Source organism: Streptomyces sp. NPDC043996 (assembly GCF_056435225.1).
Genome location: NZ_JBWKEY010000017.1, coordinates 154,272 through 210,062 on the forward strand (window position 1 = coordinate 154,272; position 55,791 = coordinate 210,062).

Sequence of the window (55,791 nt, forward strand, 5' to 3'; positions counted from 1 at the left end):
TGGTGCTGCCTTTCTCGCGGGTGAATACGAGTCGGTAGGGGAGTCGGTGGTGTGTCGTACGGGCGGCTCAGGCCGTCTCGCGCACGGCGCGGGTCAGGGTGCGCAGGCCCTCGTCGAGTTCGTCGGCGGAGATCGTCAGGGCCGGGAGCAGCTTGACGACCTCGCCCTGCGGGCCCGAGGTCTCGATGAGCAGGCCGAGCTCGAAGGCCCGCTTGGCGACGGCGCCCGCGCGGTCCTTGTCGCGGAACTCCACGCCCCACACCAGGCCGCGGCCGCGGTACTCGACGATGTCCGCGCGGTGCTCGTCGACGAGCGTGAGGAGCGTCTGCTCCACCTGCTCGCCGCGGGCGCGGGTCTGCTTCTCCATGGCGGAGCCGTCCGCCCAGTACGTCTCCAGGGCGGCGGCGGCCGTCACGAACGCCGGGTTGTTGCCCCGGAAGGTGCCGTTGTGCTCGCCCGGCTCCCACACGTCGAGCTCCGGCTTGAAGAGCGTGAGCGCCATCGGCAGGCCGTAGCCGCTGATGGACTTGGAGACGGTCACGATGTCCGGCGTGATGCCCGCCTCCTCGAAGGAGAAGAACGCGCCGGTGCGGCCGCAGCCCATCTGGATGTCGTCGACGATCAGGAGCATGTCCTGGCGGTGGCAGAGCGCTTCGAGGGCGCGCAGCCACTCGGCGCGCGCGACGTTGATGCCGCCCTCGCCCTGCACGGTCTCCACGATGACGGCGGCGGGCTTGTTCAGACCGGAGCCCTGGTCGTCCAGGAGCCGCTCGAACCACAGGAAGTCGGGCATCGCCCCGTCGAGGTAGTGGTCGAACGGCATGGGCGTGCCGTGCACCAGCGGGATGCCCGCGCCCGCGCGCTTGAAGGCGTTGCCGGTGACCGCGAGCGAGCCGAGCGACATGCCGTGGAAGGCGTTCGTGAACGACACGATCGACTCGCGGTCCTTGACCTTGCGGGCCAGCTTCAGCGCGGACTCCACCGCGTTGGTGCCGGTGGGGCCCGGGAACATGACCTTGTACGGCAGGTCGCGCGGGCGCAGCACCAGGTTCTGGAACGACTCAAGGAAGGCGCGCTTGGCCGTGGTCGACATGTCGAGGCCGTGCGTGACGCCGTCGCGCTCCAGGTAGTCGAGCAACGCCCGTTTCAGGACGGGGTTGTTGTGCCCGTAGTTGAGCGATCCGGCACCGGCGAAGAAGTCGAGGTACTCGTGGCCGTCCTCGTCGTACATGCGGCTGCCCTGCGCGCGGTCGAAGACGGTGGGCCAACCGCGGCAGTAGCTGCGCACCTCCGACTCAAGGGTCTCGAAGACGCTCAGGTCCGGCGGGGTGATGGTCACAGCGGATCTCCTGGGAGATGAAGGGGGTGGCGAGGGGGGTGGAGGAAGAGGGGGCGTCGTCGTCCCGGCCGCGCTGCCGGAGCCGTCGCCCGAAGGCCTCGGGTCTCAGACGGCCAACGGGCCGATGACGTACAGGACTTCGGGCTCGTGCGTGTCGCCGTCGTCGCCGGGGAACAGGGCCGCGTCGAAGAGCACGGTGCGCTCCACGCGGGCGCCGTGCCGCTCGGCGTACGAGGTGAACAGGCGCTCGGAGGCGGTGTTGCCCGGCGTGATGGTCGTCTCGACGGCGGTGAGTTCCCGCCGCCCGGCGACCTTCGCGGTCAGACCGTCGATCAGCGCACCGGCGAGACCGCGGCCGCGGTGCGCGTGGTCGACGGCCACCTGCCAGACGACGAGGGTGTCCGGCGCGTCGGGGCGGACGTAGCCGGTGACGAACCCGACGGGTTCGCCGTCGGCGTCCCGGGCGACCGCGGACGTCGCCGCGAAGTCGCGGCACCACAGCAGATAGCTGTACGAGGAGTTGAGGTCGAGGACCTTCGAGTCCCGGGCGATCCGCCAGATCGCGGCGCCGTCGGCGACACCGGGAGTGTCGATGCGCAGGCCCTCGGGCATTTCGAGGAATTTCGCTTGCAGGTCGGTCGGTAGATCGGCTTGTGCAGCGGTCATGCGGATTGAATTTACCGAGCAATTTCCGGGATTGCATCGAGGGAAGGGGTTACGCGGCGAGGTGCGATGTGTTATCACGCAGGCGCGTACGCCCGCATGAGCAGCCGGGTTTTCCTCATGATTTGCCCGATTTATTTCCGACAATTCGGGCCTGATGTGGAGTCCGTCACAGGTGGGAAACTTCCGCGTGACGCGCCCGAATTACGCCGATTGACACTGGCGAAACCTTAGTGTTTAGGAGCCAGGAAAGCGGGCAGAAGAATACGGGAAGCTGCTCTCATAAAGAATTCATGAGGAGGCTGTTAAAAGTCCCCGAGAAAAGCCGAGGAAGGCTATGAGGATAAAGCCCGCCCGCCCTCGCGAATCCGGAGGGCGGGCGGGAGCGGGCCGAGCGAAGCGACTAGCGCCAGGTCTCCGTGACCGCCCGGCGCGCCCCCTCCAGGTCCACGGCGAGCCCGGCCTCGCCCATCGCGGCGCCGAGCGCGGCCAGCGAGGCGTGCACGACGCCCCGGGTCGCGTCCGGGCCGTAGTGGTTGACCCGGATCATCTCCGTGGCGAGGGCGCCGCCGCCCGCGACCAGCGGCAGGGCCGGGTCGGCCGCGAGGGACTTGGCGACCAGGGCGGAGGCGTCGACGCCGCGCGGCGCGCGCAGCGTGGTGGCGACGGGGGCGGCGTCGCGGGCCTCGCGCACATACGGCTCCAGGCCCCCGCCCAGGGCCAGCGCGCCCGCGCGGGTGGCGGCGGCAGCGGCGGCGTGCCGCGCCATCAGCGCGTCCAGACCCTCCGACTCGATCCGCTCCAGGCATGCCTCCAGGGCCAGCATCTCCAGCTGCGCGGGCGCGTGCAGGAGCGCCTTGCGGCCGCCGTCGATCCAGCGCTGCTTCCAGTCGAGCAGCGACAGGTACGAGCGGCGCGGGGCCTGCGGGTTGGCGGCGATCCGCTCCCAGGCGCGCCCGCTCACCGACACCGCGGACACGCCCGCGGGGCCGCCCATCGCCTTCTGCGCGCCGATCACGCACAGGTCCACGCCCCACGCGTCCGGAAGGAGCGGCTCGGCGGCCACGGAGGCGACGGCGTCCAGCATGAACAGCGCCCCGTGCGCGCGCACGACCTCGCCGATCTCCGCGACCGGGTTGGTGTTGCCGGTCGCCGCCTCGGCGTGCACCAGGGACACGAAGCCGATCTCCGGGTGCGCGGCGAACGCCTCCTCGACCTGGGCGGCGGTGACCGCCGTGTGGAACGGCACCGCGAGATCGACGACCGTGGCCCCGCAGTCGCGCAGCCAGTCGCCGAAGGTCTGCCCGTACGGGCCGGTGATCACGTTCAGGGCGGTGGTGCCGGGCCCGGCGGCCCCGCGGATGCAGCCCTCAAGCGGCAGGAGCGCCTCGCCCTGCGTGATCACGACGTCCTGCCGGGTGCCGAGGAGCCGGGCGACGCGGTCCTCGATGGCGGCGAAGTGCGCGGCGCTCAGCGGCGCCAGGTCGAGAAGGGGGTGGGTCATGATGCTGCGGCTCACTTCGCGCGTGCGTCGGGACGGGTGGCTGAGCCGAGCCTACCGACTGCCCGCTCCCTGCCCTGTCAGGTCCTACCCCTCCTAAGCTGCTGTCCATGAGCGATCACGCGGTGCTGCACGTGAAGGGGCGGGTGCTCGTCGGGCCCGAGGACGTACGGGACGAGTTGTGGGTGGTCGGCGGGCGCGTGACGTTCCAGCGGCCCGCCGCCGGCGACGTGGTGACGGTCACAGGATGGGCGCTGCCCGGCCTGGTCGACGCGCACTGCCACGTCGGCCTCGACGCCCACGGACCCGTCCCCGCGGAGACGGCGGAGAAACAGGCCCTCACCGAACGCGACGCGGGCGCGCTGCTCCTGCGCGACGCGGGCTCCCCGTCCGACACCCGCTGGATCGACGACCGCGAGGACCTGCCGAAGATCATCCGCGCGGGCCGCCACATCGCCCGCACCCGCCGCTACATCCGCAACTACGCCCATGAGATCGAGCCCGACGACCTGGTGGCGTACGTCGCGCGCGAGGCCCGGCGCGGCGACGGCTGGGTCAAGCTCGTCGGGGACTGGATCGACCGCGAGGAGGGTGACCTCACGGCGTGCTGGCCGCGCGGCGCCGTGGCGGCCGCCATCGCGGAGGCGCACCGCCTCGGCGCCCGCGTCACCGCGCACTGCTTCGCCGAGGACGCGCTGCGGGACCTGGTCGAGGCGGGCATCGACTGTATCGAGCACGCCACGGGCCTGACCGAGGACACCATCCCGCTGTTCGCCGAGCGGGGCGTGGCGATCGTCCCGACCCTCGTGAACATCGCGACGTTCCCGCACCTCGCCGCGGGCGGCGAGCAGAAGTTCCCCCGCTGGTCGGCGCATATGCGCCGGCTCCACGAGCGCCGCTACGACACGGTACGGGCCGCGTACGACGCCGGGGTCCCGGTGTACGCGGGCACCGACGCGGGCGGCTCCCTCGCGCACGGCCTGATCGCCGGGGAGGTCGCGGAGCTCACCAAGGCGGGCATCCCGGTGCTCGACGCGCTGTCCGCCACGACGTGGGGCGCCCGCGCCTGGCTCGGCCGCCCCGGCCTCGTCGAGGGCGCCCCGGGCGACCTCGTCGTGTACGACGCGGACCCCCGTGACGACGTCCGCGTCCTCGCCGCGCCGCGACGGGTGGTGCTCGACGGGCGCGTGATCGGCTGACCCCCGGGCCGTGGCGCGGCCACGAGACGGCGAAGCCCCGTACGCCGTGGCGGGGTTGACGGACAGTGACGCGACGGCGCCGCGCTCGTTGAAAGGGGCCCACGGCGCCCCGCCCGTCAACGGCGGCCGTGGTGAGGGACGGGAATCAGGTGGCACGATAGAACGCTCGTTTTAGCTGATTCGAAAGCAGGGGCGGAAACCTCCCGTTGGAGTGAACTCACGCCAGGTTGCTGCTCGTTCACTCTCCGTGCGTAAAGATGCGGGAGTCGGCGGCGCCCCCCGGCGCACTCCGGCATCAGTGGTCCCCCCGCGCACGCGATGTCCCCGTGTGGCGTGCGCGGGGCGGCACCTTCGTGACTCATGTGGGGGTTCCACCACCTTGACCAGCAACACCTTCCGCCGCCTGCCCGCGCGCCGCATCGGCGCCCTCGCCGCCGCCACCGTGGTCGCCGCCGGTCCCGCGGCCCTCGCCACCGCCGGCTCCGCGCACGCGACGGACGACGACCGGGGCGGCCGCGCCGGGGCCGTCGTGCTCCGCACCGGACTCGACGTCTCCCTGCTCAACAAGACCGTGAACGTGCCGCTCAAGGTCGCCCTGAACGACGTCAGCGCGCCCGCGAACGCCACCAAGTCCACGCTCACCGCCACGCTCGACGGCGTGGACGGCGGGCGGCCGTTCAGCGTCCTGCGCGCCGACGTCGCCACCGCGCGGGCCACCGTGAAGGGCGGCACGGCCCAGGGCTACAGCAACGTCGCGCGCGCCAAGGTCAACCTGCCCGGACTGCCGCTGCTGCCCCTCGTCGAGGTCGACCAGGTCACCTCGAAGGCGGTGTGCGCGGCGGGCAAGCGGCCGGTCGCCGACTCGACGTTCCTCGGCGGCGTGACCGTCCTCGGCAAGAAGGTCAGCGTCAGGGCCGCGGGCACGACCCAGGTGGCCGTCCCCGGCGTCGGCGAGGTCCGCCTCGACCTGTCCGCGACCCGCACGACGTCCACCACGGCCGCCGCGACAGCACTCCAACTGAAGGTCTCCGTCGACCCGTTGAAGCTCGGCGTCGCCGCTGTCGAGGGCACCGTGACCCTCGCGGGCGCGACCTGCGTGAGCCCCGGGCCCGGCCCCAAGCCCCGGCCCGAACCGCAGGGCGGCAAGCCCGCCGAGCCGGTCACATCGAAGCGGGAGGCGCCCAAGCCCACGGAGAACGACAACCTCGCGGAGACCGGCGGCAGCTCGATGACGCCGTACATCGCCGGGGGCGCGGTGGCGCTCGTCCTCGCCGGGGGCGGGGCGCTGGTGTACACCCGGCGCCGCTGACGCGGCGGGCCCGCCCCCGGCGCTGAGCGGCGGCGCCGGGGGCGGTCAGCGCAGGGCGTGGAGGAGGGCGTCGGTCGTGGCGCGGTCCCGCACCGCGAGCCGCATCCAGTCGGGCCCGAGGCCGGGGAAGGTGTCGCCGCGCCGCACCGCGAACCCCCGCTCCCGCAGCCGCTCCCGTACGGCCGTCGCCGCCCCCTCCATCCGCACCAGCACGAACGGGCCCGCCGCGGGTCCTGCCACCTCCACCCCCGGCAGCTCCGCGAGCCCCGCGACCAGATGACGCCGGTCGGCGGCGACCCGGTGCGCGACATGGCCCGCCTCCGCCAGCGCGCGCGGCGTCACACACGCCTCCGCCGCCGCGAGGGCGGGCGACGACACCGGCCACAGCGGCTGCGCGCGGGACAGCTCGGCGATCGTGTCCGGGGCGGCGAGGACATAGCCGATCCGCAGCCCGGCCAGGCCCCACGTCTTCGTCAGGCTGCGCAGGACCACCAGGCCCGGCACGTCCACGCGCCCGGCCAGCGCCTCCCGCTCGCCGGGCACCGCGTCCATGAACGCCTCGTCGACCACGAGGAACCGCCCGGGACGGGCCAGGCGGGCGAGGACGTCCGCCGGGTGCAGCACCGACGTGGGATTGGTGGGGTTGCCGACGACGACGAGGTCCGCGTCGTCCGGCACCGCCGCCGGATCGAGGCGAAAGCCGTCCCGCGCCCGCAGCAGGACCCGCCCCACCGCGTGCCCCGCGTCCCGCAGCGCCGCCTCCGGCTCCGTGAACTGCGGATGCACCACCACCGGACGACGCACCCGCAGCGCCCGCGCGAGCAGCACGAACGCCTCGGCGGCACCGGCCGTAAGCAGCACCCGCTCCGGCGCGAGGCCGTGCCGCTCCGCCACGGCCGCCCGCGCGGCCCGCCCGTCGGGATAGGCGGCGAGCCCGTCGAGTGAGGCCGCGATGTGCTGCTTCAGCCAGGCGGGAGGCGTGTCCACCCGGACGTTCACGGCGAGGTCCACGAGCCCCCGCCGCCCCCGGACCTCCGCGTCCCCGTGGTGCCGCAGGTCGACCTCAACGCCACCCGGGCCGCGCAGGTCGGTGTCGTCGGTGTGGGGCAGGCCGGTCACTGGTTCTCCTCGGGGGTGGGGCGCCGCGCGAGCGCGGTGTCGTCGGATTCGGCTCCGGAGGGGTCCGGCGCCAGCGTGCGGCCCGCCGCCACCCCGGTCGTGGCGCTGCCCACGATGACGAGGGCGGTCGTGCCGATGAGGGCCGGGTCGAGCGTGGCCAGTGTGATGAGGCGGGCGTTGCCGGGCGGGTGGGCCGCGTCGTCGACGACACCCACGGCGGTCGTCGGCGCCCGGTGTTCGGCGACTACCGCGAGGGCCCGGCGCAGCCGCCCGGCGTGCGGCCCGGTGAAGGCGACCACGAGGTCCGCCACGGCCGCCGCGCGCACCCGGCGTTCGACCACCTCCCAGGGCGGGCCCGGCTCCGACAGGTCGATCGTGACGTGGCCCTGCCCCAGCGGTACCCCCAGAGCCACCGCGGCGGCCCGCACGACCGTCACCCCCGGCACGCCCACCACGTCAATGCCGCTGATGCCGCTGATGCCGCTGGTGTCGCTGATGCCACTGGTGTCGTTGGTGTCGCTGATGCCGCCGAGCACGCCTCCCATCGGCGCGCACCCCGGCCCAAGGAGCGCGACGGCCCGCCCCCGCCGCGCCTCGGCCACGGCCGCCCGGGCCCGCTCCTCCGACGAGCGGAGGCCCGGGCCGACGACCCTGGTGCCGGGCAGCAGCAGGCCGCGGACCCGCCCGACGTCCTCGCCCGCGCCCACGACCACGGCGGCACGCCGCAGCTCCGCGCGGGCGCGCGGCGCGAGCAGGTCCCGGGGGCCGGGGCCGAGCCCCACCACGGCGAGCCGTCCGCGCGCCGCCGCCCGCGCGACCGCGCACGTCGCCATGGGCGGCTCCCCGTCCGCGCGCCTCGACTTCCGCTTGGGCACGAGGAGTTCACCGCCCGCCGCGAGCGCCGCGGCCTCCGCCACGGACGGCGTCCCGACGGCGGCGAGCGCGGCGTCCGACGGATTCGGCACCTCGACGCGCGCCAACTCCCCGGCCGGATACGTCACCACGGGCACCCCGAGCCGCCGCGCCGCCTCGACGATGCCCGGCTCGTCCCGCTTCACGTCGACGGTCGCCAGCTCCCGTACGCACAGCGGGGAGAGCCCCGCGTCCCGCAGACAGGCGCGCACCAGGCCGAGGACCTCCTCGACCGGCGCGTCCCTGCTGGCGCCGACGCCGACCACCAGCGACGGCGGCCGCAACACGGCCTCGCCGCGCCCCGGCCGCAGGTCCCGGTCGGTGACGCGCACGGTGGTCCGGCCCGCCCCCGGCGACACGTGCGGCGGCAGCGCGGGCAGCGGCCAGGCCACCTCGGCCACCAGGGCCACCGGCTCCCCGTCCCCGAGGGCCCGCGTCACCCCGGCGACGTCCCCCTCCACCGGCAGGCCCACCGCATCGAGCCACGCCGCGTCGGCGCCCGAGGCGAGCACCGGCTCGGCCCCGAGGACGCCGCCCACCTCGCGCGCCAGCGCGTCCGTACCGCCGCCGGGCCCGTCGAGCAGCGCCACGGCGAACCGCCCGCCCTCGTCGACGCAGACCACACCGGGCCCGCCCGGCAGGGCCGAAAGGAGCGGCGCGGCCAGGCGCACCGCCGTGTCCGCCGCCAGGAAGCACACCACCTGCTCGCACGCGTGGAAGGCCCGCTCGAACGCCTCCCGTACGGGCCCCTCGTACACCCGCGTCCGCGAGGGCCACGCGGCGGCGAGCCGGTCGCGGGCCTCGGCACCCGCCCGCGTCGCGGAGAGCAGCCCGATCGCTCGCGGCACCGTGCCGGTGGGGGCGGCGTCGGCCATGGCGGGATTCCTCTCGGGCGGGCGAAGCGGGGTGAACGGGAGTGCGGGGGCGCGGGGGCGTGAGGGCCGGTTAGCGCCCGCCGCGGCGATCGGCTAGCAAGAGCGCATGGCGGTGTTCGTGGCGCTCGGCGCGTTCGCAATGACCCTGCTCGGCGGCTGGACCGCCGGACGGGTCACCGACCGGCGCCATCTGGTGCTCGGCCTCGCGGGCGGCCTCATGCTCGGCGTGGTCGGGCTCGACCTGCTGCCGGAGGCCCTGGAGGCGGCGGGCGGGCCGGTGTTCGGCGTGCCCGCCGCACTGCTCCTGGCCGTCGCGGGCTTCCTGTTCGCGCACGTGGTGGAGCGGCTGCTCGCGCTGCGCCAGGCGGCCCACGGGGCGGACGCGGCCGGCGGCCGGGTGCCGGAGGTGGGCCTGACGGCGGCGGCCGCCATGGTCGGGCACAGCGTCATGGACGGCGTGGCGATCGGCGCGGCCTTCCAGGTCGGCGGCGGCATGGGGGCCGCCGTGGCCCTCGCCGTCATCGCCCACGACTTCGCCGACGGCTTCAACACGTACACCCTCACGCGCCTGTACGGGAACGCGCGGCGCCGCGCCGTCGCCATGCTGTTCGCGGACGCCGTGGCCCCCGTGGCGGGCGCCGCGACGACGCTGCTCTTCACCATTCCGGAGCAACTGCTCGGCGGATATCTCGGCTTCTTCGGCGGCGCGCTCCTCTACCTCGCCGCCGCCGAGATCCTGCCCGAGGCCCACCACGACCACCCGGCGCGCTCCACGCTCCTGTGCACGGTCGCGGGCGCCGGGTTCATCTGGCTGGTCGTCGGCCTTGCCGAGTGAGCCGCCGGGCCCCGTGCCGCTCATCCCCGCGCGGTCCCCGCCACCACGGGCTCCACCGCCGCGCACCGCTCGACGAACCGCCGCGCGATCCCCGGCTCGGCGGCCCAGTGCGTGTGCAGATAGCTCGCGTGCACGCCCTTCTGTACGAAGCCCTCGACGCGCCGCTCAGGGACGTGAAGGCCCCAGGCGGCAGACGCCCCCGCCCCCGGCTCCACCACGGTGCGGTGGAACTCGTGGCCGCGCAGCCGCGTGCCCACCGGTGCCAGGACGCTGTCGGACACGGCCACCGCGTCCCGGTAGCCGAGCGTGAGCCGCTCGGTCATGCGCGCGCTCGCGTCGAGCACCCCGCACATCGGCTTGCCGTCCAACTCCCGCGCCAGGTAAAGCAGTCCGGCGCACTCGGCGGCCACGGGCGCCCCCGACGCCGCGAGCTCGGCCACCGCCGCGCGCAGCGGCTCGTTGGCGGACAGCTCAGGCGCGTACACCTCGGGGAAACCGCCCCCGATGACCAGGCCCCGGGTGCCGGGCGGCAGCCGCTCGTCGCGCAGCGGATCGAACGACACGACCTCGGCCCCCGCGGCGGCGAGCAGCTCGGCGTGCTCGGCGTACGAGAACGAGAAGGCGGCCCCACCGGCGAGCGCGACGACGGGAGCGATTCCAGCCCGTCCGGCGTTTGAGGACGAGGCGCGGAGCGCCGATGAAGCGGGGGTCCAGGGGGCGGCAGCCCCCTGGTTTCGGGAAGGGGCGCCCGCGCGCGGAGCGCGCTGATGGACGCAGTAGGGGAGCCCCTGGCAGGGATCCCACGCCACCCCCGACCACGCCCCGGCCCCCCGGGCCAGCGCCAGAATCGCCTCCAAGTCGCACCCCTGGCGCACCCGCTCCGCGAGCGCCGCCACGGAGGCCACCGCGTCGGCCTGCCGCTCGGCGACCGGCACCAGGCCCAAGTGCCGCGAGGGCGCCTGGACTTGGGGAGCCCGCCGCAGGGCGCCGAGCACCGGGACGCCGGAGGAGTTGAGGGCCTCCCGCAGCAGTTCCTCGTGCCGGTCGGAGCCCACCTTGTTGAGGATCACCCCGCCGATCCGCACCTCCGGGTCCCACGAGGCGAAGCCGTGCACGAGCGCGGCCACCGACCGCGACTGCGAGGACGCGTCGACGACGAGGACCACCGGCGCCCCGAGGAGCTTCGCGACGTGCGCGGTCGACGCGAGCTCACCCTGGCCCGCGGCCCCGTCGTACAGCCCCATCACGCCCTCGACGACCGCCAGGTCGCACCCGGCGGCGCCGTGCGCGAACAGCGGCCCCACCAGGTCGGGCCCGCACAGGAACGCGTCCAGGTTGCGCCCGGGGCGCCCCGTGGCCAGCGCGTGGTAGCCCGGGTCGATGTAGTCGGGCCCGACCTTGTGCGGCGACACGGCGAGCCCCGCCTCGGTGAAGGCGGCCATCAGACCGGTCGCGACGGTCGTCTTGCCGCTCCCGGACGACGGCGCCGCGATGACGACGCGCGCTACCACTCGATGCCCCGCTGACCCTTCTGACCGGCGTCCATCGGGTGCTTGACCTTGGACATGTCGGTGACGAGATCGGCGTACTCCACCAGGGCCTCCGGGGCGTTGCGCCCGGTGATCACCACGTGCTGGTTGCCGGGCCGCTCGCGCAGCACCGCCACCACCTCGTCGACGTCCACCCAGCCCCAGTGCAGCAGGTAGGCGAACTCGTCGAGCACGTAGAAGCGGTACGTCTCGGCCGCCAGGTCCCGCTTGACCTGCTCCCAGCCCTCGCGGGCCTTGTCCTCGTGGCTCTGCTCGCCCTCGGCGGGCTCCCGCTGGATCCACGACCAGCCCTCGCCCATCTTGTGCCAGTCGACGCGGCCGCCCTCGCCGCTGGCCCCGAGCACCTTCAGGGCGTTCTCCTCGCCGACCTTCCACTTCGCCGACTTGACGAACTGGAAAACCCCGACCGGCCACCCCTGGTTCCAGGCGCGCAGCGCCATCCCGAACGCGGCCGTCGACTTCCCCTTGCCGACGCCCGTGTGCACCATCACCAGCGCGCGGTTGCGGCGCTGCCGCGTCGTCAGCCCGTCGTCCGGCACCACACTCGGCTGCCCCTTCGGCATTACGCGGCCCTCCTGTTGTCGCCCTGCATGTCCTTGACCAGACCGGTGATCGAGTCGGCCCGAAGCCCGTCGAGCGTCACCGCCGTGCCGCCGAGCTCACCGGCGAGCTGCCCGGCGAGCCCGAGCCGCACCGGACCCGACTCGCAGTCCACGACGACCGACGCGACGCCCTCCGCCGCGAAAAGGCGCGCCGCCCGCCCCGCGAGGGCCACCGGCTCCGGGCCGCCGGTGGCCCGCCCGTCCGTGACCACCACGACCAGGGCGCGCCGCGCCGGATCGCGCAGCCGCTCGATCCGCAGCACCTCGTGCGCCTTGAGCAGCCCGGCCGCCAGCGGCGTCCGCCCGCCCGTGGGCAGTGACTCAAGCCGCGCCGCCGCGGCGTCCACCGATGACGTCGGCGGCAGCGCCACGTCGGCGGCCGCGCCCCGGAACGTCACGAGCCCCACCTTGTCCCGGCGCTGATAGGCGTCGAGCAGCAGCGAGAGCACCGCGCCCTTCACCGCGCCCATCCGCTGCCGCGCCGCCATCGACCCCGAGGCGTCCACGACGAAGAGCACCAGGTTCCCCTCGCGCCCCTCCCGCGTCGCCTGCCGCAGATCGTCGCGGCGCACCACGAGCCCGCGCCCGGAGCGCCCGCGCGCCGCCTGGTGCGGCGCCGCCGCGAGCACGGTCGCCGCCAGGTGCAGCTTGGTCAGGGTGCCCCGGGGCCGCCGCGACCCGGTGGTCCTGCCGTGCTCGGTGCGCGCCCGCGAGCGGCGCCCGGCCGCCCCGTCGCCGAGCCCCGGCACGCTGAGCACCTTCGCCCGGAACGGCTCCGAGGCCCGCACCGGCTGCTGCTCGCCGCCGCCGGAGCCCTGAGGCCGGGGCCCGCCCTCGGGCGCCTCGCCCCGCTCGGGGGCGGCGCCGCTCTCCGGGGCCTCGGGGCCGGGGTCCTGCGGGGGCACACCGCCGCCACCGCCGCCGCCACCGGGCCCGGGGTCGTCGTCACCGTCGCCGTCGGTGTCGCCGTCGTCGGCGAACTCCTCCAGCGTCTCGTCCAGCTTGTCCTCGTCGAGCCCGGGGGCGTCGAAGGGTTTGCGGCGGCGCCGGTGCGGAAGGGCGAGCAGCGCCGCCTGCCGCACGTCGTCGGCGAGCACGTCCTCGCGCCCCGCCCACGCGGCGAGCGCCGTCGCCGTCCGGGCCATCACGATGTCGGCCCGCATGCCGTCGACCTCGAAGGCCGCGCAGGTCGCCGCGATCTGCCGCAGCGCCCCGTCGCCGAGCCGCACCCGCGGCAGGAGCGCCCGCGCGGCCACGATCCGCGCCCGCACCCCGTGCTCGTCCTCCGCCCAGCGCGCCGCGAAGCCCTCCGGGTCGTCGTCGTAGGCGAGCCGCCGCCTGACGACCTCCACCCGCTGGTCCGGCTCGCGCGAGGCCGCGACCTCCACGGTGAGCCCGAACCGGTCGAGCAGCTGCGGCCGCAGCTCGCCCTCCTCGGGGTTCATCGTCCCGACGAGCAGGAACCGCGCGGCGTGCCGCACCGACACGCCCTCGCGCTCGACGTACGAGGCGCCCATGGCGGCCGCGTCGAGCAGCAGGTCGACCAGGTGGTCGTGGAGCAGATTGACCTCGTCGACGTAGAGGATGCCGCGGTGCGCGTCGGCGAGCAGCCCCGGCTCGAAGGCCTTCACGCCCTCCGCGAGCGCCCGTTCGATGTCCAGGGCCCCCACGAGCCGGTCCTCGGACGCGCCCACGGGCAGCTCCACCATCCGCGCGGCCCGCGAGGCACCCGCACCGGGCTCGTGCGGCCCGTCCGGGCACCCGGGGTCGGGCGCCCCGGGAGCACACGAGAACCGGCACCCGGCGACGACCTCCACGTCCGGCAGCAACGCCGAGAGCGCCCGCACGGCGGTCGACTTGGCGGTGCCCTTCTCACCCCGTACGAGCACACCGCCGACGGCGGGGGAGACGGCGTTGAGGAGCAGGGCGAGCCGCAGGTCGTCCTGCCCGACGAGGGCGGTGAAGGGGTAAGGAGTACTCACGCGAAGACCTCCGTTTTCAGCCCGTCCGGCGTTTGAGGACGAGCCGCGAAGCGGCAATGAAGGGGGTCCAGGGGGCGAAGCCCCTTGGTTTCGGGAAGGGGCGGGCTTGGGGAGGCCCCCGGCAGGGTCACGACGGCGCCCCCGGCGGCACGAACGGCAGCCCACCGGGAACCCCGCCCTCGATGAGCCGCAGCAACGCACCGGTGTCCGCGTGCTCCTCGATGAGGTCACCGAGCAGATCCAGCTGCTCCTCGCGCAGGGCACCGAAGCTGGTGTCCGGCGCGGGCACGAAGCGCCGCCCCGCCGCCCGGGCCACCTCAGTGAGGAACCGCCGCCGGAACGCGTCGCTCTCCAGCGAGCCGTGCCAGTGCGTGCCCCACACCGCGCCGACGCGGCAGCCGTCCAGGAAGGGCTCCCCGCCGCGCACGTCGGCGACGCCGTGGTGGATCTCGTACCCCTCGACGGGCTCCCCGAGCGCGGTCCCGGCGGGCCGCGCGAGGGTCTTCTCCCGCGCGAACCGCACCCGCACGGGCAGCAGCCCGAGCCCGTCCACCGTCCCCGCGCGCGACTCCACGTCGTCCTCGACGCGCTCGCCGAGCGCCTGGAAGCCGCCGCAGATCCCGAGCACCGGTCTGCCCTCGGCGGCCCGCCGCGCCAGCGCGTCCGCGAGCCCGCGCTCACGCAGCCACGCGAGGGCCCGTACGGTCCCGCGCGTTCCCGGTACGACCACGAGGTCGGCGTCGGCGAGCTCCTCGGCCCGGTCCACGAACCGCACGACGACGCCGGGTTCGGCGGCGAGCGCGTCCACGTCGGTGAAGTTCGACATCAGCGGCACGGCGCAGACGGCGACGCGCAGCACGTCCTCGCCGTGCGGCGGCGCGACGACGGACTCGCGCACGGCGCCGCGCAGCGACACCCGCAGGCCGTCCTCCTCGTCGATGCCGAGGCCGTGCCGGAAGGGCAGCACGCCGAACGTGGGCCGCCCGGTGAGGTCGTGGAGCATGTCGAGCCCGGGCTCCAGGAGGGAGACGTCCCCGCGGAACTTGTTCACGAGGAACCCGGCGACCAGCTCCTGGTCCGCCGGACTGAGCAGCGCGACGGTGCCGAAGAAGGAGGCGAAGACGCCGCCGCGGTCGATGTCGCCGACGACGACCACCGGGAAGCGGGCGGCCCGCGCGATGCCCATGTTCACGATGTCGGTGCGGCGCAGATTGATCTCGGCGGGACTGCCCGCCCCCTCGCAGATCACGGCGTCATACGTGCCCCGCAGCTCCTCCAGGCATCCCACGACGGTGTCGAGCAGCGCTGCCTGCCGCCCGCCGTGGTACCCCCGCGCGCTCATCTCGCCGACCGCCTTGCCCATGAGCACGACCTGGCTCGAGCGCTCCCCGCCCGGCTTCAGGAGCACCGGGTTCATCAGCGCCGACGGCTCCACGCGGGCGGCCTGGGCCTGCATGGCCTGCGCCCGCCCGATCTCGGCGCCCTCGCGCGTGACGAAGGAGTTCAGGGACATGTTCTGGGCCTTGAACGGCGCGACGGACACCCCCTTGCGGGACAGCCACCGGCAGATCCCGGCGGTGACGACGCTCTTGCCCGCGTCGGACGTGGTCCCCGCGACCAGCAGTCCCCCACTCATGGACATCTCCTCTTCAGGGCCGCGACCGCGACCGCGGTGCCGAGGGCGAGCCAGCCGACGCGCCGCGACAGGCGCACGGCGCGCTCGATGTCGGCCGCCCGCACCGCGCGCCCCTCGGTGTTCAGGACGGGCCGGTGCTCGGTGCGTCCCGCGTAGGACAGGGTGCCGCCGAGCCGGACCCCGAGCGCGCCCGCGAAGGACGCCTCCACGACTCCGGCGTTGGGGCTCGGATGGCGGGCGGCGTCGGCGCGCCAGGCCCGCAGCGCGCCGCGCGGGCTGTCCCCGGCGGCGGCCGCGAGCACCGCGGTGAGCCGGGCCCCGGGCCACCCGGCCACGTCGTCGAGGCGGGCCGAGGCCCACCCGTAGCGCAGATACCGCGCCGAGCGGTGCCCGACCATCGCGTCCAGGGTGTTGACGGCGCGGAAGCCGAGGAGCCCCGGCACCCCGCCGACGGCCCCCCACACCAAGGCGCCCACGACGGCGTCGGAGGTGTTCTCGGCGACGGACTCCACGACGGCCCGCGCGATCCCGTCCGCGTCCAGGGCCTCGGGGTCACGGCCGCACAGGTGCGGCAGGCGTTCGCGCGCGACGTCCACGTCCCCGGCGGCGAGCGCGCCGCCGATGGCCCGCGCCTCCCGCCCGAGGGTGGTCCCGCCGACGACGGCCCAGGTCGCCGCCGCCGTCAGACCGATGGACGCGGCGCGCGAGCGGCGCGCGGCACGGGAGGCGAGCGCCCCTACGGCGACGGCGCCCCCGGCGCACACGGCGGTGTGCAGGGCGCCCCAGCCGCGGTGGTCGCGCCACAGGACGCGTTCGACGGCCAGCGCCGCCCGCCCGAACGCGGCGACCGGATGTCCCCGGCGGGGATCGCCGAGCAGCAGATCACCGAGGAGTCCGGCGGCGGCGCCGTACGCGAAGTCGCGATCGGCACGCATCGGTTCAGCCCGCCGTGGCTCGAGGAAGGACCAGGGGAGCGCTCGACCCGAGGGGAGCCCTGGCAGGAAACGGCGGTCGGCCGCGCATGGCGATGTGTCCTCACTCAGGGTGTCCGCGCCCTGGTTCGACGTGACCGGCGGCGAGAGTTCCTGGCTCCCGGCCGTGCGCGCGGCGGCGTCCGGCCGGTGACAGTGGCGGGACCGCGCCGGATTCGCACCGGACTTCCTCTGCTGCCGCCGTGGTTGGCCCCGGCAGTCCACCACGCCCGTCACCGCCCGTCAACTCGCGGTTGACCTGCGGCGGGACAGTGTTACGAGGACCACGTCCGCACGCCGGGGACGAGGTCTGTCCGCGCGCCCCCGGGCGTCCCGGGCGCCGTGCGAACGAGCGGGGCGGCGCCCGGTGAGCTCACCGGGCGCCGCCCCTTCGTCGTGCGTGAACCGCCGTCAGACGGCGATGTGCGTGAACCGTCGTCAGACGACGATCAGATAGATCCCGTACGCCACCGCGGCCGCGCACAGCGCGAAGCACGCGTACGCGCCGACGCGCGCCGGGAGCGCGGCGCTGCCGCCGCCCGCCGTGCGGGCCTGCTCCTGCTTGGAGAGGCCGACGATGCCGAGGGTGAACAGGCCCACGAGGGCGACGGTGACCACGAGGCTGACTCCGAAGACGGAGCCGAGGGCTGCCCAGTCGATCTTCATGGTGCTGCTTCCTTAGACCGTGGCGGGCCGGGCGGGGTCCGCCACGGGTGCCGGGGAGGGGGTGTTCGCTGCGTGCTCGCCGTTCACCGGGGCCAGCGGACCCGCCGGGGGCGGGGTGACGGCGGCGATCGCGGTGGTCACGACGCCCGCGGGCTCGGCGTCCGGCGCCGGGGCGCCGATCTCGTCGGCCGTGACGTTGGTGTGGTCGACCGGCTGGCGGCGCGACAGGCTCCAGATGACGGCGGAGCCGCCGACGAGCAGCGCGGCGGTGACCGCGACGCCCCACGAGCCCTGCTTGGTGAGGAGCTCCGCGCCCGCGCCGACCAGGCCGGCGGCGGGCAGCGTGAGGCCCCACGCGACGAACATGCGGGTGGCGGTGGACCAGCGGACCACGCCGCCCTTGCGGCCGAGGCCCGCGCCCATCACGGCGCCGGAGCAGACCTGCGTGGTGGAGAGCGAGAAGCCGATGTGCGAGGACGCGAGGATCGCGGTCGCCGCGGAGCTCTGCGCCGCGAAGCCCTGCGGCGGGGCGAGCTCGGTCAGGCCCTTGCCCATGGTGCGGATGATGCGCCAGCCGCCGAGGTAGGTGCCGAGCGCGATGGCGACGCCCGCCGAGACGATGACCCACATCGGGGGGTTGGCGCCCGGGTTGAGCACGCCGCCGGTGATCAGGGCGAGGGTGATGATGCCCATGGTCTTCTGCGCGTCGTTGGTGCCGTGGGCCAGCGAGACGAGCCCGGCCGAGGCGATCTGCCCGGCGCGGTACCCCTTCGACGTGGCCTTCTCGTCGGCCCGGCTGCTGATCTTGTACGTGAGCCGGGTGGCGAGGGACGCCGCGATACCGGCGACGAGCGGGGCGGCGATCGCGGGGAGCAGCACCTTGGTGACGACCGTGCCGCCGTTCACCGACGACCAGCCCATCGACATGACGGCGGCACCGATGAGGCCGCCGAACAGGGCGTGGGAGGAGCTGGACGGCAGACCGAGCAGCCAGGTCAGCAGGTTCCAGAGGATCGCGCCCACCAAGGCGGCGAAGATCACCTCTGTCTTCAGGCCGTCTTCGTTGACGATGCCGCCGGAGATCGTCTTGGCGACTTCGACGGAGAGGAACGCTCCGACGAGGTTCAGCACGGCGGACATGGCCACCGCCGTCTTGGGCTTGAGAGCGCCGGTCGAGATGGTGGTGGCCATCGCGTTGGCTGTGTCGTGGAAACCGTTCGTGAAATCGAACACGAGAGCGGTGACGATCACGATCCCGAGGAGAAGCGTGATGTGTTCCATTTACCCAGGCTTCTGTTGGACGTCAGTGGCTCGTGGACCGTAGGCAACCTGAGTGAACGGAAAGTGAACTGGGACGGGCCTAGGGGTGACCCAAACGGGGATGCCGCCGCTCCACACCCTTCCGGCTTACACCGGAGTGGGCGCCGAAGCGGCGGCGAGGGCCCGGCGCGGGCCCGGAATTAGGCCGTTCGAGGGACTTGCGGAGCCTTCCGCTCAGCCGCGTGCGAACCGCCTGAGCTGGTCGATCGAACCCTGGAAGAGATTCTGGTCACCCGGCAGGGCGCCGTGGTCGTCGTGCTGCCAGAACGTCCACGACGACCAGCCGCTCGGCAGGGTCCCTGGCGAGGCGCCCCAGCGGGCGAGCCACAGGGGGTGGTTCCCGAAGGCACGGCTCGCGCCGGTGCAGTCGTTCCACCACTTCGTCGTCGTGTAGATCACGGGCCTGCGGCCCACCAGACGCCTGACCTCGTCGCTGAAGGACTTGATCCAGGCGACCATCCTGGCCTTGCTCAGGCCGTAGCACTTCCGGTCCCCATAAGGATTGTGCTCGACGTCAAGGGCGGGCGGCAGCGTCCAGCCGTCCGCCGTCCAGCGCCCGCCGTTGGCGATGAAGTGCGCCGCCTGCGCGCGGCCGGAGGACCGGTTCGGCAGGGCGAAGTGGTACGCCCCCCGGATCAGGCCGACGGCGCGGGAGCCGTCGTACTGCTGCCGGAAGTAGGGGCTGCGGTAGGTGTGGGACTCGGTGGCCTTGACGTAGACGAAGCGCGCGCCCTTGGCCTTGGCCGCCCGCCAGTCGACGCTCCGCTGGTGCGAGGACACGTCGTGCCCCCGCGTTCTGCCCGCCGCCGACGCCGGTACCTCGACGAGGGCCGTGCCGCCGATCGCCAGGGCCGCGACGGAGGCGGCGAGGGCGTGGGCGCGACGGCGGGACGGTTTGTGATCACGGGCCATGCTTCCCCCAGATGGCGACGTGCGTGACAAATCCTCCGCAGGCTACTGGAAGATTCACCCCACTCCGTTCAACCTTCTGCCAAGCGTGTCCAGAGGGGGCAATTCCCCTGATAGGGACTGGCGGGAAGAGCGATGCGGCTGATGCGCGCACCTGGGCCCGCCGGGCGCCGCCTGGCAGGATCGCGGCATGACTGAGCAGCGGCAGGACACGACGGGCCCGGCTCCGGACGCGGTCGCCGGGGCGTGGGACGCACTGGTGGCGACCGCGCGCCGCACGGTCACGGACGGCCTCGTCGTCGGCACCTCGGGCAACGTCTCGGTACGGGTCGGCGACACCGTCCTCGTCACCCCGAGCGGCGTCCCCTACGACCGGCTCGGGCCCGGGGACGCGGTCGGCGTCGGCCTCGACGGCACGCGTCTCTTCGGCGCCCTGACCCCCACCAGCGAACTGCCCATGCACCTGGAGATCTACCGCGCCACCGACGCCGGAGCCGTCGTCCACACCCACGCCGTGCACGCCACCGCCGTCTCCACGCTCGTCCCCGAGCTCCCGCCCGTCCACTACATGACCGCCGCCCTCGGCGGCCCGGTCCGCGTCGCCCCCTACGCCCTGTACGGCACCGACGACCTCGCCGCGCACCTGCTCCACGCCCTCCGCGACCGCACGGCCTGCCTCCTCCAGAACCACGGCACGGTCGCCTACGGCGACACCCTCACCCAGGCCTACGACCGCACGGCCCAACTGGAGTGGATGTGCCACCTCTGGCTCACGGCCCGCTCGGTACCGGGCCTGACACCGACGCTCCTGTCCCAGGACCAGATCACGGAGGCGGGCAGCAAACTGAGGGGCTACGGACAATCAAGCCCGTCCGGCGTTTGAGGACGAGGCGCGTAGCGCCCATGCAGTTGAGCGGGGGCCCGGGGGCAGCAGCCCCCGGTTCGGGAAGGGGCGGGCCTGGGGCGCCCCGCGAGGACCCCACCCAGGGCCAGGGCCTCGCACCCGCGAGGCCCACGCCCACTGGCCGCACCGCCCACCCCCACGGACACTGGACCCGTGCGCCCAGCCAAAGCCACGGCCGCAGCCGTAACCGCCGCCACCACGGCCGCCCTGACGGCCGTCGCGGCGGGCCGCTACGCCAGCGACGCCGCCCTGAAGACCCCCGCCGACCGCCCCCTGCCGACGGAACCGCGCCTCACCGTCCACGCCACCGCCGCGGGCCAGGTCACCCTCACCCGTTCCCTTGCGTCCCAGCGCCCCGGCGTCTACGGCCTCACGGGCCCCGGCTGCCACGCCGTGGTCGGCCCCGTCCTGGACGCGGCCCCGCACCCCGCCGACTGCGTGGTGCGCCGCCTGGAGCGGGTCACCCACGGCACCCTGGAGCCGGGCGCGAAGGTCTGGCTCACCCCGCAGGTCCACATCGGCGATCCCCGCACCGCCCTCGGTGCCGAGCACGCCGACGTCGAGATCCCCGGCGAACTCGGCGCGCTGCCCGCCTGGTTCGTGCCCGGCGCCCGCGACACCTGGGTGATCGCCGTGCACGGCCTCGGCACCACCCGCGCCCACGCGCTGGTCGTCCTGGACTTCCTGCGCGGCCTGCGCCTTCCGGTCCTCGCCCTCGGCTACCGCGGCGACCCCGGCGCGCCCCGGTCGCCGGACGGCCTCGGCCACCTCGGCGAGACCGAGTGGCGCGACCTGGACGCCGCCATCCGCTACGCCGTGCGCTACGGCGCGCGACGCGTCGTCCTGCACGGCTGGTCCACCGGAGCCGCCATGGCGCTGCACGCCGCCGCGCGCTCCGCCCCGCGCGACCGCGTCGCGGGCCTCGTCCTGGACTCGCCGGTGCTCGACTGGCAGGCCACCCTGCGCGCGCTCGCCACCGCGCGCCGTACCCCGGCGCCGCTCCTGCCGCTCGCCGTGCGCGCCGCGCAGGGCCGCACCGGGCTGCGCGGTGACCACACCGCCACCCTGCGGGAGGCCCTCGACCCCGGCGCGCTCAAGGTGCCGACGCTCCTCTTCCACGGCCCCGGCGACGCCGTCGCCCCCTGGTCCCTGTCCCGGCGACTGGCCGCGGAGCGCCCTGACCTCGTCACCTTGCACACCGTTCCGGATGCGCCCCACGGCGCCATGTGGAACGCCGACCCCGCGCGCTACGAAGAGGCGCTACGCCGCTTCCTCACCCCCCTCATGTGAGCCGCCACTACCGTGGCGCGACTGCTTCGACGGCGTTCTCCTCGGATTCCGTTTGGGTTTTCGGACCGTCAACAGGAAGACTGCCCCCGTGACGTCCCGTATCCCGCGCGACTCCCGGCTCCACCTCGTCCGTACCCCGTCGCCCCGGGCCGAAAGGAGGGCGGAGGCCGAGCGCGGCCCCGCCCGTGGCCCCCTCGGCGCCCCCGGCGCTGTGACCCAGCGTCGCTCGCGCCGGCCCGCGCCCCCGCCACCGGAGGGCACCCCCGCGCCCGCCGAGCTGGCCCGCATGGCACGCGCGGGCCTCGCGGGCGCCGTCCGCGCCGCCCGCTGGGCCGAGGACGCCCTGCGGCCCGCCCCCACCGCCGCCCGCCTCGGCGTCGCCGCGGGACCGCCCGCCCCCGCCGGGGCCACCGGAACCCTCTCGGACGAGACCGCCGAACGGGCCGCCGCCGCACTGGATGTGACGGTGCACCAGCTGCGCGCCGACTGGGACGCCGCGCGCCTGGCCGGGCTCGTCGAGGTGCACGGCAGCGCCGCCCGCCCCGGCTGGCGGCTGCGGGCCTGGGACCGGGACGACACGGCCGTCCTGCGCGGCTGGGTCGCCTTCTTCGACGCCTGGTCCCTGGTGCACCCGGCGCCCGCCGAGCTGCCGCCCGCCGCCGTCGCGGAGACCGTCGAGGCCGTTCCCCAGCTCCTGTCCTTCCTCCAGCTGTCCGCGGGCCCCGTGCCCGTGCCGCAGCTCCTCGACCTGTTCGACCAGCGCGTGCGGGAGCTGCGCACGGAGCGCTGCGAGATCCCGTACGGGCCGCACGAGGAGCACCGGCGCTCCGAGGCCCCGCAACGCGGCCCCACCGGCACCACCGGCCCGGACAGTCCCGACGGCGCCCCCGAGGGCCCCGAGGCCCCGCTGCCCGCCCTGCTCGACTGGGCCCTGCGCGCCCTCGCCGCCGTCGGAGCGCTGACCTGCGCCGACGGCCAGGCCACGCTCACGCCGCTGGGCAGCTGGGCGGTGTGGGTCAAGCTGGAGCAGATCTGCGTCGCCGCGCAGAGCCCGGCCGGGAACATCGAGCAGTCCGCCGGCGCCATGCTCCGCGGCTGCGCCCGCCTGCGGCCCAACGCGGCCCGCGCCGAGTACCGCGCCTGGCTCGCCGCCCGGGACACGGGCAGCGCCGTCACCGAGCTCCTCGACGCCGCCCGGGGCGAGGACGCCCTGCTGCGCGGCCTCGCCTTCGAGGCGCTGCGCGTCGTCGGCGCCCCGGCCGAGCCGGACGTCCGCGCCGTCGTCGACGAGGCGGGCCTGCGCCCCTACGCCCTGCTGTGGCTCGCCGAGCACGAGGGCACCGACCCCGAGGACGTGCACCTGGTCCTCACCCGCGAGGAGTCCACCTGGCTGTGGGTCGACACCGCGGCCGCCGTCGCCGACCACGGCGAGGCCGAGCTCCTGGTGCGCCACCTGGACTCGGCGCCGCAGCCCACCGTGCCCGCGCTGCTCGACGAGGTGCGCACCGTCGGCCACCCGCGCACCGTGCAGGTCCTCGTCGCGCTCGCCGCGGCCCACCCGGACCCGGCGCTCGCCAAGGCCGTGCGCCGCGCCGCGTTCCAGGTGCACACCGGGGGAGTGTGACCGGCACGCGCCGCCCGGCCACGGCCGCCCGAGGGGCCGGTCAGCGGAAGGTGTTGCACTGGGCCATGTCGCCCGTGCGGTAGCCCTGGTAGAACCACTCCTGGCGCTGCTTGGCCGAGCCGTGCGTCCAGGACTCGGGCGTGACCCGGCCCTGGTAGCGCTCCTGGATCCGGTCGTCGCCGACGGCGGCCGCCGCGTCGAGTCCGTCGCGGATGTCGTCGTCCGTGAGCCGGGTGATCAGGGGCCTGCCCGTGGACTCGTCCGGCGTCCGGGTGGCGTGGTGCGCCCACACCCCCGCGTAGCAGTCGGCCTGCAGCTCGACCCGCACGGCGTTGCTGTTCGCGCCGGTGCGCCCGTCCTGCGCGCGCCGCAGCGTGCCCATCAGGTTCTGCACGTGGTGCCCGTACTCGTGCGCCACGACGTACGCCTGCGCGAAGGGACCGCCGCTGGAGCCGAACTTGGTCCGCAGCTCGTCGAAGAACCCCAGGTCCAGATAGACCTGCCGGTCGCCGGGGCAGTAGAAGGGCCCGACCGCCGAGGACGCCGCGCCGCACGCCGTGCCCACGCGCCCGGTGAAGAACACCGTCCGCGCGGGCGCGTACTGCCCCTGGCGGCGCGGGAACTCCTGGCGCCAGTAGTCCTGGACGCTGTTGACCACCGCGACGATGCGGCAGTCCTCCTTGGTGTTGGCGTCCTTGCCGGTGCGGCAGCTCTGCTGTACCTGCGCGAGCGAGGACGCCGACGCGGCGGGCTCGTCACTGGAGTCCGTCAGGCCGAGCTGTTCGGGGCCGACGCCGAAGAACAGGCCGAGGAACAGCGCGATCAGACCGGCGATGCCGCCGCCGACCGTCGCCCGGCCGCCGGGGATGCGGCTGCCGCGCACGTCCCGCACCTCGGAGGTGTCCAGATTCGCGTCGTCGTCGAACTGCATGGGCGCACCACCCTCTGCCTGCCTCACGTCCAGGACGACGGCCCGCCGCCCAGCGCCGGGTTCCGGCCACTTCATCCTGATATGCCGCTCGTCGCGCGGCGCCGGACGGAGGGCCGAACGGGCGACGTGCCCCGCCCAGGGCGCACCCCCGGGGCGACGGCCCGCCGGGGGACAGGGGGCACAGGGCCCGGCGAAAGCGCGGGGAAAACCGGTTGCGGCGCCCCGTTAGACTTGGCCCATGGCCATTCTCCGCTCCCACTAGACGGCTCAGCAGCGCGCCCCGCGCGCGTGTCGCCCGCCTTCCGCCCGCTTCCGCCGTCCTTCCCTGTCCAGGAGTCTGACCGTGATCACCGCCTCCGGTATCGAACTGCGTGCCGGTGCCCGCGTCCTCATCGAGAACGCGACGTTCCGTATCGCCAAGGGCGACCGTATCGGCCTCGTCGGCCGCAACGGCGCGGGCAAGACCACCCTCACCAAGTGCCTCGCCGGTGAGGGCGTCCCGGCCGGGGGCACGATCGCCCGTTCCGGAGAGGTCGGCTACCTCCCGCAGGACCCCCGCACCGGCGACCTGGACGTGCTCGCCCGCGACCGCGTCCTGTCCGCGCGCGGCCTGGACGTACTGATCCGCAAGATGCGCGAGAACGAGGAGCGCATCGCGAACGGCTCGGGTGCCACGCGCGAGAAGGCCCTCAGGCAGTACGAGCGCCAGGAGACGGAGTTCCTCACCAAGGGCGGGTACGCCGCCGAGGCCGAGGCCGCCACCATCGCCGCCGCCCTGAACCTCCCCGACCGCGTGCTCGGCCAGCCCCTGCACACGCTCTCCGGCGGTCAGCGCCGCCGCATCGAGCTGGCCCGCATCCTCTTCTCGGACGCGGACACCCTGCTCCTCGACGAGCCGACGAACCACCTGGACGCCGACTCGATCGTCTGGCTGCGCGACTACCTGAAGACGTACCGGGGCGGCTTCATCGTCATCTCCCACGACGTCGACCTCGTGGAGACGGTCGTCAACAAGGTCTTCTACCTGGACGCCAACCGCTCCACCATCGACGTCTACAACATGGGCTGGAAGCTCTACCAGCAGCAGCGCGAGTCCGACGAGAAGCGCCGCAAGCGCGAGCGGCAGAACGCCGAGAAGAAGGCCGCCGCCCTGCACTCGCAGGCCGACAAGATGCGCGCCAAGGCCACCAAGACCGTCGCCGCGCAGAACATGGCGCGCCGCGCCGACAAGCTCCTCGCGGGCCTGGAGGACGTGCGCCAGTCCGACAAGGTCGCCAAGCTGCGCTTCCCCGAGCCCTCGCCGTGCGGCAAGACGCCGCTCACGGCGGAGGGCCTGTCGAAGTCGTACGGCTCCCTGGAGATCTTCACCGACGTCAGCCTCGCCATCGACAAGGGCTCGCGCGTCGTCATCCTCGGCCTCAACGGCGCGGGCAAGACGACCCTCCTGCGGCTCCTCGGCGGCGCCGAGAAGCCCGACACCGGCGAGGTCATAGAAGGCCACGGCCTCAAGCTCGGCTACTACGCGCAGGAGCACGAGACCCTCGACCCGGACCGCACGGTCCTGGAGAACATGCGCTCCGCCGCGCCCGACCTCGACCTGGTCGAGGTGCGCAAGACGCTCGGCTCGTTCCTCTTCTCCGGCGACGACGTCGACAAGCCCGCGGGCGTCCTGTCCGGCGGCGAGAAGACCCGGCTCGCGCTCGCGACCCTCGTCGTCTCCTCCGCCAACGTCCTGCTCCTGGACGAGCCCACCAACAACCTCGACCCCGCGAGCCGCGAGGAGATCCTCGGCGCCCTGCGCACCTACAAGGGCGCGGTCGTCCTCGTCACGCACGACGAGGGCGCCGTCGAGGCGCTCCAGCCGGAGCGGATCATCCTCCTTCCGGACGGCGTCGAGGACCTGTGGGGCGCGGACTACGCGGACCTGGTCGCACTCGCCTGACACCCCCGCGCCCCCGGCGCCCGGCCCGGCCCAGCCCCGACGGGCCCGGCCCCGGCAGTGATCCACTGCCTATGGATCATTCGGCCGATCCGTGATCCTTCATCTGCGTGAGACGTCCTCATACCGAGTTGTGTCATACAGCTATCTTGCGGACACACCGGGTGAGGACGGCTGCCCTCTGCTGGCACCTCGCTGACCTGCCACTTCGTGGCGGAACCCATTCGGCGGTAGGGGACTCCACGTGCGGAATCGTTAATTCCGCTCGTGATGGAGCCTTGTCGCGCAGTGAATCAAGTCATATGGACCTTGCCGAATGGGTGGCCAGGAGGCCCGGTAGGGGTGATCATGAGAAGTCCAGAGCGCACTTCCCATGAGGAGGCACGGGTGGCCGAGACTCTGAAGAAGGGCAGCCGGGTAACCGGCGCCGCGCGCGACAAGCTCGCGGCAGACCTGAAGAAGAAGTACGACGGTGGAGCGAGCATCCGGGCGTTGGCCGAGGAGACCGGCCGTAGCTATGGATTCGTCCACCGGATGCTCAGTGAGTCCGGAGTCACGCTGCGGGGACGCGGCGGGGCGACGCGAGGCAAGAAGGCCGCGGCCAGCTAGCCGACGCCTCGAGACCGTCCGGCTCCAGTGGTGGTCCGGAGGTGGCCACCCGGTCGATCCGTCGATCGGCCGGGTGGTTACTGTGCAGTCACTTATGGGCGCTGACCCGCGTCCGTCCATCCTGACTGCACCCCTCGGAGGCACTGATGGCTTCGCCCGACAGCGGACAGAGCCCGGCGGCACCGGTTCTCGACCAGGACGGTGTGCGCCTCACGGTCGCTGACGCCGTGGCCACGGTGACCCTCACCAACCCGGCCAAGCGCAACGCCCAGTCCCCCGCGCTATGGCGGGCGTTGACCGAGGCCGGCCGGGCGCTGCCCGGCAGCGTCCGGGTGGTCGTGCTGCGCGGCGAAGGCAAGTCCTTCTCCGCGGGCCTCGACCGGCAGGCGTTCACGCCCGAGGGCTTCGACGGCGAGCCGTCCTTCCTCGACCTGGCACGCGGCGCGGACGACGCCCTTGACGCGACCATCGCCGAGTACCAGTCCGCGTTCACCTGGTGGCGGCGCGGCGACCTGATCTCCATCGCCGCCGTCCAGGGGCATGCCATCGGCGCGGGCTTCCAGCTCGCGCTCGCCTGCGACCTGCGCGTCGTCGCCGACGACGTGCAGTTCGCCATGCGCGAGACCAGCCTCGGCCTGGTGCCCGACCTCACCGGGACGCATCCGCTCGTCTCCCTCGTCGGCTACGCGCGCGCCCTGGAGATCTGCGCCACGGGCCGCTTCGTACACGCGGCCGAGGCCGAGCGCGTCGGCCTCGCCAACCTCGTCGTGCCCGGCGACCAACTCGACGCGGCCACGGGCGACTTGGCCGCCGCGCTGCTCGCCGCGCCGCGCGACGCCGTCATCGAGACCAAGGCCCTCCTTCAGGGCGCCACGGGCCGCTCGTACGAGGAGCAGCGCACCGCCGAGCGCGCCGCGCAGGCCCGCAGGCTGCGCGACCTCGCGGGGATCGGCGACTGAGCACTCACACAGGACCGGCGGACCGGCCCCGGCCCCGCTCGTCGACCCCCGTCACGAGCACCGCGGCCGAGGGCCGGTCCGGCAGCGCGCCGCCCACCGCCGCGCGGACCGCGCGGGCCACGTCCAGGGCCCGGCGGTCCCCGGCCACGGCCAGCTCCACCCGGACGTGGCGGCGCGGCAGGGAGTTCAGCGACTCCAGCTCCTGGAGGTGCACCGCGCGCCCCAGACCGCCGAGCGCACCGGTCAGCCGGGTCACTCCCGGCACGGCGAGGACGGCCCGCGCCACCCGCCCCTCGTCGTCGGAGGCGTGAGAGGCGTCTGAGGTGCCGGGGGCGTCTGAGGCGTCAGAGGCGTCAGAGGTGGCGGAGGCGTCGGAAGCGCCGGCGTCACGGGCGTCACCGGCGTCACCGGCGGCAGCGGGGCCATCGGAGTCCGCCGCGCCACCCGCGCCACCTGGGCCGCCCGGCGCCTCGTCGAGGAGTGCCGTCACCCGCAGGTCCACCTCCGCCACCACCAGGCCGAGCCGGTCGGCCGCGGCCGTCGCGAGCGCCGCGCGCAGCCGCGCCGCCACGGCGGGCAGCGGCTCGCCCGTCCCCGCCGCCACGTCCCCGCTGATCCGCAGCGGGCCCGGCGGCAGCGCGCTCGGCGGCGCCGGGACCGTAAAGGCGTACGCGTCCGGTGAGACCCGCGCGGCGGGAGACACGTACGCGGCGTCCGGGTCGGCCAGGGCCACCCGCACGGCCGTGAGCCGCGCCCCCGTCACCCGCTCGGCCGCCCGGCGCAGCACCGCCGCGGCCGCCGACTCGGTCACCCACGCGCCGTCCCCCGCGCCGCCCAGCGCGAGCACCCGGCCAAGGCCCAGCTGGCGCCGTACCTCCGCCGCCCATCCGTCACCCGTCATCGCTCCAGCGTGCCGCATCCCTGGCGCGCGGGCGCGAGGCCGCGCTTAGTGTGGACGAAGGACCAGATCCCCGGCCGAAAGGGACCGACGGTGATGACCGACACCGGAGAGCACAGGACCCCACAGACTCTGGAGAAGGAGTCACCCGACGACACCGCGGGGCGGGGCGGAGCCCCGCGGCGCGGCGGCGGCGATCCGGCGACGCGCGGGCGCACCACCATCGCGGACGGCGTGGTCGAGAAGATCGCCGGACTCGCCGCGCGCGACGTGGTCGGCGTGCACGCGATGGGCGGCGGGCTCGCCCGCACCTTCGGAGCAGTGCGCGACCGGGTGCCCGGCAGCTCCAAGTCCGTCACGCGCGGCGTGAAGGCCGAGGTCGGCGAGGTGCAGACGGCCCTCGACCTGGAGGTCGTGGTCGAGTACGGCGTGTCCATCGCCGACGTCGCGCGGGCCGTGCGGGAGAACGTCGTCGCGGCCGTGGAGCGCATGACAGGACTCGAGGTCGTCGAGGTGAACATCGCCGTCAGCGACGTGAAGCTGCCGGACGACGAGGACGAGGAACAGCCCCGCCTCCAGTAGCGCCCGGGGCGCACCGGGGGCACCGGGCGGCTCGGGACGCCCGGAGATGTCGTAGCGGCGCGAATCGGGGGAACAGACGACAACAGCGGGAACAGCCGGAGCCGTACACGCGCGGCAGTGAAGGAGCGCACGATGAACATGGCCGTCATCGGCATGATCGCCGGGATGGCCCTGGGCTTCGCCGGGTACTTCGGCGGGTTCGGGGCCTTCCTCCTGGTGGCCGCACTGGGCGCCATCGGCTTCGTCGCGGGGCGGTTCCTCGAAGGGGACCTGGAGCCGGGCGACTTCTTCCGCACGCGCGGCGACCGGCGGCGGTGAGCGGTGCCGGCGGAGGCCGTGGGCCGGGTCGCCCCCGCCGAGCGCGGCGCGACCCGGATCGCCGACCGCGTCATCGCGAAGATCGCCGCGCGCGCGGCGCGTGAGGCCCTGGCGGAGCTGCCCGCGGAGGCCGCGCCCCCGCACGCCACGGTCAGCGTGCGCCCGCAGGCCCACGGCTCCGCGCACCCGGCGGAGGCCCCCTTCGGCACCGCCCGCGTCCGCGTCAGCCTCGAACTCGACTACCCCAGCGACATCGGCGGCCAGTGCGGCGCCGTGCGTCGCCATGTCGCCGAGCGGGTAAGGGCGTTGGCGGGCATGGACGTGCCCGAGGTGGCGGTCCAGGTCGAGCGGCTGCACTCGGCGGCGGCCCGGGACGCGGCACAGGGGAGGACCCGATGAACGAGCCGCACAGGAGCGACGAGAACGACGAGAACACCGAGCCCCGTGCCACCGGGCCCGCGCCCGTCGTGGAGCGCGCCCCGGACGGGCCCGACCCGGCGGCCCAGTCGACGTCCGCCGCCTCCTACGCACCGCACCCGACCCTCGCCCCCGACGAGGAGAAGACGCCCCGCTTCTGGTCGGACCGCCGGGTGCCCGCCGGGCTGCTCGCGCTGGTGCTCCTCGGCGGCTGCGGCCTGCTCCTGTACGACGTCGTGGCGGTACGGGCCGACCATCCCGCCATGCGCTGGCGCCGCGACCTGGCGCGGGAGCTCGCCGAGCGGCCGCTGGACAGCGCGGTGGTGCTCACCGGCGCCGCCGTCGCCGTGGCCGTCGGCCTGTGGCTGCTGATCCTCGCGGCGACGCCCGGTCTCCGGGCCGTCCTGCCGATGCGGCGCGGCCACACCGACGTACGGGCCGGGCTCGACCGCGCCGCCGCCGCGACGGTCCTGCGCGACCGGGCCATGGACGTGGCGGGCGTGCGCGCGGTACGCGTGCGGATGACCCGCTCCAAGGTCGACGTGCGGGCCGAGTCGCACTTCCGTGAACTCGACGACGTACGCGGCGACTTGGACCGGGCCCTCGCCGACGGCATCCGGGACCTGGGGCTCGGCGGGCCGCCCGCGCTCTCGGTGCGGGTCGCCAGGCCGTGGAAGAAGGGGTGAGCGCGCCATGCCGCGTACGGTGAACCGGATCCTGCTCGGTCTGCTCGGCCTCGGCCTCGTCGGGCTCGGCGGCGCCGTCCTCGCGGTCGGCCTCGGCGCCGGGCCGCCGTCCTGGTGGGTGCACGACGGGCGCCACGACGTCCTGCTCAGCGCCGCCGAGCGGACCCGGTGGCGGGAGCGCGGCTGGTGGTGGCCGACGGTCATCGGCGCCCTCGCGCTGATCGTGCTCCTGTCCCTGTGGTGGCTCACCGCCCAGCTGCGCCGCCGTCGGCTCGCCGAGGTCCTGGTGGAGACCGGGGACGGCGAGGGGGCGCTGCTGCGCGGCCGTGCCCTGGAGAGCGCCGTGGAGAGCGAGGCCGCGGCGCTCGACGGGGTGGCGCGGGCGCGGGTCCTCATGACGGGGCGGCGCAACGCTCCGCGGGCCCGGGTGGGGCTTGTCCTCGACGCCGATGGGGTGCCGTCGGAGGCGCTGCACCGGTTGTGCGGGGAGGCGTTGGCGCATGCGCGGGATTCGGCGGGGCTTGCGCGGTTGCCCGCGGTGGTGCGGGTGCGGGGGGTTCGGCATGGGGCGGAGCGGGTCAGCTAGGGCCTCGCGTGGCGCCCCAGGCCCGCCCCTTCCCGCTCCGGGTGCGGCTGCCCCCGTTCCCCCGCTCAAAGCCAACGGCGCTTCGCGCCTTGTCCTCAAACGCCGGACGGGCTGGATCTCTAGAAGCCGTGCCTCGCGCCGCCGTCCACCGGGAGCATGACGCCCGTCACGTATGACGCCGCCGGTGACAGGAGGAACGCCGCTGTCCTGCCGAATTCCTCGGGGGTGCCGTAGCGGCGCAGGGGGATGTTCGTCTCCGAGGTGTGGCGGGCGGCCTCCGGGTCGGCTGCCAGGGCGTCGAGTTCGCGGACGCGCTCGGTGTCGATGCGGCCGGGGAGCACGCCGACGACCCGGATGCCGCGCGGGCCCAGCTCGGCCGCGAGGGACTTGGCGAAGCCCGCGAGGCCGGGGCGCAGGCCGTTGGAGATCGTCAGGCCCGGGATCGGCTCGTGCACGGAGGCAGAGAGGACGAAGCCGATGACGCCGCCCTCGTCAAGGGCCGCCGCGGCGGCCCGGGCCAGGCGGACCGCGCCGAGGAAGACGGAGTCGAAGGACGCCTGCCACAGCTCGTCGGTGGCGTCGGCGGCGAAGGCGAAGGGCGGGCCGCCGACGCTGATGAGGATGCCGTCGAAGCCGCCGAAGTGCTCACGGGCCGCGGCGATCAGCCGGGCGGGCGTCTCGGGGTCGGCGTTGTCCGCACCGACGCCGACCGCGTTCGGGCCGAGCTTCGCGGCCGCCGCGGCGGCCGTCTTCTCGTCGCGGCCGGTGATGACGACCTTCGCGCCGTCCTCGACCAGGGCGCGGGCGGAGGCGTCGCCGAGGCCGCGGGTGGCGCCGGTGACGACGTAGACACGGTTGTTGAGGCCAAGATCCATGGCCCTATCCTGCCGTGCCCGCCTCGGTGCCGAACAGGGCGAGGGCCGTGGAGACCAGACCGACGTGGCTGAAGGCCTGCGGGAAGTTGCCCAGCTGGCGGCCCGTGCCCACGTCGTACTCCTCGGCGAGCAGCCCCACGTCGTTGGCCAGGCCGAGGAGCCGCTCGAAGAGCGCGCGGGCCTCCTTGGCGCGGCCGGTCAGGTGCAGGGCGTCCGCGAGCCAGAACGAGCAGGCCAAGAAGGTGCCTTCGCGGCCGGGCAGGCCGTCCACCGTGACGCCGTCGGCGCTGTAGCGGCGGACGAGGCCGCCGGGGGTGCCGAGCTCCTCGCGGACGGCGTCGATCGTGCCGCGCACCCGCGGGTCGTCCGGGGGCAGGAAGCCCACGCGCGGGATGAGCAGCAGGGCGGCGTCCAGCTCGCGGGAGCCGTAGGACTGGGTGAAGGTGGCGCGGTCCGCGTCGTAGCCGCGGGCGCAGACCTCGGCGTGGATCTCGTCGCGCAGCCGCCGCCAGCGGTCCGCGTCGCCGTCGAGGTCCGGGTCCTCCGTCAGGGCGCGCGCGGTGCGGTCGGCGGCGACCCACGCCATCACCTTGGAGTGCACGAAGTGGCGGCGCGGCCCACGCACCTCCCACAGCCCCTCGTCGGGCTCGCGCCAGGCCTCGCGCAGGAACTCCATGAGCGCGAGCTGGACGTGCCAGCCGTGCGGCCGCGTGGGCATGCCCGCCCGGCGCGCGAGCGCGAGGGAGTCGACGACCTCGCCGTACACGTCGAGCTGGCGCTGGCGCACCGCCGCGTTGCCGACGCGCACCGGCGTCGAGCCCGCGTGGCCCGGCAGCCAGTCCACCTCCCACTCCGGCAGCCGCCGCTCGCCCGCGAGCCCGTACATGATCTGCAGCTTCGCCGGGTCGCCCGCGACCGCCCGCAGCAGCCAGTCGCGCCAGGCCGCGGCCTCCTCGCGGTACCCGGCGGCGAGCAGCGCGCCCAGCGTGAGCGTGGAGTCGCGCAGCCAGCAGTAGCGGTAGTCCCAGTTGCGCACGCCGCCGGGATCCTCCGGCAGCGAGGTGGTGGGGGCGGCGACGATGCCGCCGGTCGGGGCGTACGTGAGGGCCTTGAGGGTGATCAGGGAGCGGACGACGGCGTCGCGGTGCGGGCCGTCGTAGCGGCAGTGCCCCGCCCACGCCCGCCAGTCGTCGACGCTGTCGCGCAGCGCCCGCTCGGTGTCGATCAGCGGCGGGCGCTCCTCGTGCGAGGGGTGCCAGGTGAGCACGAACGTCACCCGCTCGCCCGCCCGGACGGTGAACTCCGCGTGCGTGGCCTTGCCGTGGCCCCAGGAGCGCACGTCGGGCTCGGCGCGCAGCCACACCGCGTCCGGGCCCGCGACGGCGACGCGGTGGCCGTCCGCGCGCCGCATCCATGGCACGACGGAGCCGTAGTCGAAGCGCAGCCGCAGGGTGCCGCGCACGGTCACCTCGCCGGACCGGCCCTCGACGACGCGCACGAGGTCCGGGGCGCGGTCGCGCTGAGGCATGAAGTCGGTGACGCGGACCGCGCCCTGGGGCGTCTCCCACTCGGTGTCCAGGACGAGCGAGTCACGGCGGTAGGCGCGGCGCGCGCAGACGTCGGCGCCGACGGGCGCGAGGCGCCAGTGGCCGTGCTCTTCGTCGCCGAGCAGGGCCGCGAAACAGGCCCCGGAGTCGAAGCGGGGCAGACACAGCCAGTCGACGGATCCGGTCCGTGCCACCAGGGCGGCGGTCTGGTGGTCGCCGATGAGGGCGTAGTCATCGATGGGTCGCTGCACGGATGACGGGTTCCCGGTCCGGGGAACCGTCAAGCGCCGGACGGGCGCGACTCCGGTCCCGCTGGAGCGCGCCGGGCGTGGTGGCGGTGGTCGCGGTCGCGATCGGGTCCGTCCTGGCCTACCAGTGGACCGAGCAGAACGACTGCGATCTTGTGGAGTCGTACGGCCTCGTGCTCTCGCACGGCACCCCGGACCCCTGGGAGAGGTGCGGGGACTAGGAGGCTGGGGGACTGAGGGGGGGACTGAGGGGGACTGGGGGATCTGAGGGGATTTAGGGGCCTGACGGGGCTGAGTGTCAGGCCGCTGTCGCGGCCGCCTCGGGGGCCGTCTCCGCCGTGGCCGCCGCCGCGCGCCGGTCGCGGACCTCGCGCCGGACCAGGACGATCCACCCGGCGGGCACGCCCGCCGCGAACAGCCACCACTGGACGGCGTACGCCATGTGGGGGCCGATGCCGCTGTGGTCGGGTTCGCCGAGGAGCTGGGGGGAGTCCGCGTCCGGCGAGGTCTGTTCGACGTAGCCGCCGAGGACGGGCTTGCCGAGGGCGTGCGCCTGCTGGCCGCTGCTGATCAGCATGATCTGGCGGTCGGGCAGACCGCGCACGTCCTTGATGCCGCTGGCCGCGGACGTCTCGTCGGCCATCAGGCGGCCGGTGACGGTGACCTCGCCCCGGGGCGGCGCGGGGATCTTCGGGAAGGCGGTCTGCGGGCCGTTCGCCGGGACCCAGCCCCGGTTGACGAGGAGCACCTTGCCGTCGGTGAGGACGAAGGGGGTCAGGACGTGGAAGCCGACCTCGTCGTCGCCGTTGGTGCGGCGCCGCACCACGACCTCGTGCTTCGTGTCGTACGTGCCCTTGGCCGTCACCCGGCGGTAGACGGCGGAGGACGGCAGCTCGCGGCCGGGGGAGGTGAGCCGCTCGGCCGGGACGGGCCGGGCGGCCAGGGCCTCGGCGATCTGCTCGTTGCGCGCCACGCGCTTCTCGTGCCGGTGCAGCTGCCAGAAGCCCAGCTCGATCATCACGGGGATGAGGACGATGCCGATGAGAGTGAGGATCACCCACTGGCGGGACAACAAGAAGCGGTACACGCCCTTGACGGTACCTGTGCGTGCGGGAGCCCCCGACGGGAGGGTCCTGTCGGGGGCCCGGTCGCGCCCGGAGGGGGACGCGTCACACCCTGTCGACGATGCCCACCCGCCCCTCCGCGCGTGCGCAGTGCGCCCCGCAGTACCAGTGCCCCTCGACCTCCACGCCCTGGCCGATCACCTGCACCCGGCAGTGCTCGCAGATCGGCGCCATGCGGTGGATGGCGCAGGCGAAGCAGTCGAAGACATGGACCGCGCCCTGCGCGTGGACCTCGAAGGACATGCCGTAGTCGTTTCCGCAGACCTCGCAACGTGCCATGCGCCACAGAGTGGGACGCGGCGGGGCGCGGGGCGAGCGGCGGGCGGGCGAGTCGCCCGGCAATCACCCGTCTGACGCCGGGGGCGCCCCGTCCACCGGGGCCACGTCCTGGAGGAGCTGGCCGAAGGCCGCCTCGTCGATCACCGGGGTGCCGTACGCGCGGGCCTTCGTCGTCTTCGACGTGCCCGAGTCCGGGTCGTTGGTGACGAGCAGGCTGGTGAGGCGGGACACGCTCGTCGCGATGTGCAGGCCCGCCTCGAAGGCGCGGTCCTCCAGGAGCTCGCGCTCCGTGGACGTGTCACCCGAGAAGGCGACGCGCATGCCCTGCTTGAGCGGTTTGCCCGCCTCGTACCTGCCCGGGTTCGGGTGCGGGCAGGCCGGGCGCTTGCGGGAGGGGCGCCAACTCGTCGGCCGGTACGCCGAAGCCGCGCCCGCGGGGCCCGAGGGCTGGCGGCCGACGCGGGGCGGTCCGTCCACCCACTCGGTCAGCGGACGGCACTCGAGGAGGGGCAGCCGCACGCTGTCGCGGGCCGCCGCGCGCAGGCTCGGCCGGAACGCCTCGGCCAGCACGCGCGCGTCGTCCAGGGCGTGGTGCGCGTTGCGCTGGACGACGCCGAAGTGGGCGGCGAGGGACTCCAGCTTGTGGTTCGGCAGCGGCAGGCCGAGCTCCTTGGAGAGCGCGATGGTGCACAGGCGCTGGCGGACCGGCGCCGTGCGCTCCGCGCGGGCGTACTCCCTGGCAATCATGGACCAGTCGAAGACCGCGTTGTGCGCGACCAGGACGCGGTCGCGCAGGCGCTCGCTGAACTCATCGGCGATCTCGCCGAACAGCGGGGCGCCCTCGAGCAGGTCGCTCGTCAGGCCGTGGATCCAGACCGGGCCCGGGTCGCGCTGCGGGTTGACCAGCGTGTACCAGTGGTCCTCGACCTCGCCGCGCGCGTCCAGCCGGTAGACCGCCGCGGAGATGATCCGGTCGTCCCTGGACAGCCCTGTGGTCTCGACGTCGACGACCGCGTACCCCGACGGGTAGGCGGTCGGCCAGGAGTCTGCGGACGCGGCGCGCGTGCGGTCTTCGAGCATGGTCCATGAGGATACGGGCCACGACTGACAGTCACGCCCGTGGGCCACCGCGCACCGCCCGCCGCGCACCGTCCGCCGCGCGGCCCCGGGCTCACCCCTCGGGGGCGAGCAGCCCGGCCACCAGGGCCCTGGCCGACAGCGTGAACAGCCGCTCCGGGTCGAGGGGGCGGGCGAGCGCGCGGGCGAGCGCGGGGTCGGCGTCGGCGGCGTGGGCGTCCCAGAGTTCCTGCTCGCCGGGGCGCTGGACCGGGGCGCGCTCGCGGTAGCGCTCCACCAGGACGTGGCCGACGACGAGCGCCTGCACGGCCCGTACGGCGTCGGCGGCGCGGGCCCCGCGCAGGCCAGCCGCGTGCAGCTCGCGCGCGAGGACCCGCTGGGCGGGCAGGAACATCCGCTCCGTCAGGCCGCGTTCGTGGACCATCGCGACGAGGTGCGGGTGGTCGAGCAGCTGGCGGCGCAGCGCGCGGGCCACGGAGACCACGCGCGGGGCGGGCCCTCGCCCCGCGGGCCGGATCTCCCCGAGGTCGGCGACGGTGCGCTCGACGAGGGCGTCCAGGAGCGACTCGCGGTTGCCGACGTGCCAGTAGATGGAGGTGACGGCCGTGCCGAGCTCGGCGGCGAGCTTGCGCATGGTCAGGGCCCCGGGGCCGTCCCGCTTCACCAGGTCCGCCGCGGTCCGCAGGACCTTTTCCCGGTCGAGGCGCACCCGCGTCTCTTTACCCTTCACGAGCTCTGTTGTAACTGTGTTACAGAACCTCCCGCAAGGCGCCGCACATCCCTGACGGTCCCTCAACGAAGGGTGGTACGAGATGGCACGCGTACGCTACGGCGCGCGCACCGAGAAGGAGCTCGCCGCGGCCAGGGCCGCGAACGGACGGCTCCCGGAGATCTGGTCCACGGGCGTGGTCGCCCTCTGGGAGAGCGATCCGGACGCGGTCGCGGCGGTCCTGCCGCCGCCCCTGAAGCCCTCCGCGCGCCCCTTGGTGCGCGTGAACATCAGCAAGGTGCAGCTGCCCGGCTACCCCCTGGGCGCCGGTTCGGTGGCCGTGGCCGCGGAGCACGGCGCGGTGGCGGGCTGGTACCCGCTGGTGATGCCGATGACCCACGAGCGCGCGCTGACCGGCGGGCGTGAGGTGTTCGGCGAGCCGAAGAAGCTCGGCGAGGTCACGGTCGAGCGCGACGGCCTCGTCGTCCGCGCGGCGCTCGCCCGGCACGGCATCGCGTTCGTCGAGGTGCGCGGGGCCGTGAGCGGGGCGCTGCCGCTGCCGGAGCCCACCCGCAAGACGGACTTCTACTTCAAGTTCCTGCCCGCCGTGGACGGTTCGGGCTTCGACGCCGATCCGGTCCTGGTGCACTGCGTACGGAACGAGAAGGTCCGCAAGCTGGAGCGGATCACCGGGGACGTGGTCCTGCGCGAGTCGATGTACGACCCGGTGGCCGACCTGCCCGTGCGCCGCCTGGTGGAGATCACCATCGGCGAGAAGACCAGCGACCAGCGGGGCCGGGTCGTCGAGAAGGTCGCCGCCGAGGACCTGCTGCCGTACGTCCACCAGCGTTACGACGACGCCCGGCAGGTGTTCGACGGGCCTCCGGAGGGCAGCGCCTGATGGACCTCGTGACGGGACAGGTGGCCGTCGTCACGGGCGCGGCCAGCGGCGTCGGCCTCGCCCTGGCGCGCCGGTTCGCCGCGGACGGCCTCACGGTGGTCCTCGCGGACGTCGAGCGGGGCGCCCTGGAGAAGGCGGCGGCGAGCCTGCGGGCCGAGGGCGCGACCGTGCACGCGCGCGTGGTCGACGTCGGGCGCCGCGAGGAGGTCATGGCGCTCGCCGAGGAGACGTACGACGTCTTCGGCGCCGTCCACGTGCTGTGCAACAACGCCGGGGTCGGCTCCGGCGCCGAGGGCCGCATGTGGGAGCACGAGCCGAACGACTGGCGGTGGGCCTTCGAGGTCAACGTGTGGGGCGTCTTCCACGGCATCCAGGCCTTCGTGCCCCGGATGATCGCCGGGGGACAGCCGGGCCACGTCGTCAACACGTCCTCCGCGGACGGCGGCATCGCCCCGCTGCCCACCGCCTCCGTGTACGCGGTCACGAAGGCGGCCGTCGTGACGATGACGGAGTCGCTGTACGCGCATCTGAGGGCGGAGCACGCGCGCGTGGGTGCCTCCGTGCTCTTCCCCGGCCCCCACATGCTCCGCACCGGCCTGTGGGAGTCGCACCGCAACCGGCCCGAGCGGTACGCCAAGGAGCGTCCCCGCAAGACGCCCTACCGCAGCCTCGCGCAGTGGGAGGCCGCCATGCGCAAGGCGGGGCGGGAGGTCGCGTTCACGCCCGTCGAGGAGGTCGCGGACCTCGTGGCCGAGGGCATCGCGGCGGACCGGTTCTGGCTGCTGCCGCCGAGCGAGCACAGCGACCGGCAGATCAGGGCGCGGGCGCGGTCCATGCTGGAGCGCTCCGCGCCGGACTACCTGGAGAAGTTCATCCTCGACTGAGGAGTCCCGATGACGGACCCGCACGGCCCGCACGGCCCGCACGACCCGTACCTGATCATCTCCTCCGACTGCCACGCCGGTCTGCCCACCGAGCGCTACCGGCCCTACCTGGACAGCCGCTTCCACCGGGACTTCGACGCGTTCCTCGCCGGGCGCGACCGGCGCCGCGAGGAGATGACCCGCCTGGGCATCCGCAACGAGGCCTTCGCCGCGCGGTGGTTCAGCGACAACGAGGAGGGCCTGCGCGGCGGCTGGGACGCCGGGCAGCGGATCAAGGAGCTCGACGGCGACGGCGTGGCCGCCGAAGTCGTCTTCCCGGACGCCGACGCCGTCGACAGCCAGACCGCCGCGCCCTTCGGGGTCGGCCTCGGCCTCTCCGGGGACCAGGACCCCGAGCTCGGCATGGCGGGCGCGCGGGCGCACAACCGCTGGCTCGCCGACTTCGTCTCCGAGCACCCCGAACGGCACTGCGGCGTGGCCCTGCTGCCCGTCACGGCCGACCCCGACCGCGTGGTGGCCGAGATCCACCGGGCGAAGGAGTCGGGCCTAGGCGCGCTGATGATTCCCTCCATGTGGGTCGACAAGGCGCCCTACCACGACCGCCGTTACGACTCCGTATGGGCCGCGGCCGCCGCGTGCGCGATGCCCGTCCTGACCCACTCCGGGGCGGCTCCCCGGCACGAGTACGGCGACCACCTCGGCATCTACGTCTCCGAAGTGACCTGGTGGCCCGCCCGGCCGCTGTGGTTCCTGCTGTGGTCCGGGGTGTTCGAGCGGCACCCGGGGCTGCGCTTCGGCGTCGCCGAGTCGGGCTGCTGGTGGCTGCCGAACCTGCTGTGGTTCATGGACCGCCTCTACCTGGGCGCGCACGGCGGCAAGAAGCTGTCGCCGTTCGCCGAGCTGACGCGCCCGCCGCACGAGTACCTGGACCGGCAGGTGTTCGTCTGCGCCACCAACACCAAGCGCCGCGAACTCGCCCAGCGCTACGAGATCGGCGTCGACAACATCCTGTGGGGCAGCGACTTCCCGCACCCCGAGGGCACCTGGCCCGACACGCGCGCGTGGCTGGCCAGGACCTTCCACGACATCCCCGTGGCGGAGACCCGGCGCATGCTTGGCCTGGCCGCCGCCGAGGTGTTCGGCTTCGACACCGCGCGCCTTGCCCCGCTGGCGCGCCGCATCGGCCCCACCCCCGCCGAGCTCGGCCAGGACGTCGACCAGGACGCCGTCACCGCCTCCTGGGCCCGCTCGCGCGAGGCCGGCCGCCACTGGCTGACCGGCCACGACTTCCCGACGCTAGGGGTGAACCCATGACCGAGAGCGAGCGCTACACCGTCATCTCCGCCGACTGCCACGCGGGCGCGGACCTCCTCGACTACCGGCCGTACCTGGAGTCCCGCCACCACGAGGACTTCGACGCCTGGGCGGCCACGTACGTCAATCCGCACGAGGACCTCCTCGCCGACACCGCCGACCGCAACTGGAACTCCGAGCGCCGCCTCGCGGAGCTGGCCAGGGACGGCATCGTCGCCGAAGTCGTCTTCCCCAACACCATCCCGCCGTTCTTCCCCTCGGCGTCCCTGATGGCACCGGCGCCCACCCGCGAGGAACTCGCGCTGCGCTGGGCGGGCCTGCGCGCCCACAACCGGTGGCTCGCCGACTTCTGCGCGGCCGCGCCAGGGCGCAGGGCGGGCGTCTGCCAGATCCTGCTCAACGACGTCGACGAGGCCGTACGGGAGATCCGGTGGGCCGCGGGCGCGGGCCTCACCGGCGGCGTCATGCTCCCGGGCACGCCGCCGGGCTCCGGCCTGCCCGAGCTGTACTCGCGCCACTACGACCCGCTCTGGGCGGTCTGCGCCGAGCTCGGCGTGCCGGTCAACCACCACGCGGGCTCGGCGTCGCCGCCGCTCGGCGAGGAGCCCGCCGCGCGCGCGGTGTTCATGGTCGAGACGACGTGGTTCTCGCACCGGGCGCTGTGGCACCTGATGTTCGGCGGCGCCTTCCGCCGCCACCCGGAGCTCTGCCTGGTCCTCACCGAGCAGGGCTCCGGCTGGATCCCGGGCGTCCTGGAGATGCTGGACTACTACCACGGGCGGCTCGTCGCGGCGGCGACGCGGGCGGACACCGCCGAGTCCAAGTTCGGGGCCGGGCTCGCGGACCAGATGGGCGAGGGCCCCTCGGCGGTGTGGCGGGAGAACTGCTTCGTGGGCGCGAGCTTCATGCGCCCGCACGAGGCGGCACTGCGCGAGCGCATCGGCCTGGACAAGGTCATGTGGGGCAGCGACTACCCGCACGACGAGGGGACCTACCCCTACTCCCGGGAGGGCCTGCGCGCCGCTTACGCGGGCCTGCCGCGCGCGGAGGTCGCGGCCATGGTCGGCGGCAACGCCGCGCGTGTGTACGGCTTCGACCTGGAGCGCCTGGACGCCCTCGCGGCCGAGGTCGGCCCCACGCCCGAGGAACTCGCCGAACCCCTCAAGGAGCCTCCGGCCGACGCCACCAGTCCGGTGTTCGCCCCGGGAGGGTCGGTCCGCGTCTGGTGAGGCGCGCGGTGCCATGCTCGCCCCGTGACGGAAGCCACTCACGAGGAAGCGCACGGCGGCGCCCTGGGTTCGCGCCTGAACTGGCTGCGGGCCGCCGTGCTCGGCGCCAACGACGGCGTGGTCTCCACCGCGGGCCTCGTCGTCGGCGTCGCCGGTGCCACCGACGACCGCGGCACCCTCCTGACGGCGGGCCTCGCGGGCCTCCTCGCCGGGTCCATGTCGATGGCCGCGGGCGAGTACGTGTCGGTGTCCACGCAGCGCGACTCGGAGAAGGCCGCGCTCGCCCAGGAGCGGCGCGAGCTGCGCGAGCAGCCGGAGGCCGAACTCGCGGAGCTGACCGACCTCCTGGCCGAGCGGGGCCTCAGCCGGGACGTGGCCCGCGAGGCCGCCGCGCAGCTGACCGAGCGGGACGCGCTGCGCGCCCACGCGCGCGTGGAGCTCGGCATCGACCCCGACGAGCTCACCAACCCCTGGCACGCCGCCTGGGCGAGCTTCGTCGCCTTCACCGTCGGCGCCCTGCTTCCGCTGCTCGCGATCGTCCTGCCGCCCGCCTCCTGGCGCCTGCCCGTCACCGTTGTGTCCGTCCTCGCCGCCCTCGCCCTCACTGGCCTCGCCAGCGCCCGCCTGGGCGCGGCGGCAGCGCGCCCCGCGGTCCTGCGCAACGTCCTGGGCGGCGCCCTCGCGATGGCGCTGACGTACGCGGCGGGCACGCTGCTCGGGGCGGCCGGGGTCTGAGAGGCAAGGGCGAAGATCGCCAACAACTCCGTGCGTACCGCCGGTAATACTTGTCGGTAACTACCTCTAGTCGCCGCCCGGCGGGCGTTCTACCGTGCTCGCATGTCCTCGCCCAACCTGCCCGACGTCGTGCTCTGGTCGATCCCGGCCTTCGTGTTGCTCACCGCCGTCGAGATGGTGAGCGTCCGCTTCCGGCCCGACGAGGACGCCGCCGGGTACGCCACCAAGGACGCCGCCACCAGCGTCACCATGGGGCTCGGCAGCCTCGTCTTCGACCTGCTGTGGAAGATCCCGATCGTCGCGGTCTACTCGGCGCTGTACTCCCTGACGCCGCTGCGGGTGCCCGTCCTGTGGTGGACGGTGCCGCTGATGCTGCTCGCGCAGGACTTCTTCTACTACTGGTCGCACCGGGGCCACCACGTCGTCCGCGTCCTGTGGGCCTGCCACGTGGTGCACCACTCCAGCGAGAAGTTCAACTTGACGACCGCGCTGCGCCAGCCCTGGACGTCCCTGACGGTGTGGCCGTTCTACGTGCCGATGATCCTGTGCGGGGTGCACCCGGCGGCCGTCGCGTTCTGCTCGTCGGCCAACCTGGTGTACCAGTTCTGGGTCCACACCGAGCGCGTCGGCAAGCTGCCGCGCCCCTTCGAGTACGTCTTCAACACGCCGTCGCACCACCGCGTCCACCACGCGTCCCAGGGCGGCTACCTGGACCGCAACTTCGGCGGCATCCTCATCGTCTGGGACCGGCTCTTCCGCTCCTGGGTGCCGGAGACGGAGCGCCCCGTCTACGGCCTGACCAAGAACATCGACACGTACAACCCGCTGCGCGTGGCCACCCACGAGTACGCGGCCATCGCCAAGGACCTGCGGAAGGCGTCGAACTGGCGCGACCGGGCGGGCCATCTGTTCCGGGGGCCGGGCTGGCAGCCCGCCGCCCCCGCGCCCCCGCAGGTCGCGGAGCCCCCGAAGGCCCCCGCCCCGAAGACCCCGGAGCGCGCCGCGTGACGGGCACCGTGGCGGGCGTCCCGGCGCCGCCCACCGGGCACCGGCGGCCCGGCACCTGGGCCCTGGCCGCCTTCGCCGTGGCCGCGGCCGGTGACCTGGCCGCCGTGGCCGCCGGGTCGGACGTCGGCCACCTGGTGTTCAAGCCGCTGCTGATGCCGCTGCTCGCCGCGTACGTGGTGCTCAGGCGCGGGCCCCGACTCCTGGTCGCCGCCCTGCTGTTCGGCTGGGGCGGCGACACCCTGCTCCTGGGGGACGCGGACGTCGCGTTCCTCGCGGGTATGGGGTCCTTCGCGGTGGGCCATCTGTGCTACCTGGCGCTGTTCCGGCGGCACGGCGAGGGCTTCGGCCCGTCCCGCGCGCGGGGCTCGTACGTCATCACGGCGTACGCCGCCGCGCTGCTCGGCACCGTCGCCCTGCTCTGGCCCGACCTGCCGTCCGACATGCGCGTCCCGGTCGCGGGCTACAGCGTCCTGCTCACGGCGATGGCGTGCGGCGCCACCACCCTGGGGCTCACGGCGGCCGCGGGCGGCGCGCTCTTCCTGCTGTCGGACACGCTCATCGCGACCGACGTCGCCGACTGGCCGCAGGCCCCGCGCCCCGACTTCTGGATCATGCTGACGTACCTCGCCGCCCAGGCCCTGCTGACCCGAGGAGTCCTCACCAGCGGATCGGCACCGGCACGGCGGTGAGCAGCGCCGACACCGCGATCACGGCACCCAGCGCGAGGACTTCCCCGCGTGCGGGCGTGTACGCGGCGAGCGGGTCGCCGCCACCGTCATTGGTCCCGGACCGCCGCAGCCGCCGGCGCGCGAGCAGCGCGAGCACGGCGACCACGGCCACGAGCAGCAGCTTGGCCACCAGCGTGCGGCCGTACGCCGTGTCGCTGAGCTGGTCGAGCACGGTGTCCGGGGGCATGCGGCGCAGCGTGCTGGCCGTCCCCGTCGCGGTGAGGGCGGCGAACAGGACGGCGGCCACGCGCGCGTAGAGGCCGAGCACCGCGACGCCCGCCCGCGGGGCGGACACCCGCCAGCGGCGCAGCGTCCGCAGCGCGTACAGCAGGCCGCCCGCCCACAGCGACGCGCACAGCAGGTGCACCAGGGTCAGCCCGGAGCCGACGAGCGCGGTCTCCTCCGTGGGCGGGTGCGCGCGCAGGGCCTCCGCGACGACCACCGCCGCGAGGGGGAGCGCCGCGCTGTCCGGGCGGCGCGAGCGCGCGCACAGCGCGGCCACCAGGAAGGCGTTCACCTCCAGGAGCGCCAGGCGGCCGTCCCGCGACTGGTAGAGCCCGCCCACGTCCAGGTCCGACGGCTGCTGCGGCACCAGATTGCCGCTGGCCACGACGGAGGCGAGGCCGAGCGCGGCGACGAGGCCCGCGCCCGCCGCCCACCACGCCCACGAGGGCGGCAGCGACTCCGTCGGCGCCCCCGGCACCCGGCGCGCGAGGCGGCGCACGAGGATCTCGCCCCACTGCACGCACAGCGCGGCGAACAGGACCGTCCGCAGGAACGTGATGCCCGGCGTGCCCGGGGCCTCGGCCTCGCCGGTGCCGTCAAGGGCGGCCGAAGGGCCGAGCAGCGGGACCGCGGCGGCCACGGCCACCAGGACCAGCACGGCGACGGCACGGGCGGGGGACGGCCGGCGGGGCGCGGCACGGCGGCCCGCGCGCGGGGTGGCGGAGGGCGGCCCGGCCACCGCGTCGCCTGGTTCCACGGACGGTCGTATGGTCACTACAAGATCTTCACCAGTCATCCCACTCCCGGGCAAGTCCGGGCAAACAACTGGGGTGCCGCCCTTCCGCCCCGCGGCCCCGGTCACCGCCACCCGGGTGCGTCCGCGCCCCAAGGGCCCGGCGGGTGCTCCCAGTTCACCGGGCCGCCGGTGAACGACACCGGCGGCAGAGCGTGCCGCAACCGCCCCAGAGGGCCGTCCGTGTGGGTGAGCCAGGGGGTGGGGTCGTAGGCGGGGGCTGCCGCTTCGGAGGCACCGACGGCCCCTTCGGAGGCGCTGACCGCCCTCTCGGAGACACCGGCCGCTCTCCCGGAGACACCGGCCGCTGTTTCCGGGCCGCCGGTCAGCCAGGCCGCCGTCCGCGCGAGCGCGAGCCGGGCCACGCGCGTGCCGCCCGCGGGGTCGGCGAGCCCTTCGCTGAGCGCGCGCAGGACCGCCGCCGCCAGCAGATAGCCCGTGCCGTGGTCCAGGGCCTGCGCGGGCAGCGCCCCGGGCTCCGCCGCCGAGCCCTCGGTGGCCGCGATGCCCGTCGCCACCTGCACCAGGCTGTCGAATCCGCGCCGGTGCTCCCACGGGCCGCCCGCGCCCCACGCCGAGAGCCGCGCCACCACGACGCCGGGCGCGCGGGCGGCCAGGGCCTCGGGGGAGAGGCCGAAGCGGTCCAGGGCGCCGGGCCGGTAGCCGGTGACGACGACGTCGGCCCCGGCGAGCAGTTCCTCGAAGGTCCGCAGGTCGGCGCGGACGCCGAGGTCCAGGGGCGTGGAGCGCTTGCCGAAGCCCGTGTCCGCGTGCTGGTCGGGCAGTTCGGGGCGCCCGGGAGCGTCCACGCGCAGCACGTCCGCGCCGAGCAGCGCGAGCGTCCGGGTCGCGACGGGCCCGGCGATCACCCGGGTGAGGTCGAGGACGCGCACCCCGGACGCGGGCAGCCGCGGGCCGCCCGCGAGCGGCGGCAGGGCGCGCGGGGCGCCGCCGTCGAGCAGGTCCCGCTCCACCAGCGGAAGGCGCGCGACGGCGGCCGCCTGCGGGTGCGCGGCCCACCGCGCGGGCGTCCGCAGCGCGACGGCCAGGCCCCCGGCCGCGTACACCGCGTCCTCGACCTCGACGCTCGCCCGTGCGGCGATGGCCGAGGCCACCGCGTCCACCGACGCGGTGCCCGGCAGGCCGAGCGCCGTGAGCAGCCGCTCCCGGTGGTGCGGATAGTTCGCGTGCGTGCGCACCCAGCCGTCGGCCGTGCGCCAGAACCGGGAGAGCGGCGCGAAGTTCTCCGGCGCGCGCCCGTCCACGAGCAGCTGCCGCTCGCTGGTGAACGCGGCCGCCACGGCACCGTCGTCCACGCGCGCGTGGGGCATGTCCCCGCCCGTGCGGCGGGCCGTCAGCTCGGCGGCGGCCAGCGCGCAGACGCCGACGCAGGCCCGCGCGAGCGCGCGGACGGGAAGCCGCGCGGCCAGTGTGTCGTCGCGGACGGCGGGGGAGAGGCGGGAGAGCGCGTCGGGGGCGCCACCGAGCGCGGCCCAGGCGCCTTCCACCCACGCCCGCGCCCCGTCGGGCCACACCTCGTCCGCCACGGACCCTGCCCCGTCTGCCACGGACCCTGCCCCGTCCGTCACGGACCTTGCCCCGTCCGCCACGGACCCCGCCCCGTCCCGCGCGGGCAACTCTCCCTCAGCACCAGGTGATCGCGTCATGCCGCCACTATGGCTGGGCCCTTACGACGCCGTCCCCGCGACCCCCGCCGAGGGGCCCGCGACCCCCGCCGAAGGCCCCGTGGCCCCCGGCGCGGACGCCGCCGACCACCACAGCCGGATCTCCTCGCGCGGGTCGGAAGGCCGCTGCTCCCAGCCCCGGGCCGCCGCCGCCTCGACCACGTAGTGGCCGCCCGCCCCGCGGTACGTACGCAGCGGGACCTCGCACGCGGTCGGGGGGTTCGGCTTCTTGGGCCGCTTGGGGGCCGAGGCCCGCTTCGTCCAGGTGTCCAGACGCGCGTCGACCCGCGCCCGGTAGTACGCGGCGTCGCCCTCGTGCCGCAGCTCGGGCCAGGTCACCGTCCAGCGGGGCCAGATCGCGACCTTCCCGATGGCCGCGTCCATGACGTGCTCCGCTCGCGAAGGGCCGGGCGGCCCGCGGCCGCCCGGCCCCCCACGCGCGCGGTTACTTGCGCACGGCGTCCAGCGCGTCGGACATGCCGACGCCGTAGAAGCCGTTCTTGTTCTTGCCGCCCTCGCACACCGCGTCGACCTTGCCGTCGCCGTCGATGTCATAGGGGTTCGTGCACGCGGTCGCGTCGGCCTGCCGGTACAGCAGCGCCTTCACCCGGGCCGCCGAGGCCTTCGGGTGCGTCGACTTGATCAGCGCGGCCACGCCCGCGACGTGCGGCGACGCCATCGACGTACCGGCCTTGTAGCCGAACTTGCCGCCCGGAAGCGTCGACAGGATGAGACCGCTGGTGGCGGGCGGCTGCGGCTTCTGGAACGCCGTCGAGTCGCCGCCGGGGGCCGCGATGTCGACGACGCCCTTGCCGTAGTTCGAGAACGACGACTTCAGGCCCTTCGCGCCGGTGGAGGACACCGTCACGACGCCCGGCAGCTGCGACGGCAGGTCGAAGCAGTCCGCGGTCTTGATGGTGCGCTCGACCGGAGTCGAGTCGTTCGGGCTCGACTTGTCGACGATCTCCTCCTGGGCGAGGTCCGTCTTGGCGTTGCCCGCCGCGGCGACGTTCACGGCGCCCTTGCGCTCCGCGTACCTGCTGGCGCGGCCGACCGCGTCGACCAGGGCCCGCTGGTCGTCGTCCGTACGGCAGTTGAACAGCCACGGGTCGGTGTAGTAGCTGCTGTTCGTCACGTCCACGCCGTGGTCGGCCGCCCACACGAAGCCGCAGACGACGGCCTCCGTGTAGTACAGCCCTGTCGCGGGCTCGGCCACCTTCAGGCTGGCGACCTTCACGCCGGGCGCGACGCCGGTGACGCCGGTGCCGTTCTTCGCGGCGGCGATCGTGCCCGCCACGTGCATGCCGTGGTCGCTCTCCTTGGCCACAGGACGCCACGCGTTGTCCTTCTGCGTGGGCACGCCGCCCAGACAGCTCGCGGACGCGTTCTTGTCGAAGTTCGGCGCGATGTCCGGGTGCGTGTCGTCGACGCCGGAGTCGAGGACGCCGACCGTCACCTTCGCGCTGCCAAGGGACTCCTTGTGCGCCTGGTCCGCCTTGATGGCGGGCAGGTCCCACTGGAGCGGCTCGAACTCGTCCTGGCCCGCGGCCGCGCGGCCCGCGGCGGACTTCGCCTCCTTGGCCGACAGCGGCCGCGCGGCGTCGATGTCGTCGCTGGACTGCGCGGACAGCGGCGCCGTGCGGGTCGCGCCCGCCGACTGCACGCCCTTCACCGCGCGGATCTTCTTCGCGAAGTCCGGGTCCGCCGAGTGGACGACGATGACGCCGATCTTGTCGTACGCGATGACGATCTCGCCGCCCGCCTTGGCGATGGCCTTCTTGACGTACTTCGACGCCCAAGAGCCGTGGCCCTGGCGGACGTTGACGACGTAGCTCATCTTCGAGCCGTCGGCGGCGGCCTTGGCCACGGGCGCCGCCGGGGCCGAGGGCGCGTCGGGCTGCGCCGCCGCCGTGCCCGGCAGGAAGGCGAGCGCGCCCACCACGGCCACGCCGAGCGGCAGGGCGAGGGCGCGACGGCCGAAGGATGCGGAGTGCCTGGTCATGTAGGTGCCCCCCGTCACTTCTTTTTCACGGCGTCGAGCGCGTCGACGATTCCGTAGCCGTAGAAGCCGTTGCGGTTCTTGCCGCCCTCGCACACGGCGTCGACCTTGCCGTCACCGTCCGGGTCGTACGGCTTGTCCGGGCAGCCCGGGTTGTCCGCCTGCTTCTTCAGGAGCTTCTGGAGCTGGGCGGGGCTCGCCTTGGGGTGCGTGGACTTCAGCAGGGCCGCGACGCCCGCGGCGTGCGGCGAGGCCATCGAGGTGCCCTGCAGCCAGGCGTACTCGCCGCCCGGCATCGTGGAGAGGATGCCGCCGTCCTTGCGGGGGGTGTCGGTGGGAATCTGATAGCGGCGGTCACCACCGGGGGCCGCGACGTCGATGACGCCGTTGCCGTACGTGGAGTAGTACGACTTGGCCTTGTAGACGCCGGTCGCGCTGACCGTGACCACGCCCGGGAGCTGGGTCGGCAGGTCGAGGCACTCGCTCGGGTCGATGACGCGCTTGACCGGCGTGGAGTCGTCGGGGCTCGACTCGTCGACGATCTCGTCCGCGGCCAGGTCGTGGTTGGAGTTGCCCGCGGAGGCCAGGTTCAGGGTGCCCTTGCGCTTGGCGTAGAGCTGGGCCCGGTTGACCGCGTCGAGGATGGCCCGCTGGTCCGGGTCGTCCTTGCAGTTGTACAGCCACGGGTCCACGTAGTAGCTGTTGTTGGTGATCTCGATGCCGTTGTCGGCGGCGAACACGAAGGCGCAGACGACGCTCTCCGGGTAGAACAGCTCGTTGACCGGGTCGGCCACCTTGATGCCCGCGACCTTGACGCCGGGTGCCACCCCGGCGACGCCTATGCCGTTGCGGGCGGCGGCTATCTCGCCCGCGACGTGCGTGCCGTGGTAGTGCTCCTTCTTCGCCGGGCGCCAGGCGCCGGGCGAGGTGTCCGCCTTGCCGCCCACACAGCTCGCGGACTGCTTGGCGGAGAAGGTGGGCGCGAGGTCGGGGTGGGTGTCGTCGACGCCGGTGTCGATGACGCCGACGGTGACCTTCTTGCTGCCCGGGTTGATCCGCGCGGCCTTGTCGGCGCCGATGGCCCGCAGGTCCCACTGGTCGCCCTCGAGCGGCTCCGCGGCGGGCGCGGCCCCCGAGGAAACCTTTCCCTGGGCCGACTTGGCCTTCTCCTTCGACAGGAAGGTCGGGGCGCCCTCCACGGTCGTGCCCGCCGCCGTCAGCGGAGCCGTCCGGGTGGCGCCCGCGGACTGCACGCCGCGCACCGCGCGCAGCTGCTTGCCGAAGTCCGGGTTGGCCGAGTGCGCGACGATCACGCCGATCTTCGCGTACGTCTCGACGACCGTGCCGTCGGCCTTGGCGATGGCCTTCTTGACGGCCGCGATGGTCTTGGCGTCCGTACGGGTGTTGACCACGTAGGCCAGCTTGCCCGCGGCGGGGGCGGGGGCCTTCGCCGTCGTGGGCGCCGAGGCCGGGGCGGCGGCGGTCGCGGCGCCCGGGGCGAAGCCCATCGTGGCGGCTAGGGCGACGCCGAGGGGCACGGCGAGGGCGAGTCGTCTGGAGCGGGACGGACGCGACGTGCGCGAGGAGCGCAGATGAGCCATGGGATCTCCACATCATCCGGATACGGCACTGCCCGAACACTGCTGGTGCTCGGGCAGATGCATGACGGGTGGTGCCAGGTGCATGACTAGTGGTGCAGGGCGAAGTTATCCCCACGACTCCCAGGCCAGCAACGCCTTCGCGAAGAAAGCGGGAAAGACGGGAAAGCCGGGAACGCGAGGATTGGCGAGGGAGTGCCGCTTCGGGCGCGCCGCCGTGACGTTGAACAGCGGACAGAAGCAATATCAACCCCCTGTCGGATCACGTCCCCTGGGCTTAGCATCACCAACCGCGGCCCACGTGATCCGCGTCACGTTGAAAGTTGGGAACCCGAGAACACATGGACCGCACCGCCTCCGTCCCCACCACCCCCGCACCACGAGGAGACTCCGTGGCCCCCGACGCACCGCCACCCCAGCAGGGCGGTACCGAACCCACCCCCGTGACCCCCTCGGCCGAGGAGTACGCCGAGGTCCAGCAGAGCCCGGAGTTCGGCGAACTGCGCACCGCCTACCGCTCGTTCGCGTTCCCGCTCACCGTCGCGTTCATCGCCTGGTACCTCCTCTATGTGCTCCTGTCGAACTACGCCGGTGACTTCATGGGCACCAAGCTGTTCGGCAACATCAACGTCGCCCTCGTGCTCGGCCTCGCCCAGTTCCTGACGACGTTCCTGATCGCCTGGTGGTACTCGCGGCACGCCGCCGCCAAGCTCGACCCGCGGGCCGACGCCATCAAGTCCCGGATGGAGGGAGGCGCGTGAGCACCCCCAGCACCCTCGGCACCACCGCCGAGGCCCACACCGCCCTCCTCGCCGCGGGCGAGGCCAGCGAGCACCGGCCGCTGATCATCACACTGTTCGCGGTCTTCGTCGTCGCCACCCTCGTCATCACCGTGTGGGCGGGCCGCCAGACCAAGAGCGCCGCCGACTTCTACGCCGGCGGACGGCAGTTCACCGGCTTCCAGAACGGCCTCGCCGTGTCCGGCGACTACATGTCCGCCGCGTCCTTCCTCGGCATCGCGGGCGCCATCGCCCTGTTCGGCTACGACGGGTTCCTCTACTCCATCGGCTTCCTGGTCGCCTGGCTGGTGGCACTGCTCCTGGTCGCCGAGCCGCTGCGCAACTCCGGGCGCTACACCATGGGCGACGTCCTCGCCTTCCGCATGCGCCAGCGCCCGGTGCGCACCGCCGCGGGCACCTCCACCATCGTCGTGTCGATCTTCTACCTGCTCGCGCAGATGGCGGGCGCGGGCGTCCTCGTCTCGCTGCTCCTCGGCATCACCAGCGACGCGGGCAAGGTCGGCATCGTCGCGCTCGTCGGCGTCCTGATGATCGTGTACGTCACCATCGGCGGCATGAAGGGCACCACCTGGGTGCAGATGGTCAAGGCCGTCCTGCTCATCGCGGGCGCGCTCCTGCTGACCTTCCTGGTGCTGCTCAAGTTCGACTTCAACGTCTCCGATCTGCTCGGCAGCGCCGCCGAGAACAGTGGCAAGGGCGCGCCGTTCCTGGAGCCCGGCCTGAAGTACGGCGCGACGGCCACGTCCAAGCTGGACTTCATCTCGCTGGGCATCGCCCTGGTGCTCGGCACCGCGGGCCTGCCGCACATCCTCATCCGCTTCTACACGGTGCCGACGGCCAAGGCCGCCCGGAAGTCCGTGAACTGGGCCATCGGCATCATCGGTGGCTTCTACCTGATGACGATCGCGCTGGGCTTCGGCGCCGCCGCGCTGCTCACCCCCAAGGAGATCACCGACTCCAACCCAGCGGGCAACACCGCCGCGCCCCTGCTCGCCCTGGAACTGGGCGGCAAGGACTCCAGTTGGGGCGCCATCCTGCTCGCGGTCATCTCCGCCGTCGCCTTCGCCACGATCCTCGCGGTCGTCGCGGGCCTCACCCTCGCCTCGTCCTCGTCGTTCGCGCACGACATCTACGCCAACGTCATCAAGAAGGGCAAGGCCAGCGAGAAGGAGGAGGTCAAGGCCGCCCGCTGGGCGACCGTGTTCATCGGCGCGGTCTCCATCGGCCTCGGCGCGCTCGCCCGCGACCTGAACGTGGCGGGCCTGGTGGCCCTCGCCTTCGCCGTCGCCGCGTCCGCGAACCTGCCGACGATCCTCTACAGCCTGTTCTGGAAGCGGTTCACCACCCAGGGCGCGCTCTGGTCGATCTACGGAGGCCTCACCACGGCCGTCGTCCTCGTCCTCTTCTCACCGGTGGTCTCCGGCAACGCGAAGACCTCCATGTTCAAGGGCGTCGACTTCCACTGGTTCCCGCTGGAGAACCCGGGCCTCATCTCCATCCCGGTGGGCTTCCTGCTCGGCTGGCTCGGCACGGTCCTGTCCAAGGAGGAGCCGAACGACAAGAAGTACGCGGAGCTCGAGGTGCGGTCCCTGACGGGCACCGGGGCGCACTGACCGGAACGAAACCGCCGCGCGGCCGCGTCGTAGGGATCTACGACGCGGCCGCGTCCCTCCTGGTGGAAACGGCCACGCTCGATGTCAGTGACGTCACGTAGGCTCGTGGTCAAAGGATGTACGACCGTTCCGGACCGGGGAGGGGCCGCGTGCTCATCGACACGTATGGCCGAGTGGCCACCGATCTGCGGGTTTCCCTGACTGACCGGTGCAATCTGCGGTGCACGTACTGCATGCCCGAAGAGGGCCTCCAGTGGCTCGCCAAGCCCGACCTCCTGACCGACGACGAGATCGTCCGGCTCGTCCGCGTCGCCGTCACCCGCCTCGGCATCGAAGAGATCCGCTTCACCGGCGGCGAGCCGCTGCTCCGCCCCGGCCTCGTCGGCATCGTCGAGCGCTGCGCCGCCCTGGAGCCGCGCCCCCGGATGTCCCTGACGACGAACGGCATAGGCCTCAAGCGCACCGCGGAGGCCCTCAAGGCCGCGGGCCTCGACCGGGTCAACGTCTCCCTGGACACCCTGCGCCCGGACGTCTTCAAGACCCTCACCCGCCGCGACCGCCACCGCGACGTCCTCGAAGGACTCGAAGCGGCCCGCGCCGCGGGACTGACCCCGGTGAAGGTCAACACGGTCCTGATGCCGGGCCTCAACGACGACGAGGCCCCCGACCTCCTGGCCTGGGCCGTCGAGAACGAGTACGAACTGCGCTTCATCGAGCAGATGCCCCTGGACGCCCAGCACGGCTGGAAGCGCGAAGGAATGATCACCGCCGGTGACATCCTGGCCTCGCTGCGCACCCGCTTCGAGCTGACCGAGGAGGGCTCCGAGCGGCGCGGCTCCGCGCCCGCCGAGCGCTGGATCGTCGACGGCGGCCCGCACCGCGTCGGCGTCATCGCCTCCGTCACACGCCCCTTCTGCGCGGCCTGCGACCGCACCCGGCTCACCGCCGACGGACAGGTCCGCACCTGTCTGTTCGCCACGGAGGAGACCGACCTGCGCGCCGCCCTGCGCGCGGACGACAGCACGGACGACGAGATCGCCCGCATCTGGAAGCTCGCGATGTGGGGCAAGAAGGCGGGTTCCGGTCTGGACGACCCGGCGTTCCTCCAGCCCGACCGCCCGATGTCGGCGATCGGCGGCTGACCCCCGAGCCCGGCCCTAACCGGCCGGGGCGTCCCCGGAGCCGCCCGCGGAGTCCCACTCCGCGAGCGTCACGACGTCCTTGAGGAATCCCCGCACGCCCAGGAACTGGGACAGGTGCTCACGGTGCTCCTCGCAGGCGAGCCACGTCTTGCGGCGCTCCGGAGTGTGCAGCTTCGGGTTGTTCCACGCGAGCACCCACACAGCGGCCGCACGGCAGCCCTTGGCGGAGCAGACGGGGGTTTCGTCGGTCACGTAAGTCATCCCAAACAAGGCGACGCCGAGCAGCCACGGGGGGAGCTGCCCGGCGTCGGTCTGTCGCTCCGACGGGGGATGCGGAGCGCGTACGAAGTATGTCACGGGGAACCGGCCGCCTGGCACCGGAACTGCATGATTGATCTGAGGTTTTCTTGAGCTTGGCGTAACGTAGTCGGTCAGCTCTGTTCGCGTGACCGTGCCACCGGCTCCTCGCGGGCGAACCCGGCGGCGTCTTCCGCGACGGGTTCCGCGGGCCCGCCACCGGGCGGCCCCGAGGCCAGCATCGGCCGCGACGGCGCCGGTACGAAGGTTGACGGGAGCGACGGCACGTTCTCCCGGCCCGCGTTGGCGATCACCACGGAGACGTACGGCAGGAGCACTCCGAGCACCAGCGCGACGAGCGCGACGTGCCGTTCCACGTTCCAGAGCACCGCGGCGGCAATGACCGAAACAGTGCGGACGGACATCGAGATCACATACCGCCGCTGCCGGCCGCGCACGTCTTCCGCGAGGCCCTGCCTGGCCCCTGTGATCCGGAAGACCTGGGCGCCGCTCTGCTTCCGCATCACATTCCACCGCCTGCCCGTATCGCCAGACTCTCCCCGGCCTGGACACTTCACCACGTTACGCCGCGCCTGCGCAGCCGCGTAGACCGGGTCCGGCCTCCGCTCCTGGTCTTCGGTGCGCCGCGCCACGTATGGCGGCGCCCGACATGCGCCGTATGACGGATGGACCGACACTGAGCGTAATGCTCATGTCGAGCCGTCTGAGGAGGCAGCTATGGGCTGGTTGTGGGCGATCATCGTGGGCTTCGTCCTTGGCCTACTCGCCAAGGCGATTCTGCCGGGGAAGCAGCACAGTCCGCTCTGGCTGACGACCGTGTTCGGCATCATCGGCGGCGTACTCGGAAACTGGATGGCCGCCGGCTTCGGCATCGACGAGACCAAGGGCATCGACTGGGGCCGGCACGCGCTCCAGCTCGGCGCCGCGCTGGTGGTCGTGGCGGTCGGCGACATGCTGTACAAGGCGGTCAAGGGCGACAGACAGACGACCTGAGGCGCACAAGGCGCACGCCTCGCAGGCATGAGGGGCCGGTCCTCGCGGACCGGCCCCTCACACGCGTGCGCTCACCGGGTCAGCCGGTGACCTCCACCGCGGCCAGGTTCTTCTTGCCGCGGCGCAGCACCAGCCAGCGCCCGTGCAGCAGCTCCTCGCGGGCCCAGACGGCGTCCTCGGCGGTGACCTTCACGTTGTTCACGTAGGCGCCGCCCTCCTTGACCGTGCGCCGGGCGGCCGACTTGCTCGCCACCAGGCCGACCTCCGCGAACAGGTCCACGACCGGGCCGGGCTCGGCGACCTCGACGCGCTCCAGCTCCGAGAGGGCCGCGGCCAGCGTCGCCGCGTCCAGGCCCGTCAGCTCGCCCTGGCCGAAGAGCGCCTTCGACGCGGCGATCACGGCCGCGCACTGGTCGGCGCCGTGCACCAGCGTCGTCAGCTCCTCGGCGAGCGCGCGCTGCGCGGCCCGCGCCTGCGGCCGCTCCTCGGTCTGCCGCTCCAGGTCCTCGAGCTCCTCGCGGGACTTGAAGGACAGGATGCGCAGGTAGCGGGTGATGTCCCGGTCGTCCACGTTCAGCCAGAACTGGTAGAACGCGTACGGCGTGGTCATCTCCGGGTCGAGCCAGACGGCGCCGCCCTCGGTCTTGCCGAACTTGGTGCCGTCCGCCTTCGTCATCAGCGGCGTGGCGATGGCGTGCACCGCCGCCTCCGGCTCCAGGCGGTGGATCAGGTCGATGCCCGCCGTGAGGTTGCCCCACTGGTCGGAGCCGCCGGTCTGGAGCACACAGCCGTGGCGGCGGTACAGCTCCAGGAAGTCCATGCCCTGCAGCAGCTGG

General features: G+C 74.1%; 54 protein-coding genes, 1 pseudogene and 1 riboswitch (1 of these 56 cut by a window edge). Of the genes and pseudogenes, 26 read left to right on the forward strand and 29 right to left on the reverse strand.

Annotation, left to right across the window (positions count from 1 at the left end; genetic code table 11):
• Nucleotides 1-67 precede the first annotated feature (67 nt).
• The 3 genes from ectB to AC07A4_RS35730 all read right to left on the reverse strand — a co-directional run bounded on the left by ectB (nt 68) and on the right by AC07A4_RS35730 (nt 3,506).
• Complete coding sequence (ectB, locus tag AC07A4_RS35720; RefSeq protein WP_478607099.1) at nt 68-1,339, reverse strand: diaminobutyrate--2-oxoglutarate transaminase; 1,272 nt, start codon at nt 1,337-1,339, stop codon at nt 68-70.
• Between the two features lie 105 nt (nt 1,340-1,444).
• Entirely contained in the window at nt 1,445-2,005 is a 561-nt protein-coding gene (gene ectA, locus AC07A4_RS35725; protein WP_478607102.1) for a diaminobutyrate acetyltransferase, read from the reverse strand.
• A 400-nt stretch (nt 2,006-2,405) separates the two neighbouring features.
• On the reverse strand, nt 2,406-3,506 hold the full coding sequence (locus AC07A4_RS35730; RefSeq protein WP_478607105.1) for a pyridoxal-phosphate-dependent aminotransferase family protein: 1,101 nt from the start codon (nt 3,504-3,506) through the stop codon (nt 2,406-2,408).
• 107 nt (nt 3,507-3,613) lie between these two features.
• Here AC07A4_RS35730 and AC07A4_RS35735 point away from each other — a divergent pair, with 107 nt between their 5' ends.
• The gene (locus tag AC07A4_RS35735) at nt 3,614-4,702 is read left to right on the forward strand and encodes an amidohydrolase family protein (RefSeq protein ID WP_478607108.1); all 1,089 of its coding nucleotides are present in this window, start codon (nt 3,614-3,616) and stop codon (nt 4,700-4,702) included.
• 379 nt (nt 4,703-5,081) lie between these two features.
• A complete protein-coding gene (locus tag AC07A4_RS35740; RefSeq protein WP_478607111.1) occupies nt 5,082-6,011 on the forward strand; it encodes an SCO1860 family LAETG-anchored protein in 930 nt (309 codons plus the stop codon).
• A gap of 45 nt (nt 6,012-6,056) precedes the next feature.
• Here the strand turns inward: AC07A4_RS35740 and cobC are convergent, their stop codons facing one another.
• The gene (gene cobC, locus AC07A4_RS35745; RefSeq protein WP_478607114.1) at nt 6,057-7,130 is read right to left on the reverse strand and encodes an Rv2231c family pyridoxal phosphate-dependent protein CobC; all 1,074 of its coding nucleotides are present in this window, start codon (nt 7,128-7,130) and stop codon (nt 6,057-6,059) included.
• Entirely contained in the window at nt 7,127-8,917 is a 1,791-nt protein-coding gene (locus AC07A4_RS35750) for a cobalamin biosynthesis protein (protein ID WP_478607117.1), read from the reverse strand. The genes cobC and AC07A4_RS35750 overlap by 4 nt, the downstream gene beginning before the upstream one ends.
• A 106-nt stretch (nt 8,918-9,023) precedes the next feature.
• Here AC07A4_RS35750 and AC07A4_RS35755 point away from each other — a divergent pair, with 106 nt between their 5' ends.
• Nucleotides 9,024-9,752, forward strand: a complete 729-nt coding sequence (locus AC07A4_RS35755) for a ZIP family metal transporter (RefSeq protein WP_478607120.1) — start codon at nt 9,024-9,026, stop codon at nt 9,750-9,752.
• Nucleotides 9,753-9,772: 20 nt separating this feature from the next.
• Here AC07A4_RS35755 and AC07A4_RS35760 read toward each other — a convergent pair whose 3' ends face one another.
• The 8 genes and pseudogenes from AC07A4_RS35760 to AC07A4_RS35795 all read right to left on the reverse strand — a co-directional run bounded on the left by AC07A4_RS35760 (nt 9,773) and on the right by AC07A4_RS35795 (nt 19,391).
• On the reverse strand, nt 9,773-11,263 hold the full coding sequence (locus AC07A4_RS35760; protein WP_478607123.1) for a cobyrinate a,c-diamide synthase: 1,491 nt from the start codon (nt 11,261-11,263) through the stop codon (nt 9,773-9,775).
• The gene (cobO, locus tag AC07A4_RS35765) at nt 11,257-11,865 is read right to left on the reverse strand and encodes a cob(I)yrinic acid a,c-diamide adenosyltransferase (RefSeq protein WP_478607126.1); all 609 of its coding nucleotides are present in this window, start codon (nt 11,863-11,865) and stop codon (nt 11,257-11,259) included. The genes AC07A4_RS35760 and cobO overlap by 7 nt, the downstream gene beginning before the upstream one ends.
• Nucleotides 11,865-13,886 carry a putative cobaltochelatase gene (locus tag AC07A4_RS35770; protein ID WP_478607129.1) on the reverse strand — a complete coding sequence of 674 codons (2,022 nt, stop codon included), beginning with the start codon at nt 13,884-13,886 and terminating at the stop codon, nt 11,865-11,867. The genes cobO and AC07A4_RS35770 overlap by 1 nt, the downstream gene beginning before the upstream one ends.
• A 130-nt stretch (nt 13,887-14,016) precedes the next feature.
• A pseudogene (locus AC07A4_RS35775) lies at nt 14,017-15,522 on the reverse strand (cobyric acid synthase); the annotation flags it as partial.
• On the reverse strand, nt 15,519-16,457 hold the full coding sequence (locus AC07A4_RS35780) for a cobalamin biosynthesis protein (RefSeq protein WP_478607132.1): 939 nt from the start codon (nt 16,455-16,457) through the stop codon (nt 15,519-15,521). The gene AC07A4_RS35780 and the pseudogene AC07A4_RS35775, both read right to left, overlap by 4 nt.
• Nucleotides 16,458-16,602: 145 nt before the next feature.
• A riboswitch (cobalamin riboswitch) is annotated at nt 16,603-16,685 on the reverse strand.
• A 246-nt stretch (nt 16,686-16,931) separates the two neighbouring features.
• Nucleotides 16,932-17,159 carry a hypothetical protein gene (locus tag AC07A4_RS35785; protein ID WP_478607135.1) on the reverse strand — a complete coding sequence of 76 codons (228 nt, stop codon included), beginning with the start codon at nt 17,157-17,159 and terminating at the stop codon, nt 16,932-16,934.
• Between the two features lie 12 nt (nt 17,160-17,171).
• Entirely contained in the window at nt 17,172-18,440 is a 1,269-nt protein-coding gene (locus AC07A4_RS35790) for an inorganic phosphate transporter (protein ID WP_478607138.1), read from the reverse strand.
• A gap of 213 nt (nt 18,441-18,653) precedes the next feature.
• Nucleotides 18,654-19,391 (reverse strand): lysozyme, encoded by a 738-nt coding sequence (locus AC07A4_RS35795; RefSeq protein WP_478607141.1) that lies wholly within the window; start codon nt 19,389-19,391, stop codon nt 18,654-18,656.
• 187 nt (nt 19,392-19,578) lie between these two features.
• On the opposite strand from AC07A4_RS35795, the gene AC07A4_RS35800 reads away from it, so the two are divergent.
• The 3 genes from AC07A4_RS35800 to AC07A4_RS35810 all read left to right on the forward strand — a co-directional run bounded on the left by AC07A4_RS35800 (nt 19,579) and on the right by AC07A4_RS35810 (nt 23,206).
• Nucleotides 19,579-20,271 carry a class II aldolase/adducin family protein gene (locus tag AC07A4_RS35800; RefSeq protein WP_478607144.1) on the forward strand — a complete coding sequence of 231 codons (693 nt, stop codon included), beginning with the start codon at nt 19,579-19,581 and terminating at the stop codon, nt 20,269-20,271.
• Between the two features lie 174 nt (nt 20,272-20,445).
• Nucleotides 20,446-21,582 (forward strand): alpha/beta hydrolase, encoded by a 1,137-nt coding sequence (locus AC07A4_RS35805; RefSeq protein WP_478607147.1) that lies wholly within the window; start codon nt 20,446-20,448, stop codon nt 21,580-21,582.
• A gap of 88 nt (nt 21,583-21,670) precedes the next feature.
• Complete coding sequence (locus tag AC07A4_RS35810) at nt 21,671-23,206, forward strand: hypothetical protein (RefSeq protein ID WP_478607149.1); 1,536 nt, start codon at nt 21,671-21,673, stop codon at nt 23,204-23,206.
• A gap of 40 nt (nt 23,207-23,246) precedes the next feature.
• On the opposite strand, the gene ypfJ is transcribed toward AC07A4_RS35810, so the two are convergent.
• Nucleotides 23,247-24,137 (reverse strand): KPN_02809 family neutral zinc metallopeptidase, encoded by an 891-nt coding sequence (gene ypfJ, locus AC07A4_RS35815; RefSeq protein ID WP_478607151.1) that lies wholly within the window; start codon nt 24,135-24,137, stop codon nt 23,247-23,249.
• A gap of 343 nt (nt 24,138-24,480) precedes the next feature.
• Between ypfJ and AC07A4_RS35820 the strand changes: the two genes are divergently transcribed.
• From AC07A4_RS35820 to AC07A4_RS35830, 3 genes are all read left to right on the forward strand, one after another.
• Nucleotides 24,481-26,079, forward strand: a complete 1,599-nt coding sequence (locus AC07A4_RS35820; protein WP_478607153.1) for an ABC-F family ATP-binding cassette domain-containing protein — start codon at nt 24,481-24,483, stop codon at nt 26,077-26,079.
• A 384-nt stretch (nt 26,080-26,463) separates the two neighbouring features.
• On the forward strand, nt 26,464-26,685 hold the full coding sequence (locus AC07A4_RS35825) for a helix-turn-helix domain-containing protein (protein ID WP_478607155.1): 222 nt from the start codon (nt 26,464-26,466) through the stop codon (nt 26,683-26,685).
• Between the two features lie 146 nt (nt 26,686-26,831).
• Nucleotides 26,832-27,644 (forward strand): enoyl-CoA hydratase/isomerase family protein, encoded by an 813-nt coding sequence (locus AC07A4_RS35830; RefSeq protein WP_478607158.1) that lies wholly within the window; start codon nt 26,832-26,834, stop codon nt 27,642-27,644.
• A 4-nt stretch (nt 27,645-27,648) separates the two neighbouring features.
• Here the strand turns inward: AC07A4_RS35830 and AC07A4_RS35835 are convergent, their stop codons facing one another.
• Complete coding sequence (locus tag AC07A4_RS35835) at nt 27,649-28,545, reverse strand: nucleopolyhedrovirus P10 family protein (RefSeq protein WP_478607160.1); 897 nt, start codon at nt 28,543-28,545, stop codon at nt 27,649-27,651.
• Between the two features lie 93 nt (nt 28,546-28,638).
• Here AC07A4_RS35835 and AC07A4_RS35840 point away from each other — a divergent pair, with 93 nt between their 5' ends.
• The 5 genes from AC07A4_RS35840 to amaP all read left to right on the forward strand — a co-directional run bounded on the left by AC07A4_RS35840 (nt 28,639) and on the right by amaP (nt 31,131).
• Nucleotides 28,639-29,124, forward strand: a complete 486-nt coding sequence (locus AC07A4_RS35840) for an Asp23/Gls24 family envelope stress response protein (RefSeq protein WP_478607163.1) — start codon at nt 28,639-28,641, stop codon at nt 29,122-29,124.
• Between the two features lie 132 nt (nt 29,125-29,256).
• Entirely contained in the window at nt 29,257-29,442 is a 186-nt protein-coding gene (locus tag AC07A4_RS35845) for a hypothetical protein (protein ID WP_190138426.1), read from the forward strand.
• A gap of 3 nt (nt 29,443-29,445) precedes the next feature.
• Nucleotides 29,446-29,841 carry a hypothetical protein gene (locus AC07A4_RS35850; RefSeq protein WP_478607168.1) on the forward strand — a complete coding sequence of 132 codons (396 nt, stop codon included), beginning with the start codon at nt 29,446-29,448 and terminating at the stop codon, nt 29,839-29,841.
• Nucleotides 29,838-30,545 carry a DUF6286 domain-containing protein gene (locus tag AC07A4_RS35855; protein ID WP_478607171.1) on the forward strand — a complete coding sequence of 236 codons (708 nt, stop codon included), beginning with the start codon at nt 29,838-29,840 and terminating at the stop codon, nt 30,543-30,545. The genes AC07A4_RS35850 and AC07A4_RS35855 overlap by 4 nt, the downstream gene beginning before the upstream one ends.
• 7 nt (nt 30,546-30,552) lie before the next feature.
• Nucleotides 30,553-31,131, forward strand: a complete 579-nt coding sequence (gene amaP, locus AC07A4_RS35860) for an alkaline shock response membrane anchor protein AmaP (RefSeq protein WP_478607174.1) — start codon at nt 30,553-30,555, stop codon at nt 31,129-31,131.
• Between the two features lie 119 nt (nt 31,132-31,250).
• On the opposite strand, the gene AC07A4_RS35865 is transcribed toward amaP, so the two are convergent.
• Both AC07A4_RS35865 and AC07A4_RS35870 read right to left on the reverse strand, forming a co-directional pair.
• Nucleotides 31,251-32,006 carry an SDR family oxidoreductase gene (locus AC07A4_RS35865; RefSeq protein WP_478607176.1) on the reverse strand — a complete coding sequence of 252 codons (756 nt, stop codon included), beginning with the start codon at nt 32,004-32,006 and terminating at the stop codon, nt 31,251-31,253.
• Nucleotides 32,007-32,010: 4 nt separating this feature from the next.
• The gene (locus tag AC07A4_RS35870; protein ID WP_478607177.1) at nt 32,011-33,804 is read right to left on the reverse strand and encodes a glycoside hydrolase family 15 protein; all 1,794 of its coding nucleotides are present in this window, start codon (nt 33,802-33,804) and stop codon (nt 32,011-32,013) included.
• A 77-nt stretch (nt 33,805-33,881) separates the two neighbouring features.
• Here AC07A4_RS35870 and AC07A4_RS35875 point away from each other — a divergent pair, with 77 nt between their 5' ends.
• Nucleotides 33,882-34,022 (forward strand): hypothetical protein, encoded by a 141-nt coding sequence (locus AC07A4_RS35875; protein WP_478607180.1) that lies wholly within the window; start codon nt 33,882-33,884, stop codon nt 34,020-34,022.
• A gap of 77 nt (nt 34,023-34,099) precedes the next feature.
• Here the strand turns inward: AC07A4_RS35875 and AC07A4_RS35880 are convergent, their stop codons facing one another.
• From AC07A4_RS35880 to AC07A4_RS35895, 4 genes are all read right to left on the reverse strand, one after another.
• Nucleotides 34,100-34,888: an SURF1 family cytochrome oxidase biogenesis protein gene (locus AC07A4_RS35880; protein WP_478607182.1), complete on the reverse strand. Its 789-nt coding sequence runs from the start codon at nt 34,886-34,888 to the stop codon at nt 34,100-34,102.
• 82 nt (nt 34,889-34,970) lie between these two features.
• Nucleotides 34,971-35,204, reverse strand: coding sequence for a hypothetical protein (locus AC07A4_RS35885; protein ID WP_478607185.1), 234 nt, complete (start codon nt 35,202-35,204; stop codon nt 34,971-34,973).
• A 63-nt stretch (nt 35,205-35,267) separates the two neighbouring features.
• Nucleotides 35,268-36,284, reverse strand: a complete 1,017-nt coding sequence (locus tag AC07A4_RS35890; protein ID WP_478607188.1) for a DEDDh family exonuclease — start codon at nt 36,282-36,284, stop codon at nt 35,268-35,270.
• Nucleotides 36,285-36,375: 91 nt separating this feature from the next.
• Complete coding sequence (locus tag AC07A4_RS35895; RefSeq protein WP_478607191.1) at nt 36,376-37,011, reverse strand: TetR/AcrR family transcriptional regulator; 636 nt, start codon at nt 37,009-37,011, stop codon at nt 36,376-36,378.
• A gap of 82 nt (nt 37,012-37,093) precedes the next feature.
• Between AC07A4_RS35895 and AC07A4_RS35900 the strand changes: the two genes are divergently transcribed.
• The 7 genes from AC07A4_RS35900 (at nt 37,094) to AC07A4_RS35930 (ending at nt 43,750) form a co-directional block, all read left to right on the forward strand.
• A complete protein-coding gene (locus AC07A4_RS35900; protein WP_478607194.1) occupies nt 37,094-37,891 on the forward strand; it encodes an acetoacetate decarboxylase family protein in 798 nt (265 codons plus the stop codon).
• Nucleotides 37,891-38,775, forward strand: coding sequence for an SDR family NAD(P)-dependent oxidoreductase (locus tag AC07A4_RS35905; protein WP_478607196.1), 885 nt, complete (start codon nt 37,891-37,893; stop codon nt 38,773-38,775). The genes AC07A4_RS35900 and AC07A4_RS35905 overlap by 1 nt, the downstream gene beginning before the upstream one ends.
• A 9-nt stretch (nt 38,776-38,784) precedes the next feature.
• A complete protein-coding gene (locus AC07A4_RS35910; RefSeq protein WP_478607199.1) occupies nt 38,785-40,089 on the forward strand; it encodes an amidohydrolase family protein in 1,305 nt (434 codons plus the stop codon).
• On the forward strand, nt 40,086-41,318 hold the full coding sequence (locus AC07A4_RS35915; RefSeq protein ID WP_478607202.1) for an amidohydrolase family protein: 1,233 nt from the start codon (nt 40,086-40,088) through the stop codon (nt 41,316-41,318). The genes AC07A4_RS35910 and AC07A4_RS35915 overlap by 4 nt, the downstream gene beginning before the upstream one ends.
• A gap of 24 nt (nt 41,319-41,342) precedes the next feature.
• A complete protein-coding gene (locus AC07A4_RS35920; RefSeq protein ID WP_478607205.1) occupies nt 41,343-42,053 on the forward strand; it encodes a VIT1/CCC1 transporter family protein in 711 nt (236 codons plus the stop codon).
• Nucleotides 42,054-42,155: 102 nt separating this feature from the next.
• A complete protein-coding gene (locus AC07A4_RS35925; protein WP_478607208.1) occupies nt 42,156-43,061 on the forward strand; it encodes a sterol desaturase family protein in 906 nt (301 codons plus the stop codon).
• Nucleotides 43,062-43,069: 8 nt separating this feature from the next.
• Nucleotides 43,070-43,750: a lysoplasmalogenase gene (locus AC07A4_RS35930; protein WP_478607356.1), complete on the forward strand. Its 681-nt coding sequence runs from the start codon at nt 43,070-43,072 to the stop codon at nt 43,748-43,750.
• On the opposite strand, the gene AC07A4_RS35935 is transcribed toward AC07A4_RS35930, so the two are convergent.
• From AC07A4_RS35935 to AC07A4_RS35955, 5 genes are all read right to left on the reverse strand, one after another.
• Complete coding sequence (locus AC07A4_RS35935) at nt 43,719-44,810, reverse strand: CopD family protein (RefSeq protein WP_478607210.1); 1,092 nt, start codon at nt 44,808-44,810, stop codon at nt 43,719-43,721. The two genes, AC07A4_RS35930 and AC07A4_RS35935, sit on opposite strands and share 32 nt — an antisense overlap.
• Nucleotides 44,811-44,872: 62 nt before the next feature.
• Nucleotides 44,873-46,315, reverse strand: coding sequence for a CoA transferase (locus AC07A4_RS35940; RefSeq protein ID WP_478607358.1), 1,443 nt, complete (start codon nt 46,313-46,315; stop codon nt 44,873-44,875).
• A gap of 180 nt (nt 46,316-46,495) precedes the next feature.
• On the reverse strand, nt 46,496-46,876 hold the full coding sequence (locus tag AC07A4_RS35945) for a hypothetical protein (protein ID WP_478607213.1): 381 nt from the start codon (nt 46,874-46,876) through the stop codon (nt 46,496-46,498).
• A gap of 61 nt (nt 46,877-46,937) precedes the next feature.
• Nucleotides 46,938-48,494 (reverse strand): S8 family peptidase, encoded by a 1,557-nt coding sequence (locus AC07A4_RS35950; RefSeq protein ID WP_478607216.1) that lies wholly within the window; start codon nt 48,492-48,494, stop codon nt 46,938-46,940.
• Between the two features lie 14 nt (nt 48,495-48,508).
• Nucleotides 48,509-50,092, reverse strand: a complete 1,584-nt coding sequence (locus AC07A4_RS35955; protein ID WP_478607219.1) for a S8 family peptidase — start codon at nt 50,090-50,092, stop codon at nt 48,509-48,511.
• 389 nt (nt 50,093-50,481) lie between these two features.
• Between AC07A4_RS35955 and AC07A4_RS35960 the strand changes: the two genes are divergently transcribed.
• From AC07A4_RS35960 to moaA, 3 genes are all read left to right on the forward strand, one after another.
• Nucleotides 50,482-50,850: a DUF485 domain-containing protein gene (locus AC07A4_RS35960; protein ID WP_478607222.1), complete on the forward strand. Its 369-nt coding sequence runs from the start codon at nt 50,482-50,484 to the stop codon at nt 50,848-50,850.
• Entirely contained in the window at nt 50,847-52,502 is a 1,656-nt protein-coding gene (locus tag AC07A4_RS35965; protein ID WP_478607225.1) for a solute symporter family protein, read from the forward strand. The genes AC07A4_RS35960 and AC07A4_RS35965 overlap by 4 nt, the downstream gene beginning before the upstream one ends.
• 149 nt (nt 52,503-52,651) lie before the next feature.
• On the forward strand, nt 52,652-53,644 hold the full coding sequence (gene moaA / locus AC07A4_RS35970; protein ID WP_478607228.1) for a GTP 3',8-cyclase MoaA: 993 nt from the start codon (nt 52,652-52,654) through the stop codon (nt 53,642-53,644).
• Between the two features lie 15 nt (nt 53,645-53,659).
• Here the strand turns inward: moaA and AC07A4_RS35975 are convergent, their stop codons facing one another.
• Together AC07A4_RS35975 and AC07A4_RS35980 are read right to left on the reverse strand one after the other, a co-directional pair.
• Nucleotides 53,660-53,896: a hypothetical protein gene (locus tag AC07A4_RS35975; RefSeq protein ID WP_478607231.1), complete on the reverse strand. Its 237-nt coding sequence runs from the start codon at nt 53,894-53,896 to the stop codon at nt 53,660-53,662.
• Between the two features lie 179 nt (nt 53,897-54,075).
• Complete coding sequence (locus AC07A4_RS35980) at nt 54,076-54,465, reverse strand: DUF3099 domain-containing protein (RefSeq protein WP_478607234.1); 390 nt, start codon at nt 54,463-54,465, stop codon at nt 54,076-54,078.
• A gap of 214 nt (nt 54,466-54,679) precedes the next feature.
• Between AC07A4_RS35980 and AC07A4_RS35985 the strand changes: the two genes are divergently transcribed.
• On the forward strand, nt 54,680-54,955 hold the full coding sequence (locus AC07A4_RS35985) for a GlsB/YeaQ/YmgE family stress response membrane protein (protein WP_478607237.1): 276 nt from the start codon (nt 54,680-54,682) through the stop codon (nt 54,953-54,955).
• Between the two features lie 79 nt (nt 54,956-55,034).
• On the opposite strand, the gene tyrS is transcribed toward AC07A4_RS35985, so the two are convergent.
• Nucleotides 55,035-55,791, reverse strand: the 3' portion of a protein-coding gene (tyrS, locus tag AC07A4_RS35990; RefSeq protein ID WP_478607240.1) for a tyrosine--tRNA ligase. The gene runs 509 nt beyond the window's last position; only the last 757 of its 1,266 coding nucleotides appear in the window; the start codon falls outside the window, past its right edge; the stop codon is at nt 55,035-55,037.

Excerpts from the sequence above, each read along its gene's own strand:
- ectA (WP_478607102.1), bottom strand. The coding sequence starts at position 2,005 with ATGACCGCTGCACAAGCCGATCTACCGACCGACCTGCAAGCGAAATTC.
- AC07A4_RS35730 (WP_478607105.1), bottom strand. The coding sequence starts at position 3,506 with ATGACCCACCCCCTTCTCGACCTGGCGCCGCTGAGCGCCGCGCACTTC.
- AC07A4_RS35735 (WP_478607108.1), top strand. The coding sequence starts at position 3,614 with ATGAGCGATCACGCGGTGCTGCACGTGAAGGGGCGGGTGCTCGTCGGG.
- AC07A4_RS35750 (WP_478607117.1), bottom strand. The coding sequence starts at position 8,917 with ATGGCCGACGCCGCCCCCACCGGCACGGTGCCGCGAGCGATCGGGCTG.
- AC07A4_RS35755 (WP_478607120.1), top strand. The coding sequence starts at position 9,024 with ATGGCGGTGTTCGTGGCGCTCGGCGCGTTCGCAATGACCCTGCTCGGC.
- cobO (WP_478607126.1), bottom strand. The coding sequence starts at position 11,865 with ATGCCGAAGGGGCAGCCGAGTGTGGTGCCGGACGACGGGCTGACGACG.
- AC07A4_RS35780 (WP_478607132.1), bottom strand. The coding sequence starts at position 16,457 with ATGCGTGCCGATCGCGACTTCGCGTACGGCGCCGCCGCCGGACTCCTC.
- AC07A4_RS35785 (WP_478607135.1), bottom strand. The coding sequence starts at position 17,159 with ATGAAGATCGACTGGGCAGCCCTCGGCTCCGTCTTCGGAGTCAGCCTC.
- AC07A4_RS35790 (WP_478607138.1), bottom strand. The coding sequence starts at position 18,440 with ATGGAACACATCACGCTTCTCCTCGGGATCGTGATCGTCACCGCTCTC.
- AC07A4_RS35795 (WP_478607141.1), bottom strand. The coding sequence starts at position 19,391 with ATGGCCCGTGATCACAAACCGTCCCGCCGTCGCGCCCACGCCCTCGCC.
- AC07A4_RS35800 (WP_478607144.1), top strand. The coding sequence starts at position 19,579 with ATGACTGAGCAGCGGCAGGACACGACGGGCCCGGCTCCGGACGCGGTC.
- ypfJ (WP_478607151.1), bottom strand. The coding sequence starts at position 24,137 with ATGCAGTTCGACGACGACGCGAATCTGGACACCTCCGAGGTGCGGGAC.
- AC07A4_RS35830 (WP_478607158.1), top strand. The coding sequence starts at position 26,832 with ATGGCTTCGCCCGACAGCGGACAGAGCCCGGCGGCACCGGTTCTCGAC.
- AC07A4_RS35835 (WP_478607160.1), bottom strand. The coding sequence starts at position 28,545 with ATGACGGGTGACGGATGGGCGGCGGAGGTACGGCGCCAGCTGGGCCTT.
- AC07A4_RS35840 (WP_478607163.1), top strand. The coding sequence starts at position 28,639 with ATGACCGACACCGGAGAGCACAGGACCCCACAGACTCTGGAGAAGGAG.
- AC07A4_RS35845 (WP_190138426.1), top strand. The coding sequence starts at position 29,257 with ATGAACATGGCCGTCATCGGCATGATCGCCGGGATGGCCCTGGGCTTC.
- AC07A4_RS35855 (WP_478607171.1), top strand. The coding sequence starts at position 29,838 with ATGAACGAGCCGCACAGGAGCGACGAGAACGACGAGAACACCGAGCCC.
- amaP (WP_478607174.1), top strand. The coding sequence starts at position 30,553 with ATGCCGCGTACGGTGAACCGGATCCTGCTCGGTCTGCTCGGCCTCGGC.
- AC07A4_RS35865 (WP_478607176.1), bottom strand. The coding sequence starts at position 32,006 with ATGGATCTTGGCCTCAACAACCGTGTCTACGTCGTCACCGGCGCCACC.
- AC07A4_RS35885 (WP_478607185.1), bottom strand. The coding sequence starts at position 35,204 with ATGGCACGTTGCGAGGTCTGCGGAAACGACTACGGCATGTCCTTCGAG.
- AC07A4_RS35890 (WP_478607188.1), bottom strand. The coding sequence starts at position 36,284 with ATGCTCGAAGACCGCACGCGCGCCGCGTCCGCAGACTCCTGGCCGACC.
- AC07A4_RS35900 (WP_478607194.1), top strand. The coding sequence starts at position 37,094 with ATGGCACGCGTACGCTACGGCGCGCGCACCGAGAAGGAGCTCGCCGCG.
- AC07A4_RS35905 (WP_478607196.1), top strand. The coding sequence starts at position 37,891 with ATGGACCTCGTGACGGGACAGGTGGCCGTCGTCACGGGCGCGGCCAGC.
- AC07A4_RS35910 (WP_478607199.1), top strand. The coding sequence starts at position 38,785 with ATGACGGACCCGCACGGCCCGCACGGCCCGCACGACCCGTACCTGATC.
- AC07A4_RS35915 (WP_478607202.1), top strand. The coding sequence starts at position 40,086 with ATGACCGAGAGCGAGCGCTACACCGTCATCTCCGCCGACTGCCACGCG.
- AC07A4_RS35925 (WP_478607208.1), top strand. The coding sequence starts at position 42,156 with ATGTCCTCGCCCAACCTGCCCGACGTCGTGCTCTGGTCGATCCCGGCC.
- AC07A4_RS35935 (WP_478607210.1), bottom strand. The coding sequence starts at position 44,810 with ATGACTGGTGAAGATCTTGTAGTGACCATACGACCGTCCGTGGAACCA.
- AC07A4_RS35945 (WP_478607213.1), bottom strand. The coding sequence starts at position 46,876 with ATGGACGCGGCCATCGGGAAGGTCGCGATCTGGCCCCGCTGGACGGTG.
- AC07A4_RS35950 (WP_478607216.1), bottom strand. The coding sequence starts at position 48,494 with ATGACCAGGCACTCCGCATCCTTCGGCCGTCGCGCCCTCGCCCTGCCG.
- AC07A4_RS35955 (WP_478607219.1), bottom strand. The coding sequence starts at position 50,092 with ATGGCTCATCTGCGCTCCTCGCGCACGTCGCGTCCGTCCCGCTCCAGA.
- AC07A4_RS35980 (WP_478607234.1), bottom strand. The coding sequence starts at position 54,465 with ATGCGGAAGCAGAGCGGCGCCCAGGTCTTCCGGATCACAGGGGCCAGG.
- AC07A4_RS35985 (WP_478607237.1), top strand. The coding sequence starts at position 54,680 with ATGGGCTGGTTGTGGGCGATCATCGTGGGCTTCGTCCTTGGCCTACTC.